The organism is Sulfuriroseicoccus oceanibius (assembly GCF_010681825.2).
Taxonomy (GTDB): domain Bacteria; phylum Verrucomicrobiota; class Verrucomicrobiia; order Verrucomicrobiales; family SLCJ01; genus Sulfuriroseicoccus; species Sulfuriroseicoccus oceanibius.
The window spans coordinates 3341041-3398711 of record NZ_CP066776.1; the positions used below are offsets into that span (position 1 = coordinate 3341041).

Annotated in this window: 54 protein-coding genes, 2 tRNA genes, 3 rRNA genes, 1 other RNA gene and 1 pseudogene (2 of these 61 only partly in view); 28 read left to right on the forward strand and 33 right to left on the reverse strand. The window is 57.3% G+C overall.

Features of this window, described 5'->3' with window-relative positions; translation table 11 throughout:
* A protein-coding gene (locus G3M56_RS13520; protein ID WP_164364718.1) for a PEP-CTERM sorting domain-containing protein crosses the window boundary here: on the forward strand, positions 1-354 show its 3' portion. 282 nt of this gene lie to the left of the window's left edge; 354 of the gene's 636 nt are visible here — the last part of the coding sequence; its start codon lies off the left edge, out of view; its stop codon occupies positions 352-354.
* Positions 355-440: 86 nt separating this feature from the next.
* Here G3M56_RS13520 and G3M56_RS13525 read toward each other — a convergent pair whose 3' ends face one another.
* From G3M56_RS13525 to G3M56_RS13550, 6 genes are all read right to left on the reverse strand, one after another.
* On the reverse strand, positions 441-1382 hold the full coding sequence (locus tag G3M56_RS13525; protein ID WP_164364721.1) for an alcohol dehydrogenase catalytic domain-containing protein: 942 nt from the start codon (positions 1380-1382) through the stop codon (positions 441-443).
* A 328-nt stretch (positions 1383-1710) separates the two neighbouring features.
* Complete coding sequence (locus tag G3M56_RS13530) at positions 1711-3579, reverse strand: MFS transporter (protein WP_164364723.1); 1869 nt, start codon at positions 3577-3579, stop codon at positions 1711-1713.
* An 85-nt stretch (positions 3580-3664) separates the two neighbouring features.
* Positions 3665-4081: a DUF3307 domain-containing protein gene (locus tag G3M56_RS13535; RefSeq protein ID WP_235203466.1), complete on the reverse strand. Its 417-nt coding sequence runs from the start codon at positions 4079-4081 to the stop codon at positions 3665-3667.
* Positions 4082-4097: 16 nt separating this feature from the next.
* A complete protein-coding gene (locus G3M56_RS13540) occupies positions 4098-4583 on the reverse strand; it encodes a Crp/Fnr family transcriptional regulator (protein ID WP_164364725.1) in 486 nt (161 codons plus the stop codon).
* An 82-nt stretch (positions 4584-4665) separates the two neighbouring features.
* Positions 4666-6201: a sulfatase family protein gene (locus G3M56_RS13545; RefSeq protein WP_164364727.1), complete on the reverse strand. Its 1536-nt coding sequence runs from the start codon at positions 6199-6201 to the stop codon at positions 4666-4668.
* 181 nt (positions 6202-6382) lie between these two features.
* Complete coding sequence (locus tag G3M56_RS13550; protein ID WP_164364729.1) at positions 6383-7117, reverse strand: hypothetical protein; 735 nt, start codon at positions 7115-7117, stop codon at positions 6383-6385.
* Between the two features lie 249 nt (positions 7118-7366).
* On the opposite strand from G3M56_RS13550, the gene G3M56_RS13555 reads away from it, so the two are divergent.
* Positions 7367-8788, forward strand: a complete 1422-nt coding sequence (locus tag G3M56_RS13555) for an MATE family efflux transporter (RefSeq protein ID WP_164364731.1) — start codon at positions 7367-7369, stop codon at positions 8786-8788.
* A 92-nt stretch (positions 8789-8880) separates the two neighbouring features.
* On the opposite strand, the gene G3M56_RS13560 is transcribed toward G3M56_RS13555, so the two are convergent.
* The 9 genes from G3M56_RS13560 to G3M56_RS13600 form a co-directional block, all read right to left on the reverse strand.
* Positions 8881-11394 (reverse strand): ATP-dependent Clp protease ATP-binding subunit, encoded by a 2514-nt coding sequence (locus tag G3M56_RS13560; protein ID WP_164364733.1) that lies wholly within the window; start codon positions 11392-11394, stop codon positions 8881-8883.
* Positions 11395-11414: 20 nt separating this feature from the next.
* The gene (locus G3M56_RS13565; protein ID WP_235203467.1) at positions 11415-12545 is read right to left on the reverse strand and encodes a protein arginine kinase; all 1131 of its coding nucleotides are present in this window, start codon (positions 12543-12545) and stop codon (positions 11415-11417) included.
* 72 nt (positions 12546-12617) lie between these two features.
* Positions 12618-13142, reverse strand: coding sequence for a UvrB/UvrC motif-containing protein (locus tag G3M56_RS13570; RefSeq protein ID WP_164364735.1), 525 nt, complete (start codon positions 13140-13142; stop codon positions 12618-12620).
* A 93-nt stretch (positions 13143-13235) separates the two neighbouring features.
* On the reverse strand, positions 13236-14108 hold the full coding sequence (ilvE, locus tag G3M56_RS13575; RefSeq protein ID WP_164364737.1) for a branched-chain-amino-acid transaminase: 873 nt from the start codon (positions 14106-14108) through the stop codon (positions 13236-13238).
* A 95-nt stretch (positions 14109-14203) separates the two neighbouring features.
* Positions 14204-14899, reverse strand: coding sequence for an ABC transporter ATP-binding protein (locus G3M56_RS13580; RefSeq protein WP_164364739.1), 696 nt, complete (start codon positions 14897-14899; stop codon positions 14204-14206).
* 17 nt (positions 14900-14916) lie between these two features.
* Positions 14917-15465, reverse strand: coding sequence for a tRNA (cytidine(34)-2'-O)-methyltransferase (locus G3M56_RS13585; RefSeq protein ID WP_235203468.1), 549 nt, complete (start codon positions 15463-15465; stop codon positions 14917-14919).
* Positions 15466-15516: 51 nt separating this feature from the next.
* Positions 15517-15699, reverse strand: coding sequence for a hypothetical protein (locus G3M56_RS13590; RefSeq protein ID WP_164364741.1), 183 nt, complete (start codon positions 15697-15699; stop codon positions 15517-15519).
* 143 nt (positions 15700-15842) lie between these two features.
* Entirely contained in the window at positions 15843-16649 is an 807-nt protein-coding gene (locus G3M56_RS13595) for a hypothetical protein (protein ID WP_164364743.1), read from the reverse strand.
* A gap of 92 nt (positions 16650-16741) precedes the next feature.
* Positions 16742-17614 carry a coiled-coil domain-containing protein gene (locus tag G3M56_RS13600; RefSeq protein ID WP_164364745.1) on the reverse strand — a complete coding sequence of 291 codons (873 nt, stop codon included), beginning with the start codon at positions 17612-17614 and terminating at the stop codon, positions 16742-16744.
* Between the two features lie 353 nt (positions 17615-17967).
* On the opposite strand from G3M56_RS13600, the gene ffs reads away from it, so the two are divergent.
* Positions 17968-18062, forward strand: an RNA gene (gene ffs / locus G3M56_RS13605) — signal recognition particle sRNA small type.
* A 35-nt stretch (positions 18063-18097) separates the two neighbouring features.
* On the opposite strand, the gene G3M56_RS13610 is transcribed toward ffs, so the two are convergent.
* Positions 18098-18910, reverse strand: a complete 813-nt coding sequence (locus tag G3M56_RS13610; RefSeq protein ID WP_164364747.1) for a M23 family metallopeptidase — start codon at positions 18908-18910, stop codon at positions 18098-18100.
* A gap of 205 nt (positions 18911-19115) precedes the next feature.
* Here G3M56_RS13610 and G3M56_RS13615 point away from each other — a divergent pair, with 205 nt between their 5' ends.
* The 5 genes from G3M56_RS13615 to G3M56_RS13635 all read left to right on the forward strand — a co-directional run bounded on the left by G3M56_RS13615 (position 19116) and on the right by G3M56_RS13635 (position 24745).
* Positions 19116-19649 carry a Fur family transcriptional regulator gene (locus G3M56_RS13615; RefSeq protein WP_235203469.1) on the forward strand — a complete coding sequence of 178 codons (534 nt, stop codon included), beginning with the start codon at positions 19116-19118 and terminating at the stop codon, positions 19647-19649.
* 131 nt (positions 19650-19780) lie between these two features.
* A complete protein-coding gene (gene argH, locus G3M56_RS13620; protein WP_164364749.1) occupies positions 19781-21145 on the forward strand; it encodes an argininosuccinate lyase in 1365 nt (454 codons plus the stop codon).
* Between the two features lie 36 nt (positions 21146-21181).
* Positions 21182-21913, forward strand: coding sequence for a glycosyltransferase family 2 protein (locus tag G3M56_RS13625; protein ID WP_164364751.1), 732 nt, complete (start codon positions 21182-21184; stop codon positions 21911-21913).
* A gap of 206 nt (positions 21914-22119) precedes the next feature.
* Positions 22120-23169 (forward strand): alcohol dehydrogenase family protein, encoded by a 1050-nt coding sequence (locus G3M56_RS13630; RefSeq protein ID WP_164364753.1) that lies wholly within the window; start codon positions 22120-22122, stop codon positions 23167-23169.
* 358 nt (positions 23170-23527) lie between these two features.
* Complete coding sequence (locus tag G3M56_RS13635) at positions 23528-24745, forward strand: glycoside hydrolase family 27 protein (protein ID WP_164364755.1); 1218 nt, start codon at positions 23528-23530, stop codon at positions 24743-24745.
* Between the two features lie 38 nt (positions 24746-24783).
* On the opposite strand, the gene G3M56_RS13640 is transcribed toward G3M56_RS13635, so the two are convergent.
* Entirely contained in the window at positions 24784-25686 is a 903-nt protein-coding gene (locus tag G3M56_RS13640) for a LysR family transcriptional regulator (RefSeq protein ID WP_164364758.1), read from the reverse strand.
* A gap of 141 nt (positions 25687-25827) precedes the next feature.
* On the opposite strand from G3M56_RS13640, the gene G3M56_RS13645 reads away from it, so the two are divergent.
* Entirely contained in the window at positions 25828-26280 is a 453-nt protein-coding gene (locus tag G3M56_RS13645) for a Dps family protein (protein ID WP_235203470.1), read from the forward strand.
* A gap of 55 nt (positions 26281-26335) precedes the next feature.
* Here G3M56_RS13645 and G3M56_RS13650 read toward each other — a convergent pair whose 3' ends face one another.
* The gene (locus tag G3M56_RS13650) at positions 26336-27448 is read right to left on the reverse strand and encodes a substrate-binding domain-containing protein (RefSeq protein WP_164364763.1); all 1113 of its coding nucleotides are present in this window, start codon (positions 27446-27448) and stop codon (positions 26336-26338) included.
* Between the two features lie 143 nt (positions 27449-27591).
* On the opposite strand from G3M56_RS13650, the gene G3M56_RS13655 reads away from it, so the two are divergent.
* Together G3M56_RS13655 and G3M56_RS13660 are read left to right on the forward strand one after the other, a co-directional pair.
* The gene (locus G3M56_RS13655) at positions 27592-28374 is read left to right on the forward strand and encodes a PEP-CTERM sorting domain-containing protein (RefSeq protein ID WP_164364765.1); all 783 of its coding nucleotides are present in this window, start codon (positions 27592-27594) and stop codon (positions 28372-28374) included.
* A gap of 217 nt (positions 28375-28591) precedes the next feature.
* Entirely contained in the window at positions 28592-29209 is a 618-nt protein-coding gene (locus G3M56_RS13660; protein ID WP_164364767.1) for a PEP-CTERM sorting domain-containing protein, read from the forward strand.
* 444 nt (positions 29210-29653) lie between these two features.
* Here G3M56_RS13660 and rrf read toward each other — a convergent pair.
* The 7 genes from rrf to mtnP all read right to left on the reverse strand — a co-directional run bounded on the left by rrf (position 29654) and on the right by mtnP (position 37092).
* A 5S ribosomal RNA gene (rrf, locus tag G3M56_RS13665) occupies positions 29654-29769 on the reverse strand.
* 247 nt (positions 29770-30016) lie between these two features.
* Positions 30017-32851 (reverse strand): 23S ribosomal RNA (locus G3M56_RS13670).
* 213 nt (positions 32852-33064) lie between these two features.
* Positions 33065-33141: transfer RNA gene (locus G3M56_RS13675), tRNA-Ile, on the reverse strand.
* An 84-nt stretch (positions 33142-33225) separates the two neighbouring features.
* A tRNA-Ala gene (locus G3M56_RS13680) sits at positions 33226-33301 on the reverse strand.
* Positions 33302-33506: 205 nt separating this feature from the next.
* Positions 33507-35053 (reverse strand): 16S ribosomal RNA (locus G3M56_RS13685).
* Together the 16S, 23S and 5S rRNA genes with 2 tRNA genes alongside form the textbook arrangement of a ribosomal RNA operon.
* A gap of 560 nt (positions 35054-35613) precedes the next feature.
* Positions 35614-36144: a hypothetical protein gene (locus G3M56_RS13690; protein WP_235203471.1), complete on the reverse strand. Its 531-nt coding sequence runs from the start codon at positions 36142-36144 to the stop codon at positions 35614-35616.
* A 57-nt stretch (positions 36145-36201) separates the two neighbouring features.
* A complete protein-coding gene (gene mtnP / locus G3M56_RS13695; protein WP_164365348.1) occupies positions 36202-37092 on the reverse strand; it encodes an S-methyl-5'-thioadenosine phosphorylase in 891 nt (296 codons plus the stop codon).
* 125 nt (positions 37093-37217) lie between these two features.
* Here mtnP and G3M56_RS13700 point away from each other — a divergent pair, with 125 nt between their 5' ends.
* The 4 genes from G3M56_RS13700 (at position 37218) to hisI (ending at position 41281) form a co-directional block, all read left to right on the forward strand.
* Complete coding sequence (locus tag G3M56_RS13700; protein WP_164365347.1) at positions 37218-37640, forward strand: RNA-binding S4 domain-containing protein; 423 nt, start codon at positions 37218-37220, stop codon at positions 37638-37640.
* 27 nt (positions 37641-37667) lie between these two features.
* Complete coding sequence (locus G3M56_RS13705; protein ID WP_164365346.1) at positions 37668-39671, forward strand: DUF455 family protein; 2004 nt, start codon at positions 37668-37670, stop codon at positions 39669-39671.
* Positions 39672-39709: 38 nt separating this feature from the next.
* Positions 39710-40585, forward strand: coding sequence for a hypothetical protein (locus G3M56_RS13710; RefSeq protein ID WP_164365345.1), 876 nt, complete (start codon positions 39710-39712; stop codon positions 40583-40585).
* A gap of 237 nt (positions 40586-40822) precedes the next feature.
* Entirely contained in the window at positions 40823-41281 is a 459-nt protein-coding gene (gene hisI / locus G3M56_RS13715) for a phosphoribosyl-AMP cyclohydrolase (protein ID WP_164365344.1), read from the forward strand.
* A 79-nt stretch (positions 41282-41360) separates the two neighbouring features.
* On the opposite strand, the gene G3M56_RS13720 is transcribed toward hisI, so the two are convergent.
* The 5 genes from G3M56_RS13720 to G3M56_RS13740 form a co-directional block, all read right to left on the reverse strand.
* A complete protein-coding gene (locus tag G3M56_RS13720) occupies positions 41361-41714 on the reverse strand; it encodes a Rid family hydrolase (protein ID WP_164365351.1) in 354 nt (117 codons plus the stop codon).
* A gap of 120 nt (positions 41715-41834) precedes the next feature.
* Positions 41835-42980: a glycoside hydrolase family 43 protein gene (locus G3M56_RS13725; RefSeq protein WP_425508197.1), complete on the reverse strand. Its 1146-nt coding sequence runs from the start codon at positions 42978-42980 to the stop codon at positions 41835-41837.
* Positions 42981-43082: 102 nt separating this feature from the next.
* Positions 43083-43973 (reverse strand): 1,4-dihydroxy-2-naphthoyl-CoA synthase, encoded by an 891-nt coding sequence (locus G3M56_RS13730; RefSeq protein ID WP_164365342.1) that lies wholly within the window; start codon positions 43971-43973, stop codon positions 43083-43085.
* Between the two features lie 136 nt (positions 43974-44109).
* The gene (locus G3M56_RS13735) at positions 44110-45273 is read right to left on the reverse strand and encodes a M20 family metallopeptidase (protein ID WP_164365341.1); all 1164 of its coding nucleotides are present in this window, start codon (positions 45271-45273) and stop codon (positions 44110-44112) included.
* Positions 45274-45285: 12 nt separating this feature from the next.
* A complete protein-coding gene (locus G3M56_RS13740; protein WP_164365340.1) occupies positions 45286-46239 on the reverse strand; it encodes an SDR family NAD(P)-dependent oxidoreductase in 954 nt (317 codons plus the stop codon).
* Positions 46240-46533: 294 nt separating this feature from the next.
* Between G3M56_RS13740 and rplU the strand changes: the two genes are divergently transcribed.
* The 3 genes from rplU (at position 46534) to G3M56_RS13755 (ending at position 48659) form a co-directional block, all read left to right on the forward strand.
* Positions 46534-46836, forward strand: a complete 303-nt coding sequence (gene rplU / locus G3M56_RS13745) for a 50S ribosomal protein L21 (protein WP_164365339.1) — start codon at positions 46534-46536, stop codon at positions 46834-46836.
* Between the two features lie 46 nt (positions 46837-46882).
* Complete coding sequence (gene rpmA / locus G3M56_RS13750; RefSeq protein ID WP_164365338.1) at positions 46883-47140, forward strand: 50S ribosomal protein L27; 258 nt, start codon at positions 46883-46885, stop codon at positions 47138-47140.
* Positions 47141-47333: 193 nt separating this feature from the next.
* Complete coding sequence (locus G3M56_RS13755) at positions 47334-48659, forward strand: hypothetical protein (RefSeq protein WP_164365337.1); 1326 nt, start codon at positions 47334-47336, stop codon at positions 48657-48659.
* 46 nt (positions 48660-48705) lie between these two features.
* Here G3M56_RS13755 and G3M56_RS13760 read toward each other — a convergent pair whose 3' ends face one another.
* On the reverse strand, positions 48706-49020 hold the full coding sequence (locus G3M56_RS13760; protein WP_164365350.1) for a lipid-A-disaccharide synthase N-terminal domain-containing protein: 315 nt from the start codon (positions 49018-49020) through the stop codon (positions 48706-48708).
* A gap of 142 nt (positions 49021-49162) precedes the next feature.
* On the opposite strand from G3M56_RS13760, the gene G3M56_RS13765 reads away from it, so the two are divergent.
* The 5 genes from G3M56_RS13765 (at position 49163) to G3M56_RS13785 (ending at position 53010) form a co-directional block, all read left to right on the forward strand.
* Positions 49163-50335, forward strand: coding sequence for a cysteine desulfurase family protein (locus tag G3M56_RS13765; protein ID WP_164365336.1), 1173 nt, complete (start codon positions 49163-49165; stop codon positions 50333-50335).
* 23 nt (positions 50336-50358) lie between these two features.
* Positions 50359-51588 (forward strand): aminotransferase class V-fold PLP-dependent enzyme, encoded by a 1230-nt coding sequence (locus G3M56_RS13770; RefSeq protein ID WP_164365335.1) that lies wholly within the window; start codon positions 50359-50361, stop codon positions 51586-51588.
* A gap of 86 nt (positions 51589-51674) precedes the next feature.
* Positions 51675-51893 carry a hypothetical protein gene (locus tag G3M56_RS13775; protein ID WP_164365334.1) on the forward strand — a complete coding sequence of 73 codons (219 nt, stop codon included), beginning with the start codon at positions 51675-51677 and terminating at the stop codon, positions 51891-51893.
* Between the two features lie 15 nt (positions 51894-51908).
* A complete protein-coding gene (locus G3M56_RS13780; RefSeq protein WP_268839999.1) occupies positions 51909-52391 on the forward strand; it encodes a thioredoxin-like domain-containing protein in 483 nt (160 codons plus the stop codon).
* A gap of 145 nt (positions 52392-52536) precedes the next feature.
* The gene (locus G3M56_RS13785; protein WP_164365332.1) at positions 52537-53010 is read left to right on the forward strand and encodes a hypothetical protein; all 474 of its coding nucleotides are present in this window, start codon (positions 52537-52539) and stop codon (positions 53008-53010) included.
* Between the two features lie 371 nt (positions 53011-53381).
* Here the strand turns inward: G3M56_RS13785 and G3M56_RS13790 are convergent, their stop codons facing one another.
* The gene (locus G3M56_RS13790) at positions 53382-53936 is read right to left on the reverse strand and encodes a hypothetical protein (RefSeq protein WP_164365331.1); all 555 of its coding nucleotides are present in this window, start codon (positions 53934-53936) and stop codon (positions 53382-53384) included.
* A gap of 228 nt (positions 53937-54164) precedes the next feature.
* Here G3M56_RS13790 and G3M56_RS13795 point away from each other — a divergent pair, with 228 nt between their 5' ends.
* From G3M56_RS13795 to G3M56_RS13810, 4 genes and pseudogenes are all read left to right on the forward strand, one after another.
* Positions 54165-54554, forward strand: a complete 390-nt coding sequence (locus tag G3M56_RS13795; protein WP_164365330.1) for a hypothetical protein — start codon at positions 54165-54167, stop codon at positions 54552-54554.
* Positions 54555-54569: 15 nt separating this feature from the next.
* A pseudogene (locus G3M56_RS13800) lies at positions 54570-54854 on the forward strand (TlpA family protein disulfide reductase); the annotation flags it as partial.
* A gap of 6 nt (positions 54855-54860) precedes the next feature.
* Positions 54861-55049, forward strand: a complete 189-nt coding sequence (locus G3M56_RS13805) for a hypothetical protein (protein ID WP_164365328.1) — start codon at positions 54861-54863, stop codon at positions 55047-55049.
* A 30-nt stretch (positions 55050-55079) separates the two neighbouring features.
* Positions 55080-55349, forward strand: coding sequence for a TlpA family protein disulfide reductase (locus tag G3M56_RS13810; protein ID WP_164365327.1), 270 nt, complete (start codon positions 55080-55082; stop codon positions 55347-55349).
* 190 nt (positions 55350-55539) lie between these two features.
* On the opposite strand, the gene recN is transcribed toward G3M56_RS13810, so the two are convergent.
* Positions 55540-57195 (reverse strand): DNA repair protein RecN, encoded by a 1656-nt coding sequence (gene recN, locus G3M56_RS13815; RefSeq protein WP_164365326.1) that lies wholly within the window; start codon positions 57193-57195, stop codon positions 55540-55542.
* Between the two features lie 114 nt (positions 57196-57309).
* Between recN and G3M56_RS13820 the strand changes: the two genes are divergently transcribed.
* Positions 57310-57671, forward strand: partial view of an MBL fold metallo-hydrolase gene (locus tag G3M56_RS13820; protein WP_235203475.1) — the beginning only. Its footprint extends 415 nt past the window's final position; 362 of the gene's 777 nt are visible here — the first part of the coding sequence; the start codon lies at positions 57310-57312; its stop codon lies beyond the right edge, outside the window.

Consider the following 57671-nt stretch of genomic DNA (forward strand, 5'->3'; position numbering starts at 1 on the left):
GCGGACGGCGTCGGATCGATCACCTTCAGCTGGGAACGCTTCACCACCACAAGCACGCCTCTGCAGGTTCAGTGGACCACCGACACCATCGACGGAAACGAACTGTGGAATACCGTCAGCACCATCGACCTCACCGGACCTTCCCCTTCTAACGGAGGTGGCGGCTGGACCACCGAAACCATCGCCATTAATCAGACCGGCGACGTCAAAGTCCGACTCTTCCTCTCAAGTGGCGCGACCAACACCGGCGGTGCCAGCTTCGATGACATCTCTGTGACCGCGGTTCCAGAGCCATCCTCAGCAGCTCTCTTCGGCCTGGGCGGCCTCGCGCTCGTCCTTCGCCGCCGCCGCTAAGGCTGGCCATTTTAAATTTCGTTTCACCACGAGCCGGTCGCATCACTCGATGTGGCCGGTTCTTTTTTTTCGCCCCGCTCGCGCTTCTATTCGAGTATCACCACCGTCTTCTGCTTCGTGCCCTCGCTGTGTCTTAGCGCCAGATCCAATTGATCAAACGGGAAGGTGACCGGTTCTTCCACATTGATCTCTCCGGCCAAAACCTGAGCCAACAGGCTCTCACCATCCGCCATCAATTCTTTCCATGCCTCACGATCTCCATACTCATGAAGCGCGCCTAGAGCGATCTCATGATAGGAAATGGTGCGGGTGAATGGCGCATCTACAGGCGATGGGATGCGGTCTTGGATGCACACAATGTGACCGTTGGCCATCAAGCAGGGCACCACCATCGCTGCATTCTTGCCGCCGACCGCGTCAAACGCGGCAAAGTAAGACTCAGGCACCTCAGTCAGGGCCCGATAGATGCGTCGAATGCCCAGCTCTGCGGCCTGGGCGTCACTTAGGCTGGCCGACACCACGTCGATCACAAATCCGCGCTGCGCGAGCAATTGAACCAGCAGTTTGTTCACCGCCCCCAAGCCAACCACCAGAGCACGTTTCCCTTGTTTGACAGGGATCTTCTCGACCGCTTGCCACGCGGTCAGCATTGGGCAGGGCAAGGCCGCCGCCAAACTGGCAGCCATGCCCACGGGTGTGACCATCACCCGTTCCGCATTCACAAGCGTATGAGTGGCGAAACTCCCATCGCTCGTCAGGGACGCGTGATAGGCCACCTGCATCCCGACAAGCTTTGGATCACCACCATCACCTACGGCGACCACCGTACCAGAGCCATCTACCCCGGGAACATGTCCCTCCTGCCAAGCCAGCGGATTCGCTTGAATGAACTTCCAATCCACCGGATTGATGCCGATGGCCAGGTTCTCGATCAAGAGCTCGCCCGCAGCCGGCGCGGGCTGAGGAAGGCGGCTGAGGGCAACTTGGTTACGAAGCGGGTCGAAGGCCCAGGCGTTCATTGTGGTCATGATGGCTGCTTGTTTTACCTCCCCGAGACACGTGCAATTCGAAACCAACCGAAGAAGCCTATTCCCCGAGGAGTTCTCCAACAAGCCATTTCACGTCAGGTTCGCCCGCACTCCCTCCGTCGGTGAGGACACCGTCAGTCCAGCACACGTAGAACTCCCCTTCTCTACGTCTAGCCATCTCTGCGTAAGCTCGCCCCTTTCGCTCACCGCTCACACTCCAACCTGCGCCCTACCGGACCGCCGTTCTCCAGTACGGCCACCAGACCCCAACGAGCGCAGCGAGCAATACGCCCCCATTTCGACAGAGAACGGATCAAAACACAGAGCTTCAGCCCTCCCGTCCCCCCTCATCCAACATCCGTTGAATCGTTTGCTGGACATCGGCGGCGCGGGCATCATCGGCGTTGAGTAGCTGAGCAAAGGTAACATCCACCTTGAGAGGGAACCGCTTGGATCGCCCTTTCATCATGCCTTTGCCCCAATGGCTGAAGAACGATCCGTAAAGCCCCGCCAGTGCGACGGGTACAACTTTGGCCCCAGAGCGCTTGGCGATGATCTCCATGCCTCGCTTGAACTCATTCATCCCACCGTGGCGGGTCAGTTTTCCCTCGGGAAAAATGCAGACCACTTCGTCGTTGTTCAACGCATCGACACAGGCCTTGATCGCGGCGGACGCGTTCTTCGAGGTATCAATCGGAATCGCCCCGCCGATGCGGAACGCCCAGTTCGCCCACCACATGTCATAGTAGGACTTGAGCATCAGAAAGCGCACGGGGCGATGGCACGCCGCCATCACAATGAACGCATCGACATAGCTGACATGATTTGCAGTGAGCAAGACCGGCCCATTCGCCGGCACGTTGTCAGGATGGTGGCTGCGCACGCCGTAGACCACACGCACCACAGGAAGGACGAGCGCTTTAAGCGTATCCAGCGGTAGCAAGCGCATGGTGTAAAGCGTGACCAACCCTGTCGCCACCGCGGCCACGAGCAGTTGGGCGTTGATCGAAAGATTGAGTCCATCGCGCAGCGCGAGCTGAACCCCAACGGCGCCTAGGTTCGCCAGAGCATCAAGCAATGCCGAGGCCGCGAGCATCCGTCCACGGCGCGTCGGCGTGCAGACATCCTGCAGGTAGGCATTGAGCGGAGTCAGGAAACAACTACCGGCAAAACCCAACACAAAAAGCACCGCAATATAAAGCCACTCACCAGGTTCGCCGGCCCACGGCAGCACCGCCATCGACAACGCAAAAAACGCGCCACCAATCGGGACGATTCCAAGTTGGATCCGCCGCTTGGACACCGCGGCGGTAAACGCGCCACCGATCGCCACGCCCAGCCCCATCCACGCCATCATCTGACCGGCAATCCGCCCGGCCTCACTGGTGCCGCCCGCGATCTGGTCCGCCTTCTCGGTCACCACCAGCAGGATGAACATGCCAACGCCCCAGAAGTACGCCTTGCCCAACGCGCTGCGCCGCTGGCGCTTCTCGGCACACAACTCGGCAAAGTAATGGAACTGCTTGGTCAGGATAGCTGGCGAGAATGGCTTCGGATCGTGCGCTGGCGTGCGCCGGATCCGTCGACTCACAATCACCGCTGCAATCGACACCACAAACAACGCGGCCATCGGCGCTGCTGCTGCTGACCACGGACCGAGCGAACCCGTCAATCCATCGTAGACCGATCCACCCAACGCGGAGCCCGCGATGATCGCCACGATTACCCACATCTGCATCCACCCCGCAGCCGCGCCCAGCCTGCTGCTGCCCAACAGTTCTTTGACAATCCCTACCTTGGCCGGTGAGAAAATCACCGACTGGATGGAGATCAACACGAAGCCGATCACCGCTCCCCAGATCCACTCAGCATACAAGGAGCCCGCAATGATAAGAAAACAGAGCAACTGCAACCACATGCAGGAGACAATGACCCCCGCCTTCGAATAGCGGTCGGAAAACCAGCCAGCCAGCGGCGAGAAAACGATGAACGTCAACGCGGCCAGCGCGCCCAGCACGTGCTGGAAGGGCATCGCATAACCCGAGCCCGGCACCGCCCAAACGATTCCCAGGTTCAGCGCCACACCGATCAGCAGGAACTTTACGACGTTATCGTTGAGTGCATTCAAGGTTTGAACGCTCAACAAGCCGCGGAACGACGGCCAATCTTCTTGGTGGTTTTCGGTTTCCGGATCCATGGGGGTCGGTAGGATTTTCAATCACCCTGCCCAGAGAACGGCATCATCGCAGGGCATTGAGCGCGCATAGTTTGCGCGATCCCCACTACGCCACAAGCCCGAAAAATAGCAACACGGCAAAGCCTCCTTTACAGGCAACATGCAGCAATTGATCTGCAACAAACCCAAGTTTCCCCTCACACCGGATGGCGTCTATCACCGCATGGAGAACCAGTTCGGTACATCCCAACACCACGGACCCGGTCAGAGCCCAGACCAAACCTGCGTGGATCAGCGCATGGGCGATCAAACAAACAAACCACCCACCACCAACCAAATCACCACCTTTTTCCGTTACGAGGTGGCGGTTCTTCCCCGTCGCCAGAAACTCTCCCTGCAGAGGAAAATCCCCGAGAGCGTGCCCGATCAACAGCGCGAAAAAGAGCGTCAGCGCGCCAGCGACACTGCCGAATGCATCGAGAGACAGCGTGGGCGAGGCGAGCATGATTAAGGGGTCCATCATCGAGGCGAGTAATAATCTATTTCCAGCCCGCGTGGTCCGCCATCGCCCGCTGGAGCATGGCAAAGCGTTCGTTCATGGCCCGCAAGCGTTTGCTAAGCATCCGGCTGATCCCCAACATCAACGCCGCACCGCTGGCGGGATGCGAGTCGACAAACGTTTCCAAATCCTCACGCCCCACGCGCCAAACCCGAGAGTCCTCGTGAGCGGTCACATCCGCACTGCCCTCGCCCGGATCAAACACATTCACCTCGCCAATAGCCTCGCCGGGAGCCGCGCGCCACAGCAAGGTGCGCGTTCCGTTGCGCTCGCGCGAGACATGAAGAAGCCCCGAGAGCAACAAATAGAGTTGCCCTTGGGGCTCGCCTTCTTTGATTAGTTCACTCCCCTCGGTTGCGTCTATAAACTCACCATATGAGCTGAGCAATTTGCGATCCTCGTCGCTCATCTGCTCCAAGAACCCGATGGCAGGAAGTTCTGGTGGTGATTGGGGCGTCTGGGGCATAGCTGCTGGCAATGAGTTCGACCAGCAGTCTAGCCCGCGCCCCCACCCGAGGTAAACGCAATTATCCGGAGGGGATCAGCGCTTACTTGACCGCGGCGCCCAACACAGCGCGCACACCACGCCCGTCGGACTTCAGCTTTTTGAGCAAAGCGGTCAGCTCCTCGACCTTCTGCGGTTGCTCTCCTGCCAGGTTCTTTTGCTCACCTGGATCAGCATCCAAGTCGTACAACTCGGCAGCTCGGTTGGCGTAAGCCGGAATAAACTTCCACTTCCCTTGGCGGATCGCGACGATCGCCGCTTCTTCCAGCATTACTTCGGCTCCCTTGTCCGCGTTGGCAAACCAGGCACCGGACATATCGCGGCTGTCGATCGCCTGAGTCGCCGGCACCTTCACATCGAGCATCCCGGCAAACGAGGCCAACAGATCGATCTGATTTACCATCGCGTCGGAAACTTCACCCGCCTTCACATTACCAGGCCAACGCACGATCGTAGGCACACGGGTGCCCCCCTCGTAGATCTGGTACTTGCCACCACGGAATGGCCCCGAGCCATCATGCCCTCGGTCACTCTCCTGGCTCGATGTTAACACGGTCGTGCCATCATGATAGCCGTCGTCATAAACAGGACCATTGTCGCTGGAGAAGATCACGATCGTGTTTTCCGCCAGTCCCTGCTCGTCGAGCGCCTTCATGATCTCGCCGACCGACCAGTCAAACTGCACCATCGCATCACCGCGGTAGCCGAGCTGAGACATCCCTTTGAAGCGTGGATGCGGCGCGCGTGGGACGTGGATGTCCTGCGATGCAAAATAAAGGAAGAACGGCTGGTCTTTTTCTTTAGCCTTCGCCAAGTACTCGCGGGTCTTCTCGACGAACACATCGCTCATCGTTTCATCGTTCCACAGCGCGGACTTGCCCCCCCACTGGAACCCAATACGGCCGATCCCATTGATGACCGAATTGTTGTGCCCGTGCGAGCTCTTGTAATAAGTCATCGCTTCCGGGTTCTTGCGTCCATCCGGGTATTCGGTCGCTTCCACCCCGTTCGGCTTGCTGCCAACAAAGAGCGGGTCTTTCGGATCCAAGTTCACGACCCGGTAATTCTCAAGATAGACGCATGGCACGCGGTCATTTGTCGATGGCAGGAGGAACGAATAATCGAAGCCAATCTCGAGCGGTCCGGGTTTCACATCCCCATTCCAGTCGACCGGCGTCTTGCCGTCACCGAGCCCGAGGTGCCATTTGCCGATCACCGCTGTCTGATAACCCGCCTGCTTGAAAACCTGTGGCAGCGTGAGCATCTCTGGCTGGATCGCCATCGGCGCATTCGGCGCAAGAATCCGCACCCCGTGACGGAAGCCGTGACGCCCGGTCAGCATGGAAAAGCGCGAGGGCGTGCACGTGGCCGCGGAACAATGCCCGTCGGTGAAGCGCGTTCCTTCATCTGCGAGCTGGTCAATGTTGGGAGTCGGGATCATCTCCGCGCCGTAAGCGCCCACATCACCATACCCCACGTCGTCACCATAAATCAGAACGACATTGGGCTTTGATTCAGCAGCATGCACGGCACTGACGGCCAGCGCTCCAGCGAGGATGAGAGAAAGTCGATGCATCATAATTATCTACTAGCAGGGCGCCTTAACGCCGACGAGAAAGACCTACCTTTCACCGAAAGTGCAAAAAAAGATACATAAAACGCCCTGCGGATCACGGGGAATCCACAGGGCGCCTCTTTTCAGATCTACCATTAATCTCTCGCGAGCGATGGAATCCACCATCGCTAGCCGGCCATTCTCTTTAGAAGGTCACGGCAAGCGAAACGCCTCCAATAAGCAAGTCATCTTCGCTGTCTTCCAACACATCCATCGCCAGCGTACCGCGGATGAATGGAGTCAGTGTTGCGTTATCGGTAAGAGTGATCGGAGCCGAGATCTCAAGGAACGAGTGGTTGAAGCCGTCCCCATCGACGTAGTAGTCGACGTTGTACGCCACGCCAATCTCAGCGGCCCATGTCAGCCGGTCCCAAATCAGGCATTGGGTCTCCGCTGCGAGTGAGGTTTCGATATAGGTGCCCTCGGTTTCGAAATCGTAATAGCCTCCCAGGTTCCACGCCACAGCAGGCACGATCTGATAGGAACCGAATAGACCAACCTCGTGTGCCTTGGCCCCACTCTCACCAAAGTAGTAGTACGTGTACCCAGCTCCGAGCTCGAATGCACCAAAGCTCTTGGTCACATCGGCCACCAAGTTGAGCTCGGTATAATCGTCCTGAACCAACGATCCGTACCACGTACCGAGACCGAGCTCGACATCGTTTCCGAGGTCAAACCCCGTCGACAAACACACATCCACCAGATGGTCGCCAAAATCGACGCCTCGGAATTCATAGCTGCTCGAGTAGCCGGCAACCAACTTGCCCGAGAAAACCGAAGGGCTTTCACTAACCACCTCAGTCGCTTTTGGAGCCTCACCAGCAATAACAGGAGCGGCAACCATCAACGATGCCGCAAGGGTTTTAATCTCTAATTTCATACATTTCTGGGTTTTGTGACGCTTTACGATCCCGATCAATGAGCCTCCTAGCATCATGCGACTCACGGGAGGGCTCCAGCCACACAAGCGGATGGAACCCACTGGTCCTCAAGCACTAGACGTGCCAACAAACCCAAATGACACAAATTTGTCATACAGGGTCAACAATTCCCCCCGTCAAACACACTGGTCTCCAGCTAATCCTCTCTTGCGATCACTCGCATCCACCACCACGGTAACTATCAGCCTATGTCAAAATCCGGAGTCACAGTGGATGCCGCAAACGATGGGGCCGCCCGGCGCGAACTCGGCGGCAACCTCGCGGGAAAGTCCATCCCCCACCAAGTCGCGGTACTCGCGATCTGGCCGCTGTTAGAACAACTTCTAGGGTTCCTCGTCGGCATGACCGACTCCGTACTCGCAGGCCGCATTGGCGAAGGCGCGGAACGTGTCGCGGCACTGGATGCTCTGGCTCTGGCTGCCTACCTCACTTGGTTGATGATGATCCTGCAAGGCGCAGCCGCGACCGGTGGCATGGCGATGATTTCCCGCGCCACTGGAGCTGACGACAAGGAACTCGCCAACCGCTCGCTAGGCCAGGCGCTTTTGCTCGGCTGCGTTGCCGGTATTCTGGCGGGTGGTGCCCTGCTACTCTCTATGCCACTGCTGGTGAAACTCTTCGGGCTCTCTCCCGAAGCAGGCCGGCTCGCCACCATCTACATCGATATCGTCGCGCTCAGCGCGCCATTCAGCGGCATCATGTTCGCCGGCAACGCCGCGCTCCGAGGATCGGGAGACACGCGAACCCCGTTCTTCGTGATGACCTTGGTCAATGGCATCAACATCGGACTGAGCTGGCTCTTCGTTTACGGCCCCGAGCCATTTGGAGGCAGAGGCATGACCGGCATCGCTCTTGGCACGACCATTGCCTGGGTCATGGGGGCGCTGGTCCTCACCGTGGTTCTTTTGGTTCGTTCAAAGGGGCTCAAACTAAACCTCAACGCACTGCGCCCGGACTACGACGTCATGCGGCGCATCGTGCGCGTCGGCGTCCCATCAGCGATCGAAATCTTCGGCATGTGGACCATCAACGCCCTCGTCGTGCGCATCATCAGCGGACTCCCCGCCGAGGGCACGCTCGGCGCCCACTTCATCGCAATCCGCTGCGAATCGCTCAGTTTCCTGCCGGGCTTCGCGCTCGGCGCCGCGTCTGCGACTCTCGCCGGCCAGTACCTGGGGATGGAGGACAAATCGCGAGCCAAGCAAGCCGCATGGACCTGCTGGATCGGCGGCGGTGCATTGATGACACTCATTGGAATCGTCTTTCTGGTCTTTTCAGAACAACTGGTCGGCCTGATTGCTCCGGACTCCCCAGTTCACTTGGAATTGGCCGCTCCCATCGTCTTCCTCTGTGGTCTGACCCAGCCCATGTTGGCCACGTGCGTGATCCTCAAAACCACCTTCCGTGGTGCTGGGGATACCAAAGCCGTCATGCGCTACTCCTACGGCAGCATGCTCATCGTGCGCCTCGGCGGTGCCTATCTGGTCGGCTCCGTGCTGGGATTGGGCCTGTGGTGGATCTGGCTGGTCATGTCGTTTGACCTGCTCACTCAGGCCATCATCTTCGGCATCCGCTTCCACTCCGCAAAATGGATGGACGCCAAGGTCTGACCCGCCGCCTCGTTACACTATCCCATCAAGGCGCAAAAAAGCCGCCACCAGGAATCACCCCAGTGGCGGCCGATTGAACTTCTTCGAAACGATTACCGCTCGCTGCCGCTCTTGGCTTTACCTTTGCCGGTGCGCCCGGTGACATCGAACTCAAGCGCGTCCTCACTGTCGGACTTGCGCACTTGAACGGTGTCGCCCTCGGCGATATCCCCGACCAAAAGTTTCTCTGCCAGCGGATCTTCAAGATAACGCTCAACCGCACGGCGCATCGGACGCGCGCCGTAGCTCGGATCGTATCCCTTCTCGATCAGCAAGTCTTTCGCCGAACTGTCCAGATCCATCGAGATCTGCTTCTCAGCCAAACGGCCATCCACCTTTTTGATCTCAAGGTCCACAATGCGCACGAGATCCTTGCGCTCCAGCATGTGGAACACAATCAGATCGTCGAGTCGGTTCAGGAACTCAGGCTTGAATGCCTTGCGCGCCTGCTCGGTGAGCTTGTCTCGCATCACGTCGTAGTTGGCATCTTCTTCGCCGGTCGCGGCACCGAAGCCCATCACGTTCTGCTTCTTGATCAACTCCGCACCGACATTCGACGTCAGGATGATGATGGTATTGCGGAAATCCACACGGCGCCCGAGGCTGTCGGTGATCATCCCTTCCTCAAGCACCTGCAACAACAGGTTCATCACGTCCGGGTGCGCTTTCTCAATCTCATCGAAAAGCACCACCGAGTATGGACGACGACGCACCTGCTCGGACAGCTGGCCACCTTCCTCGTGACCGACATAGCCCGGAGGCGATCCGATCAATCGGCTCGACGTGAACTTCTCCATGTACTCGGACATGTCGATCTGGATCAAGGCATCCGGATCACCAAACATGAACTCCGCCAGGTTGCGCGCAAGATAGGTCTTACCCACACCGGTCGGCCCAAGGAACACAAACGATCCGATCGGACGACGAGGGTCTTTCAAGTCGGCACGGCTACGGCGCAGTGCCTTGGAAATAGCGACCACGGCCTCATCCTGGCCGATGACGGACTCACGCAACTCGTCTTCCATTTTGAGCAAGCGCTGTGTCTCCTTCTCCTCCATCCGCTGCAATGGCACCCCAGTCCACTTGGAAACCACTGCCATGATCTCGTCGTCATCGACGTCGACAATGGTCTCCTCGCTCTCGGTGCGCCATTCTTCCAACACGCTCTCAAGTCGAGCCTTGGCTTCCTTCTCTTCGTCGCGCAATGCGGCTGCCTTTTCGAAATCCTGATCCTTGATCGCCTCGGATTTGGCGCTGTGGATCTCCTCGATCTCCGCCTCAATGTCCTTCACCGACGGTGGACGGATCATAGACGCAATCCGAGCCTTGGCACCAGCTTCGTCCATGATGTCGATCGCCTTGTCCGGCAGGTAACGGCCAGTCAAATAACGTGCGGACAAACGCACCGCAGCCTCGATCGCCGCGTCAGAAAACTTCGCCTTGTGGTGAAGCTCGTACTTCACCTTCAAGCCCTGCAAAATCTTGATCGCATCGTCCACCGAGGGCTCATCAACCTTGACCTGCTGGAATCGACGCTCCAACGCGCCATCTTTCTCGATGTGCTTGCGGTACTCGTTGATCGTTGTGGCACCGATGCACTGCAGCTCGCCGCGGCTCAGCGACGGCTTGATGATGTTCGACGCGTCCATTGCGCCCTCGGCCGATCCCGCACCCACGATGGTGTGCAACTCATCAATGAAAAGGATCACATCACCGGCCCGACGGATCTCGTCCATCACCGCTTTGATCCGTTCTTCGAACTGACCACGGTACTTGGTACCAGCCACCATCAAGGCAAGATCCAAAGTGATCACCTTCTTGTCCCGCAGGATTTCAGGCACCTCACCGGCAGCGATCTCTTGCGCGAGACCTTCAACGATCGCGGTCTTACCCACGCCCGGCTCACCCACGAGCACAGGGTTGTTCTTGGTCCGGCGGCACAAAATCTGAATCACACGCTCGATCTCCTCAGACCGACCGATCACAGGATCCAAGCCCCCTTCACGAGCCAACTCGGTCAAGTCGCGACCAAAGGCACGCAAAGCCGGTGTGCGCGACGCCTTCTTCCCACCGAGCGCCTCTTCTTCACCAGGCATCTCGTCCATCTCGTCCTCGTCCGGCCCCTCGCTGAAGTTCGGGTCGAGCTCCTTGAGAACCTCGTTGCGCGCGGTGTCGATGTCCACGTTGAGGCTCTCAAGCACTCGTGCAGCGACACCTTCGCCTTCACGCAGCAAGCCCAGCAAAATGTGCTCGGTGCCCACGTACGAGTGGTTCAGCGCCTTCGCCTCTTTCGAGGACAGAGCCAACACCTTCTTCACGCGAGGTGTGTAGGGAATGTTGCCGGACATCTTGTTTTCAGGCCCGGCTCCGACCTGCTTCTCCACCTCCATACGCACCGTATTGAGGTCCATTCCAAGCTTCTGAAGCACATTGACAGCAACACCCTGGCCCAGCTTGATCAAGCCAAGCAGCAAGTGCTCGGTGCCAACATAATTATGGTTGAAACGGTCGGCCTCCTTGCGGGCCAACGCCAAAACTTGTTGAGCTCGTGGGGTAAAATTACTCATGTATTTCTCAAGTTGAAAATTCAACGGGTCTCGTCGCCCGATGGCGAAGTCGCGTCCCATGTCCCGTCGCTATCTGATGGCATATCAGGCTCAGGGACTGACTTCAATTTTGTTCGCAACAATTCGGCTCGCACCACGTCCCGTTGCTCAGGACTGAGCGTCTCTTTGGCCAACAACTGCAAGTGGGCCGGCTGAATCTCCATCAACAACAGCTCAAGCGACTCGTCGGACCATTCCGGGATCAATCCACAATCCATCCCAAGACGCATCAAGGACAGCTGGTTCAATGCCTCTTTACTGGTCATCACGTGCGCGAAACGCAAGTTCGCATACGCCCGCCCGATCTGATCGCGCACCATCGTCGCATTGTCCTCAAGCAACTTCTCACGGGCAGCCAACTCATGACGAATCGTCCGCTCGATCACCCGCTGCAGTCTCTCGATAATATCGCGCTCCGACTCCCCCAGCGTCCGCTGGTTCGACACCTGGAAAAGGTTCGCCTGCGCCTCGGAGCCCTCGCCAAAAATCCCGCGCACCGCCAGACCGATCCGGTTGGCAGCTGCAATCACCTTACCGATCTGGTGACTCAACACCAAGCCAGGCAAGTGCAGCATCACACTCGCACGCATCCCCGTCCCAAGGTTACTCGGGCACGAGGTCAAGTAGCCGTACTTCGTGTCGAAGGCATAGTCGAGCTCCTGCTCCAGGCTGGAGTCAACGCGGTCGATGAAATCATACGCCTTCTCAAGATCGAAGCCGGGAAAAATCGCCTGAATCCGCAGGTGATCCTCCTCATTGATCATGATGCTCAAGCTTTGCGAGCGGTTGATTACCACCGCACTGCCATTCGCATTGCCAGCCTGCTCTCGACTGATCAAATGCCGCTCCACCAACACTCTCTTGTCGATCGCGCTGAGGGAATCCAGCGATTTTGAAAAGCCCCGCTCCATCTCAGGCAACGCCTCAACCGCAGGCAGAATCCGATCCAATGCGTGCATCCGCTGGTCCGGCTTCGCCCAACTAGGAAATACCTCGTCACACAAGTTGCGAGCCAACCGGATCCGACTCGACACCACCACCCCATTGGAGCGCTGCTGCCCGCCAGTCATCCAGTCCGCGGGATATTTCAGCAATGTTGAGAATCGCATCATGAAAGAATCGCAATATAAAAGGGGATCAGCCACCAGACAACAGTACGAACGAAGCCCACCGCCGCCCCCGCCTTAATCTTTTCCTGAGGAATCCGAATCAGCAGCGCCCTCGGCGATCGTTGCCTCAACCTCGGTAAGCTGGTCGCGGAACCGCGCAGCATCTTCGTACCGCTCTTCCGCAATCGCCTTGGCCAACTCCTCTTCGAGCTCCTGACGGCGCTCATCGAGCACCCGCCGCATCACCGCACCACTCGGAACCTTCCCGTGGTGACGAACGCCCTTGTGCATCGCCTTCACCAACGACTGCAAGCTGGGAGCGAACGCATCGTAGCACTTCGCACACCCCAACCGCCCCGACTTCTTCAGCTGCTCCAACGGATAGCCACAGGATGGACACTCCGTCGCCTCAAAGCCCGGGATCTCCACCTCCTCTTCGTTGCCAAACCCGAACAACAGATCAGCCAAAGCGAACCCGGTCGGATCCGTCACCCCTTTGTCTTGGGCGCAGGTCTCGCACAGGTTCACTTTCTGCATCTTGCCGTCGACGATTTGCGTCAGGAATACTGTCGCCTTCTCGTCGCAAAGATCACACTTCATACCCATCGTTGTTCGTCAGATTGTTCAACAGCGGCCATCGACGCAGGCCGACAGCTCGCTCAACAAACCGCCGGGCATGCGTGCCGCACCAGCTCACACACCAACTGGAGTGCCGGATTCCGCCACCAGCGCACGGTATTTCGCGATCAATTCACGCGTAATCTCACCCGGCTGCCCGGACCCAATGGTTCGTTTATCCAACGATACGACTGGAATCACTTCGGCGGCGGTTCCTGTCAGGAAACATTCATCAGCAGTGAAAATCTCGTAGCGACTCATGTACACCTCGCGCACCTCGTAGCCGCTCTCCACAGCGAGCTTCATGATGGTACGGCGGGTAATCCCGTCAAGCGCGCCCGCGGAAATCGACGGTGTGAAAATCACCCCGTCACGAACCACAAACACATTGTCGCCGGTGCACTCGGCCACGTAGCCCTGCTCGTTGAGCATCAGCGCCTCCAATGTGCCAGCCTGGATCGCTTCGATCTTAGCCATCACGTTGTTGAGGTAGTTGAGCGATTTCACCTGAGGCGAAAGCGACGCAGGAGTCGGGCGGCGCGTGGCACAGGTGATGATGTCCAAGCCATTCTGGTAAAACTCTTCAGGGTAGAGCTTGATAGTGTCGGCAATAATGATCACCGAAGCCTTCTCACAGAGGTATGGGTTCAGCCCGAGCCCACCGGCTCCGCGGGTCACCACCAGACGGATGTAACCATCGCGCAAACCATTGGCCGCCACAGTGTCGACGGTCGCCTGGGAAATCTCTTCAAGTGACATTGGCAACTCGAGGCAGATCGCACGCGCGGAATCCTCAAGGCGCTTGATGTGCGCATCGAGTTCGAAAATCCGGCCGTTGTAGATCCGGATCCCTTCAAAGATCCCATCACCATAAAGCAATCCGTGGTCGAAGACCGAAATCTTCGCCTCTGACTTATCCACCAGCTGACCGTCGATATATACTTTCATAGGAAACTGACGGGCAAGATGGCGCAATCCACGCCCCCCGCAATTAAAGATTCCTGACAATCGAGAGATCACAAGCGCCTCGCACCCTGCACCCCTCAGAGGACACCCGCCGTCGGCGCAGCATCCGCAGAAATCTGCCCATCCACCAAATGCAGCACCCTGTCCCCAAGATGAGTCAACCCTTCGTCGTGAGTGACCACCACCAGCGTGGTTCCCTTTTCGCTCACCAGATGCGTTAAAAGCTCCATCACCTCCGCTCCCGCTTTGCTGTCGAGGTTCCCTGTCGGCTCATCGGCAAAGAGAATCGCCGGCTCGTTCACCAGCGCCCGGGCAATCGCCACGCGCTGCTGCTCACCTCCCGACAACTCACTCGGCAAATGGTGCAGCCGATGCCCCATTCCAACCCGCTCCAAAATATCCTTGGCCTGCTCCAGGCGATCGTCACGCCCAATGAATGCAGGCAGCAACACATTCTCCAATGCAGACAGCTCAGGCATCAGCAGGAAGTTCTGGAACACATACCCCATCATCTGGTTGCGAGTCCGCGAAATCTCCTTCCGGCCACCACGGTACAACGACTTCCCGTTGATCAAAACCTCGCCCGATGTCGGCCGCTCCAATCCGGCAAGCGTGTACATCAACGTCGTCTTCCCCGCGCCAGAGGGCCCGCACAAAAACACCTTCTCACCACGCTGAATCTCCAGAGAAACCCCGCGTAGTACATCAATCTGGCGCCGCCCAATCCGGAACTGACGCGTCACATCCCTCGCGCTGATCAATCCATGATCCATATCACCGGCCGCCCCACTCATACCTGACCTCCATCCACATCGCCGCCGCACTGACGCAATGCCTCATACAAACCGATCCCAGCGGAGGTCGCCAGATTCAGACTCCGACCATTGGTCATCGGAATACGCACCGCCCGATCCAAATCCTCTTCGACCATCGCCGCAGGCAGCCCGCGCGTCTCTGGGCCGAAAACCAACGCATCCCCTAAAGCATAGTCCGCATCCCAGTGCGCCTTCTTGCCCCGCGTCGTGAAATAGTACATCGAACGGTCAGCACCGCCCTCCCCATTCCACGCTTGCTCAAACTCCTCGAAATTCTCCCACACCGCCAACTCAAGCTCAGGCCAGTAGTCCAACCCAGCACGCTTGAGCGAACGCTCGCTCAAATCAAACCCCAGAGGTTTGATCAAATGCAGCGGATTGCCACTCGCCCAACACATGCGCCCGATATTTCCCGTGTTCGGCGGAATCTCAGGCTCAAACAAAACCACATGGATCACGTCACGCCGCGCCAAAACCTGACGCCGCGCTGCGCCTGCCTCCAATGACTGCGTCCCGCCACTCATAATCAAGTCTTACAACAAACCACCACACCCCGGATCCAATGATGCCAGCCTTTAGCGGCTGCCCATCTGCTGCCCCATGATACCAGCCCCTTCCCCCGGACGGATGTGATTCCACCCAAGCGAGCTCGACTTCGGCTGCGGGCCACGAGGCTTGGTCTGTTCACAACTCGTCAACAACACGCACAAGCCCCCAAGAGCCACCGCAAAAAACTTAACAAACAGAGATTTCATCATCGAACATTCAAGGTTAGCACCGGCCTGACATCCGGCAAAGCGGCACCATCAAGCCGCGATCCCTGCGCCAATTCAAGCGAAAAAAAATCCGATCGACCGGGATCACTCCCAGCCGATCGGATCGAAAATCAAAGATAAACCGATTAGCGGTTTGGCGTCTCGACGATCACGCGGTCACCAGGCATCACACGTGCACCTGGAGCGAGCGAGTTCGGAGCCACATCAGCGATGATGCGATTGCTCTCAAGCGAAACCACAGCAAGCTTGGCGATGTAGGTGTTGCCACGCTTCACAAGCAAGCTCTGATCCGCCGAGAAGCCTTGCGACTTACCTGCGTCGATCACCACAAAGCCCCAGTCGTTGTTGACCGCAGCAACGGTCGACTCGATCACGTTGCGAGCAATCCCCTCACGACGCTTGGCGATGGTACCACCGAGGCGCTCCAGTTGGCCTTGAGCGGTCTCGACGCGCTCAGCTGCAGCAGCGGCAAGCGTCTCGGTTTCTTCGAGCTCTTTGCGCAAGGCGATCTTGTCCTGCTCCATTTGCTGGATGGCCTGCTCAATCTCCTCAGGCTCCTGGACTCCAACATCTCCGAGAACATCCTGAATCTCAGCAACGGTCTTATCGTAGTTCTCGATATCACGCTCCTGTGCCTGAATCTTACGCTGGCGGGCAGGCAACTGCTCCTTGGCACGGCGCAGATCTGACTCGAGAGTCAGTTTCTCCCCTTCCTGGCTTCCCTTGTTGGTAAGCGCAGTTTCCTTCACGCCCTCGCGCTCATCGATCTCCTGACTGGTGGAGTCAATGTCCTTGGTGAGCTGGCGGTTGTCCGCGGTCAGTTCAACGATATCCTTCTGCTTCTTGATCGCCTTGTTCAAGTTGGTGTAACTGAAAAAGGCGGCACCAAGTGCGCAGAAGAGCGCGACAAATAGTGTGATCGATCTAGCCATCGTAATTTTTGGTTCTGGGGAAATAAAGGTTGGCGCGGCATCCCGCCGCAAGAATCTAAAGTTTGCTTATAGTCGTTTCAGCGGCGCGGACGTTAGGCATCCAGCAACGCGGTCACTCCTGCGGATGGTTCTTGATCTGCAGGCTTGGGAGCTGGCTTCACTTGGTCGCCCGGCATGATTTGCACACCACCCACCATCGAACCTTCAACCAGCGAACACACCGAAACAGATGGCTCCACGGTAGTCACAACAACCTGACCGATACGCTGGCCACCACGGATCACGTCGAGCGTTGCATTGGCATTCACTCCCTGATCGACACCACCCTGAATCACCACGAAGCCCCAGCGACCGTAAACTTCGCTGATGGTCGAGCGGAACGACGGACGCATGCGCCCAGTCTGCGCCATCTCAATGGTCTCACGATGACCACCGATCGATTTCTGCAACTGCTCGTTACGCGCAATGTTGCTGGCAAGCTCATCCTTCGCCGCGGCCAAGCTAGCACGCGTCGAGGCCAAATCGTCGCGAAGTCGCTCCACCTTTGCCTTGATTTGCTCAGGGTCACCGAACTTCTGAAGGTAACGGTTCATCTCATCGAGCTTCGCTTCGTTACGGGCAATCTGACGGTCGTAACGCTTCAAATCCTCGTCCACGTCGAGCTTGTCCTTGGAAAGCTGGCTATTCTCGGTGCGCAACACTTCAATCTCCTCATTCAACGAGGCGATCTCAGTATTGAGGGTGGCCAAGTCGTCCTGCTTCTCCGTCAGCGCTTCCGTCAAGGTCTCGTTGCGCTTCTCCTTGGCCTTGAACACAGGCACCAGTGGAGTCTTGTCGTTGTATCGGGCCTTTGGCTCGTCACCGAACGGGTCACCGGCGAAGTCCGAGTAGTTCTGGTAAGTGAGGTAGGCCCCGGCTGCACCGGCCACACCGGCTGCGATCAAAATGTAGTCTGATACCTTCATGGAGGGATTTTCTCTGCGTTAGCGCTGGGTTGGAGGGATTGATAGAAATTGAATCAGCAGACAGCGTCAAGACACTGTTCCGCATTGAACGCACATCATCTAGCGATGACTCAGGATGCTGACAATACAAATGTTCAAGAAATGTAGATCAATGACAATTTCACAGTCTCAGGTCAATGGGCAGACAAAACGCTCAGTTTCCGATATTTCTTAGAGATCTCTTCCAATCCGGAAGAATCCGCACCATCAAATTTCAAACCGACCCAACAAATCCACAACCCCTGAACCCATCACCCCGCAATTTCCCCGATTCCGCTTGCACAGCCCCCAGACTGCTCCTAGCTTGGCTCCGCTGTCAGGGACCACGGAGTAAAGACTCGTGAACCCCGCCAGGGCAGGAATGCAGCAACGGTAGCGTGTTCCTTATTGCCGTGGCTCCTTGGCAGTCTTTTTTTTGCCCTGATCTCACGCCATCAGGCTCGATCACTCGCCCTCTTCCGCATCAGGAGAGCTCACCCGCAGTTCCACACCACTGCGAAAGCCCAGCGGAGACTCGTAGAACAACGCATCGGCGAATGGAGGCCCATGCTCTTTCAAAAAGACCGTAGGGTCGACCCGCCCGTGGGAGCTGCCGCTCTCCATCGGCAGATAACCTGCCCCCAAGTATGGTCGGACACCCCGACGTACTTCAAAATGCAGGTGCGCCAGATAGGCTCCATCCGCATTCCCCACACTCCCTATATTCTCCCCGCGAGCCACTGTACTCCCCTCAAGCACAAAGATGGACTCCAAATGCGCATAAACGGTCTGGACCCACGTACCATCCGCCATCCGGTGCTGCAGAACGACAACTCCTCCCCATCCCCCACCGACTTCCGCGGCAAAAAGCACGCCTCCATTGGCAGCCGCATATACAGGATCACCGAGGTCACTATTCTCCTGACCAATTCCGTTCAAATCATCACCTGCATGACGACCACCACGCGTCGCGTTTGGTGCATCGAAACCTTGGGCATTATAAGTCATCGCCCCACTGCGCGCCCCCATTGGCGAAATAAACCACCCCGCCTCCGGCAGCCCCACCAGCCACCACGGATCCACCGGCAGCAATTCATCACGAGCCGAGACATCGACCGCCTGCAGATCCTCATAGGTAGCCCCTAGAGCCACCACCGGCCCCGACTCCGACTCCAGCTGCTTGAGCTTCACCGCCACCGCAATCAACACCGCCACCACTACCAACCCAGTGGCGGCACTCCCAACCCACAGCGCACGTGCGCGCGATCCCTTGCGCAAACTCTGATCCGACGACGCTCCCTCCCATGCGCGGTTTTTTCCGTCAGTCCGGGGAAACCTAGGGTCGTGCTGCGTTCGGCGTGGCGTCATCATCGCTCCGAGTCTCCACCGGAGTCCATCTTCAGGCAAGAACGGATCACACCACCGCGCTCTCCAAATCATGCGGCCCTCGTAGTTGACCAACCGTTACCCGCAAGGCTACCTTGTGCACTCCATCCGACCAACCGCTGCCGACCGCCACTGCATGAATCAAGAGATCAAAGACCGCTTCGACGCCTTCGTAAAAAAGAAAGGCCTGCGCAAGACCGGTCAACGCGACGCTATCTTCCGCGCCGCCTTCGCCAATGAAGAACACTTCACAGCCGAAGAACTTCTCGAGCGCACCAAGGCGATTGACCCCAACACATCGCGCGCCACGGTCTACCGCACCATCCCATTGCTCATCGAAGCCGGACTGCTGCGGGAAATCGACCTCGGCGGCGATCTCAAGCACTACGACCCGAACTTCAACGACCACCCCGACCACGCTCACCTCATCTGCGTGGACTGCGGCAAGGTGATCGAGTTCTCCGACGCAAACCTTCAGGTGCTCGAAGACTGCATCGTGCGCCGCCTCGGCTTCCGGCCATCAACCTCCTCCCTCCGCATCGAGGCCTGTTGTGAGCAGTTGCGCCAGACCGGCACCTGCGAAAACCTGATCAACGCGCGTTTGGTGCGCCGCAAACTTCCGGTGCGCTAACCCAACAGGCACCGCCGCATTGCCCCCGAGCGGAGCAGACAATGCATCGCCGTGCTTGAGCTACGGCCAATCTCCGTCCATCGTGGCGCGAACTCATCACTTTCAATCAACCAGCACTTACTAGCTATCTTATGTGGAAAGGCAGATTCTCCCAACAAACCGCTGACCTCGTCCAACAATTCGGCGAATCCATCTCTTACGATTGGCGCCTCTATAAACACGACGTCCGCGGGTCCATCGCCCACGCCCGGGCCCAGCTCAATGCCGGACTCCTCACCGCTGACGAGTTCGCCCAAATCGAAGCGGGCCTGCGCTCGATCGAAGCAGACATCGACGCCGGTAACATGGAATGGTCCATCGCGCTGGAAGATGTCCACATGAACATCGAAAGCGAACTCACAAAACGCATCGGTGCCGCCGGCGGAAAACTCCACACCGCTCGCTCGCGCAACGACCAGGTCGCTACCGACACCCGCCTCTACTGCCGCGAAATGATCGACGTCACCATCGACCTGATCCGCGACCTCCAGCGTGTCCTCGTGACAAAAGCCGAACAATACGCCGAATCCGTCGTACCTGGCTACACCCACCTTCAGCGAGGCCAGCCGGTCACAATCGGCCACCACCTGCTCGCCTACGTCGAAATGCTCGACCGCGACGCCGACCGCCTCACCGACGCCCGCAAGCGCGTCAACATTTCCCCTCTCGGCTCCGGCGCGCTCGCCGGTTCGACCATCAACCTCGACCGCCACGCCATCGCCGCCGAGCTCGAATTCGACCGCCCGACCACCAACTCGATGGACGCCATCGCAGACCGCGATTACATCGCCGAGATCCTCTTCGCCCTCGCGCTGGTCGGCACCCACCTCTCCCGCTTCAGCGAAGACCTCATCCTCTGGACATCCGCCGAGTTCGGATTCGCCACCCTCAGCGATGCCCACACCACAGGCTCGTCGTTGATGCCGCAAAAGAAAAACCCTGACGTCGCCGAAATCACCCGCGGCAAAACCGGACGCCTCTACGGCAACCTGGTCGCTCTGCTCACCGCTGTGAAAGGCCTGCCGCTCACCTACAACCGCGACCTGCAGGAAGATAAAGAGCCTCTCTTCGACTCAATCGACACCATCTCCCTCACCCTGCGCGTGAACACCGAAATGATCGCCGCCATGGAGATTAATGAGGAGCGCACCCTCGCCGCAGCCTCAGACCCAATGCTGCTCGCCACCGACCTGGCGGACTACCTCGTGAAGCAAGGCGTCCCATTCCGCAGCGCCCACGAACTCGTCGGCACCGCGGTCGCCCTTTCAGTGGAAACCAACACCCCACTCGACAAACTGAGCGACGAGCAGTTGCAGAACATCTCGGAAAGCTACGGCCCTGACGCCCGCGAGGTCTTCGACCTCAAGCGCGCCCTCGCCGCCCGCACCAACCCAGGTGCCCCGTCACCGCAAAACGTGCGCAGCGAATGCCAACGCTGGTCGGATAAACTTTCCTAATCCGTCCGCAATCCATCAGCCTGACCTCCATCCATCATGCTCCAAGGAAAACGCATCGCCGTCGTCATGCCCGCCTACTGGGCGGAAAAAACGGTCGCCAAAACCTATAACGCCATCCCGAAAGACATCGTCGACCACATCATCCTGGTCGACGATTGCTCGAAGGATAACACCGTGGAAGCCGCCAAGGCGTTGGGGATTGAAACCTACCGCAACGAGACCAACCTCAACTACGGAGGCAATGTGAAACGTTGCCTCCAGAAGGGCCTCGACGCCGGTGCCGATATCCTCATCCTCCTCCACCCAGACTTCCAGTACACGCCGAAGCTCATCCCTGCGATGAGCGCCATGCTGGCTACCGACGAGTACGATGTCTGTCTGGCATCACGCACATCGGGCAAAGGCGCACTCTCCGGAGGCATGCCGATCTGGCGCTTTGTCGCCAACTGGGGGCTCACCACGTTCATGGACTTCTGCTTCGGCGTCCATCACACCGAGTACCACACCGGCTACCGTGCCTACTCGCGCAAGGTCTTGGAAGAAGTCGATTTCCACGCCCTCGCCGATGACTTCATCTTCGACAACGAAATGTTCATCGCCGCCCTCAAGAACGGATCCAACACGTGTGAAGTCACTTGCCCAACCAGCTACGAAGACGACGCCAGCTCGATCCCATTCTCCAAAGCCCTTCGCTACGGCATCCAGTGCGTGAAGATCTCACTCAAATTCGTCGGCTGGCGAATCGCCGGTCGCCCTTCTGGAAAATAATAGTACCGCTCCACTATTTTTTTAAAACAACACGCATCCACTTCCACTGGCCGCCTCGTATTCATGAGCAATGCAGGCCGAAGAGCCAGCAGGTGTGTTCATAGTGTTTCGCAAGCGCCTCAGACCTCTGGTCTGGGGCGTTTGTGATTTCAGCCCCTACCTACCTATGAAACCGCACAGGTCCTCCTCATAAACCGAATCGCACCATGCACACGCCCCCCAAACAAATGACAGGAGTTCAACTCATCGGCCACGGGGATCTCTCTCAACTGCAGGTCAATCACTCGATCGATATCCCCACTCCAGGCCTCGGCGACGCTCTGATCAAAGTCCATGCAGCCGGAGTCAATAATACCGACCTCAATCTGCGCACCGGCTGGTATTCAAAATCAGACCAATCCAGTGACGACGCAGGATGGCAAGGCAACGCAATCCCTTTCCCTCTGATCCAGGGAGCCGACGTCTGCGGCACCGTCGTCGCCGTCGGCCCGGAAGCCGATCCCCAACTCGTTGGATGCCGCGTGCTCGTCGAACCGTGCTTCCACGAACGCCACGGGAAACAACTCGATCGTCCGGTCTATCTAGGGTCCGACTGCCATGGAGGATTCGCCGAATACACTACCGTCCCCGCCCGCTACGCCCATAGAATCAACAGCACGCTCACCAGCACAGAGCTCGCCTCCTTCCCCTGCTCGTACTCCACCGCCGAAAACCTGCTCACCCGAGCGAAAGTCACCGCCCAAGACATTGTTCTCATCACGGGCGCCTCAGGAGGTGTCGGCTCGGCCGCCATCCAACTCGCCAACGCCCGCGGCGCACGGGTCATCGCCGTCACATCTCCCTCGAAAGCGGACGCCTTACTCAAACTCGGCGCCCATCGCACAGTCGATCGTGACTCCCATCTGCCCGATACCGTCGGCACCGATTCCGTGGACGTCGTCATCGACCTCGTAGGCGGCTCGCACTGGCCACTCCTACTGAACGCGCTCAAACCCTTCGGTCGCTACGCGACATCCGGTGCCATCGCCGGCCCGATCGTCGAACTCGACCTGCGCACACTCTACCTCAAAGACCTCTCTCTCTTCGGTGGCACCGCCCTCTCTCCCGAAATATTCCCTGCTCTCATTCAGCGCATCGAATCAGGCAACATCTCACCACTCGTCGCCCAAACATTCCCACTCGCTCAAATCCCAGAAGCCCAACGAGCGTTCGAATGCAAACAACACATCGGCAAGCTGGTCATCGAAATCGCGTAGCCCCACCCTATGCACGAGCAATCCCCTCATTCGCACCCACATCTGCAAAAAACTGGACTGGAAAAGCAACCGGCCTGATTGCCTGCGAAAAACTTCCACGAAACGGAAATCACGTGCACATTGGCGGCGTCAATTACTGTTGTTTTCATTGTTGTTGACGTTTTGTTGTTTTCACCCCGGCTCTGTTCGCAGAGTCGGGGTGTTTTTTTTGCACCGCCCACGGGAGCCACCTCCAAGCAACCTAAGGTGAACGAGTTGGAAGAACGCGAACCACTCCGCGTATTAGGCACCCACGGTAGTCCGCCCCCCGAACTGCCGAGCTGCCAAACAAAGCCCCCCCACCTAACTCCCACCATCCATGATCAAGCCAATCTCCATCGTCGCCTGCGGTATATTAGCCGTCCTCTCAGCGCACTCCGAACAAACCTCCCCTCGCAAGCAAACTCCCATCATGGGATGGAGCAGCTGGAATCACTTCCGTATCAAAATCGACGAGAGCATCATCAAGGGGCAGGCCGACGCCATGGCGACCAACGGCATGAAGGAAGTTGGCTATCAGTTCATTAACATCGACGACGGATACTTCGGCGGCCGAGATGAAAACGGAACGCTCTTCTGCGACCCCGAAACCTTCCCCTCGGGCATGAAAGCTCTCGCATCGTACATCCACTCGAAAGGGCTGAAGGCCGGCATCTACTCCGACGCAGGAAAGGACACATGCGGCACCAAGTGGGACAACGATCCCCGAGGCTACGGAGTCGGGCTCCTCGGCCACGACAAGAAGGACATCGCCCTGATGCTCGGAGATTGGGGGTACGACTTCCTCAAAGTCGACTGGTGCAGCGGTGAATGGATGGGCTTGGACGAAGAAACCAGGTACACAGAAATCGGAAAAATCGTACGCGAAACCAATCCATCGGCCATTTACAACATCTGCCGCTGGGAGTTCCCCGGCAAGTGGGCTCTAAAGGTCGCCGACTCTTGGCGAGTCTCCGCTGACATCGCACCAAACTTCAGCAGCATCTGCCACATCATCGATAAGTGCGAACCTCTCTGGATCCACGCGTCCCCCGGCAACATAAATGACATGGACATGCTGCAAGTCGGCCGAGGCATGACTCTTGAGCAGGATAAATCCCACTTCGCCATGTGGTGCATGATGGCCTCACCTCTGCTTGCCGGCAACGACCTCCGATCAATGAAGCAGGAAACCCTCGAGATCCTCACCAACAAGGATCTCATCGCTATCAACCAGGACCCGCTCGTCTATCAAGCCCGCAAACTACATGACGCAGGGGATCAGGAAGTCTGGGCCCGCCCATTGATCAAACGCACCGACGGCAAAGTCGCGGTAGCACTTTTCAACCGCAGCAACCAGCCCGCCCGAATCTCTGTCGATCTCGCCGCCCTAGGCATTGATCCCCACAAGGGCTATTCCATCCGTGACTGCTGGCTCCAGAAAACGACAGCCAACAACCAAACCTCGGAGTCGCTCACCTACAGCGTACCAGCACACGGCACCATCGTCCTCCGCATCTCCGGATCCAACACCCCACAGGACGTTTTCGCCCGATAGCCACATCACGCTACCACAAGCAATCTAGGAGGAGGCACTCACCCATTGCCGCCTCCCGTCTCCACGTGCTCGGTAATCAATTCGACTAACCGCCGCTCATGTGGCGCAAACACTTTGTCCGCCCGACTCACAATCCGCACACTCCGCGAAAAACGCCCGGCCGCCACTTCCACCATCCGGACCGCCCGCTTGCCGTAAACCGCTCTCGCCATTTCTGGAATAAACCCCACCCCGAGCCCTGCCTCGATCAGCCCGACCAACGTCTCCAAGCTACTGCAACGAATCCCTGTTCGTGGTTTAAAATCACGGGCTCTGCACTGCCGCACTGTCTGATCCGTCAAACAGTGCCCCTCCTGCATCACGAGCAACGCTTCCTCTTTCAACCTCTCCACATCCACCACATCGCTCTGAGCCAACTCTGAATCAGCCGCCACCGTCAGCCACAGCGGTTCATCAAACAATCGCCGGTCAATCAGTCCGCTGACGTCCACATCCATGTCGCTGGTGATCGCAAAATCCACATCCCCCGCCAGCACCAATTCAAGCAGCCGGACGGTCTCATCTTCCACTAGATCAATGGATACCTCTGGGAACCTCGCCCGCATCTGCCTCAAGATCTCAGGCAACCAATAGGGAGCTATCGTAGGAATCGCCCCCACCGTGACCCGCTCGGCAATCAACTCCCCCCGATCCAAAAACAACCGCTCCACATCCCCCACCAACCCCAGGATCGCCGCGGCACGCCGCCACAACAATTTCCCCGCCGCAGTCAACTCCACCCCGCTGCGCCTCCGCACCACTACATCCGCCCCCAACTCAAGCTCCAGCTTCTTGATCTGCTGACTCAGTGACGGCTGCGCCACCCCACACCGCGCGGCTGCGGCGCTGAAGGTCTTCTCCTCCACCAAAGCAACGAAATACTCCAACTGACGAATCTCCATAGGCTCTATCTATAGATATTACCTATACATCATAGAGAAAAGATCAATTTCACCTACAGAGCGTCTTACCCTAGGATCATCTCGTAACCAATTCAGACCTCCTTAACGAAGGAGCTGAATCACACCACTTAACAAAATCCTATGATGAGCAAAGCAACCAACCAAAACGTAATCGACGCACTGCGCCAAGTCGTAGCAGACAGCTACGCGCTGATCGGCCAAACCCATATCTGTCACTGGAACGTACGCGGTCCCGGCTTCTTCGCTCTCCATACCGCGTTCGAAGAGCAATACACCGAACTCTTCCCCGCAGTCGACGAACTCGCCGAACGCATCCGCGCACTCGGGGCCCTCGCCCCCGGCGGCCTGGCCAACCTCTCCGCCATGTCCCATATCGAGGAAATCGCCGAAGACGCCAGCGCCGAAGAAATGGTCGCCCACCTCGCAAAGGGGAACGAAACACTCGTAACCAGCCTGCGCACCCTCCGCGACGCTGCGGGAGATTCAGGCGACAATGAAACCGAGGATCTCGCCATCGCCCGCATTCAAGTGCACGAAAAAACCCTCTGGATGCTCAAGAGTTTCCTCGAGTGATCCACTTCATTCACCGCTTCCCAATCCCTACAGCCTCCCTCATTGGGAGGCTGTTTCATTTTACAGCCGCCACCAAAGACCGGCTACTGCCCCTCACCCTCAACTTTCCACCGATTAAAACCGACTGCGTCGCAGTCTCATCGTCAACCTGGGCTAGCGCCAACTCAGCTACCTTTGCCGCCATCCGCGATGCCAGAACCTTCGGACTCTTCTCCACCACATCCAACTGCGGCCTCATCGTGTCCAACAACGGGTTATCGTCCAGCAACACCACCGAGAGATCCTCCGGGCAACGTATCCCTTGCTCAATCATAAACGACCACAACGCGGGGACCAAAGGAGCGCTCCACACTACCAACGCCGTCGGCGGAGTGAGTTGAAACGAGCGCCGCAACAAATCGATAAACCCATCCGGATCACCATCCCAAAAGGGCATATTATACGGGCCAAACTGTATCCCAGCCTCCTTGAATAGCCGCTGAACCGCCAATGTAATCCCCCCCGAATCATCAGGCTTTCCAATACGCGGCAACACAATCCGCCGATGGCCTAAACCAATCAGATGCCCCAATGCCTGCTCGACAACAACTTGTCCCGAGAAACTCACCAGACACGCGCTGCCCGGCCTGAACTGACCTCCAACAAAAACCGCGCGAATCCGATGCTGCCGAAACCACCGCGCCACATGCTCACCACTATTCCAAATCACATAAATATCGGCAGGATGATCCGCCACCATGCACCGCAGTTCATCTTCACTCATATCTCCGGTAGCCGCCGTCACCACACTGACCCGTCTCCCTTGCTCTTCAAACAACCTCAGCAGATGCCCATAGAACTCTCGGTCGACCCGTCCCAGACGGTCATACGAAATTCGCGTTAACATCACAACACGAGGACACGCCACCGGAGTCGCACCAACACCAGTTACTTGCCCCAAGACTTCACTCTCTACCACGCGCCGAGCCTTCCCCTTTACAACCGGCTCCACCACGCCCCACGCCTCCAACACTTGAAGCGCCTTGGTCATCGTTGCCTTGCTCACCCCCATCTCGTCGGCCAACGTCCGAATCCCCGGCAACTCCCGCCCCCATCGCCGCTCGCCAATCTCCTGCCGAAGCTTCCCGGCAACCCGCTCCGCCAAAGTCATTTTGATGTATCCGCTCATCTCGGACGCACCGTCTCATTTTATGAGACACAGTGTCACGCACTTTCAAACAACTAGCAATTTTAGAGCAATGAAGGAGCTGCTAGCGTCTAGCCCGAACGCCACGGAGCACGTGCGTTCATGTAGTAACAAACCCAAAACAAATGAAAAACATCGCAACAGCACTCACTTGCTTAGCAATGATCGGCTCGGCTTCGGCCGCATCCATCGCGATCAACTTCGCCGAAAATACCAATCAAGCCTTTGTCGGAGGAACCGCCCTCGGACCAACCGGCATCGACGGCTCGAACTGGAACAGCTCCATCGATCGCGACTCCGGTGATTTCAATGCCGGATCCATCACCAACCTTAAAGATGACTCCGGTGCCTTGACAGGTGCGTCTGTTACATGGAACTCACAAAACACATGGGTGGCATCCGGCGGCACAGGCTCCGATGACGCCAAGCTTACAACGGGGTACCTGGACGACGCCAATACCATTGGCTTCGATAACACCACCGGTGGAGCCGTCGGTGTCGACATCACCGTGAGCGGCATCACATTTGATACATACACAATCTACGGCATCCTTGCATCCGATGCTGGAGATCAATACTCATCACGCAATTTCCAAGTAAACGGATCTTACGTATGGGGCGGATCCAACCGTAATGCCCAGGCCGAGGCCTATGGAAATTCCACTGCCGCCTTCAATGCAACAGGCAGCTACTGGGTGGAAATCGAGCAAGGCGTAACCCGTGGCAACTATTGGACATTCGATGCAACCGGTTCAACAGTTCGAGTGAACGGCATTGACGCATGGGACGGAGGCCGCGGATCACTCGCAGGAATCGTAATCGTCGATACAACGGCCGTACCAGAACCGTCCTCCGCAGCCCTCCTCGGACTCGGTGGGCTTGCAATGATTCTGCGTCGCCGCAAGTAGTCTGAATCGCAGTAGCGAACAATCCTCATACCGCAGCGATCTAGGTCGTTGCGGTATTTTTCTACCCAGATCCCTCCCCTCCCCTCAGGCGTCCTGTTTTTTCAGACACGCTCCATCAGAGACTCACCAACAAACTCATCGCCAACTGGAACCCAAATAGTTAACCTACTCATCCCGATTCCCCCGCCCCAACATCAACCCAACAATCGTAATTCCAATGAAAATCATCCCAGCCATCGCTCTGGCCGCCACATTCGTCGGCGCGGCGTCCGCTGCCACCGTGTCCATCTCAAACAACAGTTTCGAGTCTCCTGGCGCCAACGGCGGCTTTACTTTCCAAACTCCCACCGACTGGACAAACGAAGGAGGCAGCGTCTTCTTGGAGGATATCACTTCCGTAGGGTTCTCTCTAGGCACCGCAGACGGAGCGGATTTCCTCACCCTGCAAGACACAGGCACCGTCTCCCAAAACCTTGGTGTCAGCTACATCGCAGGCAATATTTACACACTCACTCTGGCGATCACGAACCGTACCGGACAAGCAAACACCAATTCAGGTATCTTTGCGCTCCATGACGACAACGGCGAGTTGGCTTCTTTCTCTGTGGATACAACCGCGTTTACCGGCGACCAAGTCAACAACTTCAACGACTACTCATTCGACTACACCGCCACTGGCGCGGAAGTCGGCAACATCACCGTCGTGTTGTCGGAAGAGAACAGCTCCGGCCGCTTCCACATCGACAACGTCCGCCTCACTGCGGTTCCCGAGCCTTCGTCAGCTGCACTGCTCGGCCTCGGCGGTCTCGCCATGATTCTAATCCGTCGCAAGTAGATTGCTGGACACTCAAGCGACCGTCCCCGTTGTGTAACAGGAGGGCGGTCGTTTTTTTTTTTCACTCAATAACCTCCAATACATCAAATCTCCCCGAAAGCGGGTGAAGGCTGCCCCCCGCATAAGCTCCTGATGAAAAAATTCCCCGCTAAGCGATAGATACAGTCTTGCAATTTTCTTCATCATTTTTCAGGATCGGCGACTCTCGCCCCCAACAGGCTTACCAAAGCCCAACAACAAACAACAGCAAGCCGCAGTGGTCCCCGACCGCTGCGGCTTTGCTTATCCAAGGCACTCTTCCCAATAAGTCCTATAGGCCCTATACGACCTATTTCTCCACCTCCGTCCCCCCTAGGTCGCACTCGCCTCGTCGCTCCGCCCTCACCTCCCGAATTCTGGGCAAAAAAAATCCCCATCTCCTATTCGGAGATGGGGATCATCAAGTTCTGGCGGCGACCTACTCTCGCATGGCCTATCGCCACACTACCATCGGCGCAACGTCGTTTCACTTCCGGGTTCGGGATGGGACCGGGTGGGACCAACGTGCTATAGCCACCAGATGGCAGCCACGATGCCGATTCATTTGTTTCGTGGCTGGTAATCTGATGACCAGTTGCCTGGGCTTCAGAACTTGATGAAAAAAGATCTACGCGAACAACTCAGTCTGAGCTGACGTGTGAGTGAACCTCCTTGGGGTGATTCACTGATATCTGTATGCAGAAGAGGTAATAAGAAACACAATCTTGTGTCTTTCGATTCCCGTCATTCCTGACGTTCGTTTAGAGAAATAAAACCAATCTAAACAAGAAGAACAAGTCGAACGGATGATTAGTATTACTAAGCTGAACATGTTGCCATGCTTACACCCGTAACCTATCAACGTGGTGGTCTACCACGATCCTTCAGGGAAAATTAGTCTTAGGAGGGGCTTGGCGCTTAGATGCTTTCAGCGCTTATCCTTTCCGCACTTAGCTGCCCAGCAATGCCCTTGACAGAACAACTGGAGCACCAGAGGTGCGTCAAACTCGGTCCTCTCGTACTAGAGTTTGAACCCTTCAATTTTCCTACGCCCACAGAAGATAGAGGACCGAACTGTCTCGCGACGTTCTGAACCCAGCTCGCGTGCCGCTTTAACCGGCGAACAGCCGGACCCTTGGGACCTTCTCCAGCCCCAGGATGCGACGAGCCGACATCGAGGTGCCAAACTTCGCCGTCGATATGAACTCTTGGGCGAAATCAGCCTGTTATCCCTAGCGTACCTTTTATCCGTTGAGCGATGGCAATTCCACATTCAACCACCGGATCACTTTGACCTACTTTCGTATCTGCTCGACTTGTGGGTCTCACAGTTAGGCTGGCTTATGCCAATGCACTCGAAACGCAATTGCCAACTGCGCTGAGCCAACCTTCGCGCTCCTCCGTTACTCTTTAGGAGGATACCGCCCCAGTAAAACTGACCGGCTGCCATTGTTCCCCTACCTGATTCAAGGTCAGAGGTTAGATTTTCCAATACCAAAGGGTGGTATCTCACTGGCGGCTCCACATATCCCTAAAGATATGTTTCAAAGCCTCCCACTTATGCTGAGCATTGAAACCGAAAAATCAATAACAGCGTACAGTTAAGGTGCATAGGGTCTTTCCGTCTTTCTGCGGGTAGACGGCATCTTCACCGTCATTACAATTTCACTGAGCATCTGGTTGAGACAGCGGCCAACTCGTTGCACGATTCGTGCAGGTCGGAACTTACCCGACAAGGAATTTCGCTACCTTAGGACCGTTATAGTTACGGCCGACATTCACCAGGACTTGGGCTCGGAGCTTCGCTCGAAAGCTAACACCTTACCGTAATCTTTTGGCATTGGTCACGTGTCACATCGTATACGTCGACTTTCGTCTTAGCACAATGCTGTGTTTTTGCTAAACAGTCGGTTGGCCCGGTTCACTGCGGCCCCCAATAAAGGGGCACCCCTTATCCCGAAGTTACGGGGTCAATTTGCCGAGTTCCTTAACCAGATTTCACTCTTACGCCTTAGTATACTCAACTCACCCACCTGTGTCGGTTTACGGTACGGGCTCCTTAGCGTACCCCGCGACTTTTCTAGGCGGTTGGATCATGAAGGTAGGTTCAGCCGAAGCTTCCCCTCTGCCACTTTCAATCGGCATTATCAGTCACCACCCGCGTCCTCGCGGATTAAGGTTCAGAGGTGCTGGAATATTAACCAGCTATCCATCGCCTACGCCTATCGGCCTCGGCTTAGGTCCCGACTAACCCTGGGACGAAAAACGTTGCCCAGGAAACCTTGGGTTTACGGCGGACGGGGATTTCACCCGTCTTATCGTTACTCATGTCTGCATACTCACTTCCCAACACTCCACCGTCAGTCGCCATCGGGCTTCAATGCTGTTGGGAACGCTCCCCTACCACACTTCTAAAAGAAGCATCCAGAGCTTCGGTATACCGCTTGATCGCCAATTATTTTAGGCGCAAGATCTCTCGATGAGTCAGCTGTTACGCACTGTTTAAATGGTGGCTGCTTCTAAGCCAACATCCTCACTGTCAAAGAAATCTCACATCCTTTCCACTGAGCGGTATTTGGGCACCTTAGCTGCTGATCTGGGTTGTTTCCCTTTCGACTATGAAGCTTATCCCCCATAGACTCACTGCTGTGTTTCACCCCACGGTATTCGGAGTTTGATTGAGTTTGGTAACCGGGTATGGCCCCTAGCTCATTCAGTGCTCTACCCCCGTGGGTCAGCACACAACGCTGCACCTAAATGCATTTCGGGGAGAACCAGCTATCACCGGGTTTGATTAGCCTTTCACTCCGACCCACAGCTCATCCGAGCGTTTTTCAACACACATCGGTTCGGTCCTCCACTGCATTTTACTGCAGCTTCAACCTGGCCATGGGTAGGTCACCTCGGCTTCGGGTCCAGCGCCAGCGACTATGTCGCCCTATTCAGACTCGCTTTCGCTACGCCTCCGTCCCGGAAGGACTTAAGCTCGCCACTGGCACTGACTCGCAGACTCATTAAGCAAAAGGCACGCCATCACCCCATATAGAGGCTCTGACACCTTGTAGGCATGCGGTTTCAGGTTCTATTTCACTCCGCTCGCAGCGGTTCTTTTCACCTTTCCCTCACGGTACTTGTTCACTATCGGTCACCAACTAGTATTTAGCCTTACGCGGTGGTCCGCGCAGATTCACACAACGTTTCACGTGTGTCGTGCTACTCAGGAACATCCTAGGGTTTCTTCAGATTTCGATCACGGGGCTATCACCCTCTATGACGCAACTTTCCAGATGCTTAATCTATCGTCAGAAATCCCACATCGGAGTCCTACAACCCCAGGAGCAAGCTCCTGGTTTGGGCTCTTCCGCTTTCGCTCGCCACTACTTACGGAATCGATTCTCTTTCTTTTCCTCCGGTTACTGAGATGTTTCACTTCACCGGGTATTGCGACCTCTTGCCTATGTATTCAGCAAGAGACGACTGAGTATTATCCCAGTCAGGTTACCCCATTCGGAAATCCACGGATCAAAGCTTATTTGCAGCTCTCCGAGGCTTATCGCAGCTTATCACGTCCTTCATCGCCTGTTGGTACCAAGGCATCCACTGCATGCCCTTATATACTTGTTCTCTTGATTTAGATCAGTAAGTAACTCACCTCCTCAAGGGAGGATCATTACAAAATTTACCGTTGTTAGTATTTCCACTAGACGTCAGGATAGAAATCATTGTCACACAATGAAATTGTATTTCTATATTACTTTTTATCCTGCATACAGATATCAAAGAACCATCTCTTTTGGATCACCATCGTTCCACTCAAACCAACAACGTCTCAATAAATGGTGGGCCAGACAGGACTTGAACCTGTGACCTCACGCTTATCAAGCGCGCGCTCTAACCAACTGAGCTACAGGCCCTTCATTTGGCGTAGCCAGTAGCTGGCAGCTAGTAGCAAGGTTTCCCTTCCTACTCCCTACTTCCTACTCGCTACTTGAAGACGTTGGTGGAGGCATGGGGATTCGAACCCCAGACATCCAGCTTGCAAAGCTGGCGCTCTACCAACTGAGCTATACCCCCGTTGGAAAACGGTTTTTGTGGAAGGAGAAGTAAAGACTAAAATGTGCACTGCGCGATTCCAAACGCACTCAAGGTTGTGAGTTGTCAGTTCATTTCTTCCCTGACTGCGCCAGCTTGTTTCCAAACTTATGCTGCAAGCAGCACTTAGGCGTCGACCTATTTGCCGGATATTTCCGTGAGACGGACCGGTCAAATTACTCCTTAGAAAGGAGGTGATCCAGCCGCAGGTTCCCCTACGGCTACCTTGTTACGACTTCATCCCAGTTACCAACTACACCTTAGGACCGAGTTGCGATACTTCGGGTGCGGTCGGCTTCCATGATGTGACGGGCGGTGTGTACAAGACCCGGGAACGTATTCACGGCGCCGTAGCTGATGCGCCGTTACTAGCGATTCCAGCTTCATGTAGGCGAGTTGCAGCCTACAATCCGAACTGAGCCCAGTTTTGTAGATTTCCTCCACCTCGCGGTATCGGTTCTCATTGTACTGAGCATTGTAGTACGTGTGCGGCCCTGGGCATAAGGGCCATACTGACCTGACGTCGTCCCCACCTTCCTCCCAGTTGATCTGGGCAGTCTGACTAGAGTCCCCACCATTACGTGCTGGCAACTAATCACAGGGGTTGCGCTCGTTGCGGGACTTAACCCAACATCTCACGACACGAGCTGACGACGGCCATGCAGCACCTGTGCACGTCCAACCGAATTGACAGTCTGCTTTCACAGACCTACGACGGCATGTCAAGCCCAGGTAAGGTTCTTCGCGTTGCATCGAATTAAGCCACATACTCCACCGCTTGTGCGGGTCCCCGTCAATTTCTTTGAGTTTTAGTCTTGCGACCGTACTCCCCAGGCGGCTCGCTTAACGCGTTAGCTCCGGCACGAAAGGGGTCGAATCCTCTCACACCAAGCGAGCACCGTTTACTGCTAGGACTACCAGGGTATCTAATCCTGTTCGCTCCCCTAGCCTTCGTATCTCAGCGTCAGTAAATGTCCAGAGTCTCGCCTTCGCCACTAGTGTTCCTCACGATATCCACGCATTTCACTGCTACACCGTGAATTCCAGACTCCCCTCCATTACTCTAGCGTGGGAGTATCGGGTGCAGTTCCGAGGTTGAGCCCCGGGCTTTCACACCTGACTTTCCACGCCGCCTACATACGCTTTACGCCCAGTGATTCCGAACAACGCTTGGGACCTTCGTATTACCGCGGCTGCTGGCACGAAGTTAGCCGTCCCTTCCTCTCCAATTACTATCAAATACTACATCTATTAAACATAATACCCATACTCATTGGTGACAGGAGTTTACGACCCTAGGGCCTTCATCCTCCACGCGGCGTTGCAGCATCAGGCTTTCGCCCATTGTGCATGATTCTCGACTGCTGCCACCCGTAGGTGTCTGGACCGTGTCTCAGTTCCAGTGTGGCCGGACATCCTCTCAGACCGGCTACCCGTCGTTGTCTTGGTAGGCCATTACCCCACCAACAAACTGATAGGCCGCGAGCCAATCTCGAAGCGGCAGGCCCGAAGGTCCCTACCTTTAGCAAGAAATGGAATCCCATCTCCGCCACATGCGGTATTAATCCAACTTTCGCTGGGCTATCCCGCTCTTCGAGGCATATTACTCACGTGTTACGCACCCGTTCGCCACTAGGAATGCATTTAGCAAGCTAATCACATTCCCCGTTCGACTTGCATGTCTTATCCACGCCGCCAGCGTTCGTTCTGAGCCAGAATCAAACTCTCCATAAAGAAATTGGTATTGGCGTATTGCCAAAAAGTTTTCAGTCCGATCAAGCAGCTCCACAGCCACTTGCCAGACCCGTGCGATAAACTTGTCACCGCACAGTACACATTTTAGCCTTTTCTTCTCCAATTCATACTGACACTCTCCGGTCAGCACGAATCCAACTTTTCAAAAGATCTCACACGCTCGGACATAAAAAAAACGACCACCTTCGCTCAACTCTCGCTGAAGCAGCAGGCGATCGACTTCGCGTCGTTCGCGTCCGGCTCGTTCCGGCCGGGCTTGAAGTATACGCACGCCCAAAGTCCCCGCAACTCATTTTGAGGCGGAAGGTGCGAATTATTCGCATATTCACACCCTGCGCCCACCCCTCAACCCGCTGAAATCCAGCAACGTACGACGGTCCGAACATTCACTTAAAATTCGGGTTACTGCGTCCAGCGGGCACGCCATCACTGATTCCACCGTCCTCCAAACACGACAAAGGCCGCCCTCACGGGCGGCCTTGTTGCTTGAATTCATGTCCCCCCCTCTTACTGAGGGAGCAGGCATCCGGATCGCTGGACTACCGACCTGTCGAGATTGGCGTCGAAGCACGCGGCACACCTCCCCGGGGCTGCAATGACACCGCATCGCTTCGGTAAATCTGATTCGGACTAAACAGAAAGCCCGGCTCTCCGTCCTTCATTACAAACTTGGTTGGCTTGAACACGGGCAAGGTCAGATCACTATTTGGATCATACGCCGCCTTCGAGGTGTAGCTCCCGTAGACATAGTACTCACGGTTGTTGTCGAACCCGTGCGCCGGAATCGCCTCGGCTTCCGGCAATCGATCCGGCACCTGGACACTCCACTCATCCATAATGACGAGCTGCGCGTCTTCCCAGCTCTGGCGAGGCTTCCGCAGATAGCCCCAGAACCGGGTATCCGGCACATGATACCGTCGGCCAATATAGTAATCCCCCAAAGGCTCGACGGCGATTTGCGCATCACGCTTGGCAATAGCAGCGGCAACCGCGGGATCCATTGTCACGCACGAGTTCAATCCGGCGGCTACCAGCATCGCGGCAACGCCTCGTACGAACCAACGTTTCACACTTGGGCTATTAGAAAGGTTAATCAGAAGTTTCATCATTGAAATACAATAAGATCGTTACTTCGCGGCAATCCAGCGGCGGAGAATGGGCTCAAGGCGGAGGGCTGTCTCGGCAGGCCAGAATTCACGCGGAGTCATGATTGCCGGATCCAGAGCCTGGTGCTCCGACCAATCGGCCAAACTCGGCATCTTCGGCACGGCACTGGCAATGATCTGTTTCGCCATCGCTGCGTTTGCGTGGAGATGCCCGATCACGGTATCCGCGGAGACATCCTCTTCGTCCTCCTTCCAGCAATCGTAGTCCGTCACCATCGACAGGGTAGCAAGCGCGATCTCCGCCTCACGCGCAAGTTTCGCCTCCGGCAAATTGGTCATCCCGATCACGTCGAAGCCATCGCGACGGTTGCGCTCGCTTTCCGCCTTAGTGGAGAATGCGGGACCGTCCATACAAACGTAGGTTCCCCCGTCGTGCACGGTTGCCCCCGCGGCACGCGCCTCACCAACCAGGATCTCACGCAACCCGGCGCTCACCGGCTCGCCGAACGAAACGTGCCCGACGATCCCATTGCCGAAGAAGGTATGCTCGTCCCGCTTGCTTGTGCGATCAAAGTATTGATCCGGCACGACAATCGAGCGCGGCGCATACTCCTCCTTCAAGCTCCCCACTGCCGTGACACAGATCACAAACCGCACACCAAGCGAGCGCAACGCCCACATATTGGCACGATGCGGCACCTCATGAGGCAACAACCGATGCCCGCGACCATGACGCGGCAGGAAGTAGATCGTACGCCCGCCCAGCTCACCTTGAATCAACGCGTCCGACGGAGCACCAAATGGCGTCTCCACTTGCACCTCGCGCACATTCTCCAAGCCCTCCATCTCATACAAGCCGCTTCCTCCAATCACCCCGATGGCGGGGACTGCCGGGTCAGATCCAATATCCATGGAGGTTTTGATAGCCGCGACAGGATGGCCAGACAATGGCAATCTGCCGATAGGTCCGCATTTCTGACCGGAAGCAGCACCTCCTTGCATTCCCGCGTGGCGCACCGCATCCTTTCGCAGAACTCATGGCCACTCCTGATCAAAACGAACTCACCTCCACCCGCGCCGACAAATGGCTGTGGGCGACCCGTTTTTTCAAAACCCGCGCACTGGCGACCGAGGCATGCGCCGGTGACAAAATCAAACGCGACGGGAAAGCGATCAAAGCATCCACCAACCTGAGCTGCGGCCAGCGGATCGAGATCTCGAAGGACGGACTGATCCGCGAAGTCGAAATCAACCGGGTGATCAACAAACGGGTCGGGCACAAGGTCGCGATCGAGTGCTACATCGACCACACGCCACAGGCGCGGATCGATGCGGTGCGCGAACAGAAGGCGGCAGCAGCGGCCCACCGTCCGACCGGGCTTGGCCGACCGACCAAACGCGACCGCCGCGACATCGACTCGCTCAAACGCGCACTCGGCGACATGGGCTACGGGAAATAATTTCATTAGCAAGGCTCACCACACCCGATGGAACTTCGAGAATTTGCCCAACGCGTGCTTTTCGCCACCACCCTGGAAGAAAAGCTCGCCGGCCCGCCCGCGGGAGATCCGATCACCGACAACGATCCGGGCGGAGCCATCGCCGGCAGCCCGACACCGGGACGCCCCGCCGACCTGAGGATGCACCGGAGTGGCGAGAAGATCAATTTCCCGAAGGACCCGACACTGATCGACGAGGAGAAGCGCGCGATTTTGCTCCACTTTTTCGCCAACCACGAGCTATTGGCGGTCGAGCTGATGGCGCTGGTGCTGCTCAAGTTCCCCGACGCCCCCAAGCGCTTCCGCAAAGGGATCTACAACACATTGCGGGAGGAGCAAGCCCACACCAAATGGTACACCAGCCGCATGCAGCAGTGCGGTGTCCATTTCGGCGACTTCCCGGTCAGCGGCATGATCTGGGAGCAGATCTCGACAATGGAGACGCCGCTCGACTACGTCAGCCGGTTGAGCCTTACGTTCGAGCAATCCAACCTCGACTACTCCAAGCACTATTCCGAGGTCATGACGCAGGCGGGCGACACCGCGACCGCGAAGATCCTCGGGCGCATCTATCGCGATGAAATCAGCCACGTGGGCTACGGGCTCCACTGGTTCCGCCACTGGAAAGACGAAAAGGACAACGACTGGCAGGCATTTAAAAAGCAGCTGAGGTTTCCGATGTCCCCGATCCGTGCCAAAGCGCATGGAAACGTACCATTCAACGCGGAAGGGAGACTTCGCGCCGGGCTGGAGCAATCGTTCATCGACGAACTTGAGGTTTTCGGAAGGTCGCGCGGCCGTACCCCGGACGTCTATTGGTTCAACCCGGGCTGTGAGGCGGAGATGGTGAACGCGGAATCCAAGGGACTGTCGGCATTGGCCCGTGATGCGGAGTTGCTCCCGATCGCATTCACCCATGCGGACGACGTCTTGCTCGTCAAACAGGAGCCGTCGCTCAAGCACCTGGCCTACCTGCAGAAGAATGGGTTCAACCTACCGGAAATCATCACCTCCACTCGGGAGCTCGACGACCGCAAGCTGCGCAACCTGAAACCGTGGGGCTGGTCGCCGACTGCCGAACAAACCATCGGTGCGCTGCACAGCCAATGCCGCGGCGCCGACGAACAAGCCCGCCGCGCCGCAGATCACAACACCGCCTCCACACTCGCCAAGGAACTGACCCTCACCGCGCAGCAGCGCTGGAACGAACAGACTGACCAGGCAAGGCTGGAGATCGGATGCGTCGGCACCGCTCACGAGACAATCGAATCGCTGGCAGCGCACGCCGCACGGCTCCGCGCGGAGGGCCACGAGTCGCTAGTCATGAAGAGCAACTACGGCGCCGCCGCCCAAGGCAACCAATGCCTATTTGATGGCACTCCCGTCGAGAAAGCGCATGGGTGGATCGAACGCCAACTTGCGGCAGGCCAGAGCATCATTTTGGAACCATGGCGCGACAAAGTGTTCGAATACTCTGCGCACTTCGACCGCAGTGCTCCCGGCGTGGTGCGCTTCCAAGGGTTCACGCGCATCCACACCAACCGCCGGGGCCAGTGGAAGGCGAGCGAAGCTGGCGCGAAGTTTGGCACTGGTCTGACTCCGGAGCTGGCGGCCTTTCTTCATGCACGGCACGGCGCACTGCACGCCCACCAATCGTCGATGCCCGCGCTCCTCAACGATCTGCTCGAGCCTCTCGGCTATTTCGGTCCGGTCGGGATTGATGCGTTTGTCTGGAGGGACACCGGCGGCGAGCTACGCAACCAACTGATTGTTGAGATCAACTGCCGCCACACCATGGGGCGGACGGCACTCGAATTGAGGCGACGTCTCGCCCCCGACCAGCACCTTTGTTTTCAAATCACCCGCGGCCCGCTCCCTGAAAGTGACGATCCGGCCGTTGTCCGCAACGTCGCCATCAACGATCCGGAGACCAACCCCGAATGGCACGCCACCGCCACCATCCGCAATGGCTGGATGCCGGTGACGATATAGCGGCTGTGATTCCGCTCCGATCATCCAGACCATCTGACATGAAAAACCTCCTGAAAAAGACCGCACTTACCGCACTACTCCTCTCCACCCTATCAGGCGCTCAAGCTGCGGAGTCCTATCCGCTGCATCAGCTGGATTACACGTTACCGACAGGCACTGTAGTCACCACCGAATACACCGGTCACTGCGACGAGATGAAGATCCGCTTCCAAAACGGAAATCAAGCCAGGACCGGCGCAGGCTCGCTTCACCAACACAGTGAGACTATCGACCGAACCCTCGGTCCATCGGAAAGAGAAATCGAGGTAACCGAAAACCAGACTAACCGAGCTCTTACAATTAATGGGATTCCCATGCCGTCTCGACCGGAAATAGACCCATTGCGAGGAGTCAAGATGCTTGCGGTGAAGGTCGGCAATCGATGGCAGCTAAAGTTTCAACCAAATGCGGAACCCACCAGCGAGCAAAAGACCAAACTTAAACAGAAAGAGGCGTCGATGAACGCCAAGCGCTGGCACTATTCACTCGTCCCACGCCATGTCGGCGAAACCTGGCAAGGCGACATGGACATGTTAAAGTCGATTTCAGGATTGGATCGCGACATCAAGGGCGAAATGACAATCACCTTCTCGAAGCTCACCGAATATCACGGTCAGAAGTGCGCGGTGTTGGATTTCACTTTCCAGGTCACAGGCAAGAATGATGAAGGGGCCACCATGGTGCTCAAGGGGCAGGGAAGCTCGACGCGCTCGCTAATCCACTTCATCGACCTCAAGCGTGATTCCAAAGTCACATCCACCATGACTCGCACCGAGGGAGCGCGTTCCCTGACAATGGACATGCCAACATCGCTCTCGACGAGAACGACGATCACCAGACCAAACGAACCAGAAAACGGCGAATCCCCTCAATGATGCTCTCGTAGAGAACCACGTCCCCGTGATCCGTCGCATTGCGAGTACCCTCTACAAGCGACCACATCGAGACCGGCAGCGGAGCGGACGCCGCACCCACGATCACCGCTCCCCCCTTCGAATCCGAACGATTCCCAGACAGCGGTGGCAAAAGTGGATTTTCGCCCTTATCTATAGAGCGTTCGCTCACGGCGCATCCTGCGCGGGGCGGCAGCAACACAAAATCGACGTATCACTATGTCCCTTCCATTCGCATCCCGTGATGATCGCAAAGCGGTTGAATCCGCCTTGGCCTTCGCCCCGAAGTTCGACGAGAACGGCTTGATTGTGGCCATCGCGACGGACCATGTGACCAACGAGGTTCTCATGGTCGCCTACATGAACGAGGAGTCGCTGCGCAAGACTCTCGAGCTTGGAGAAGCGGTTTACTTCAGCCGCAGCCGTCAGGAGATCTGGCATAAGGGAGCCACCAGTGGTCACGTCCAGAAGGTCAAAGAGATCAAAACCGACTGCGACCAAGACGCGCTTGTGCTCAAGGTCGAGCAAATCGGATCGGGCTGCTGCCACGCCGGCTACCCGTCCTGCTTCTACCGTGCGGTGCCACTGGAAAGCGATGTCACCGCCACCGACGGCGACTACCCGCTGACCCAGCAGTCCGAACAGAGCTACGACCCGGACGCCGTTTACAAGAAGTAAGCATTCACAACCAAAGCGCCCCGTCCGCATCACTCGCGGACGGGGCGCTTTTTTTTTGATTTAATCACAGACACCTCTGCTACGAGACAACCTCCGCAGCGATCACCGACACCTCGACCAGCAACTCGGGGCGGGCCATACGCGCTTCGACACAGGCACGTGCCGGAGCATACCCCTCGGGCACCCATGCATCCCACACCTCGTTCATTGCCGCGAAGTCCTTCATGTCGCGAAGGTAGACCGTAGCGGAGAGCATGTGGTTGCGGTCGGATCCGGCCTGGACCAGCAATTCATCCACTTTCTCCAGCATGGTGGCGGTTTGTTCGGCAATCCCGGCATCCGCGTCCTTACAAACCTGGCCGCAAAGGTAGATCGTGCCGTTATGCTTCACGATCCGGCTCATTCTTTGTTTCGTATCCTGACGTTCGATCATCATGGCGGCACCGTATACCACAAAACAAACCACCTCCACTCGGCAAGGCTACCTAATGGAGGTGGCAAAGAATGATTCGACCGACACAGAACCGCTTCGGCTCGTGCCGGAGTCATCCGATTACTTCGGATCAAAGACGTCGAGGCTCCACTCGTCGCGCCATTCAATTTTCATCCCCTCGTCGGTGAACTCAATCGGCAGCCAGACATAGCGGCCATCGATTGCGTTGTTCGGGCGCCACTGGTCAAACATGGCAATGTAAGCGTCATCCTTCCCCTGAACCGGAAGGATGAATGTACTCTGCCCACCAAAGGTGATCTCCGCATTCTCGCCCACGCATGGGTTCCCCAGCTCCTTCCATGGTCCGAAAATCGAATCGGCCACAGCGGAGCGCGCGGCATTTGGCGCCCATCCGGTGCACCCCGAGGCGATGATGTAATACTTCCCGTCACGCTTGCAGATCGCGGGTGCCTCCATCCAGCGGTGCGGGAAAAAGCGAGCGTACTCGCCGGCGTGGTCGAGATAGTCCGGCGTCAGCTTCGAGATATGCAGTGTGGCATTGTGCTCGGACGAGTAGAGATGGTAGGCGGCACCGTCGTCATCGACAAACAAAGTCATGTCGCGAGCCATCTGCCCACCCTCAAAATCCGCACCCAGCACATTGTACTGCTTCTGGTTCTCATCGACGCCCCCGCCGAAGTACTTCCCTTTCGCCTTCGCGATCGACTCCGGATCCTTCAAATCCTCGGTCACATTCACCGGCCACACACCAGCATTCGGGCGCATGCTACGGACATAAGTGAATGGTCCGGTCGGATTGTCCGCCACGGCCACACCGGAACGCGCCGCCGAATACCCCTGCCCTTTGAGTTCCAAATGGAACCACATCACGAACTTCTTCGTGGTCTCGTTGTAGATCACCTTCGGTCGCTCGATGATGCAACCTTTTACAATCTCACTCTCCGGATCATCGGAAACCGCGAGCGCAATGCCTTCGTCTTTCCAATTGTAGAGATCCTTGGACGAATAAACATGCACGCCGACCTCCGCACGGTTACCCGCCGTGCCTTCGATCTTGTGCTCGCCGTACCAATAATAGGTTCCCTCGTGGAAGAGCACCCCGCCGCCGTGCGCATTGATGTGCACACCTTTGTCATCAGGCCAAACTTCCCCTGGCTTGAAGGAATCCGCCGCCTGCGCGACCTGACCCGCGACTAACGACAGACCAAAACCAATCGCGGCCCCGAGGCGGAACCGCTTTTTCACCTGCTTCTGAATGTTGGACGTCTGTTGTTTCATGTGGTGCCCACAGACGTCCAACCAGAGATAAATGTTACATACCAATCCGGGAAGAATCCCACCGCGGCGTTAATACTGGCGCGAGAACTTGGAAAAGTCCGGCTTCCGCTTCTCCACGAATGCCTCGCGCCCTTCCGCAGCCTCGTCGGTGCCGTACGCCAGACGAGTCGCCTCACCCGCGAAGATCTGCTGCCCCACCATCCCGTCGTCGGTCAGGTTGAACGCATACTTCAGCATCTTTTGCGCGGTTGGTGACTTTTCGTTGATGATGCAGGCCCACTCGAGCGCCTTCTTTTCCAGCTCCGCGTGAGGCACCACTTTGTTCACCATCCCCATCTCATATGCGTCCTGAGCGGTGTAACGCAGACCGAGGAAGAAAATCTCACGTGCCCGCTTCTGCCCGACTTGTTTGGCAAGATACGCCGAGCCATAACCCGCGTCGAAACTCGCAACATCCGCATCCTTTTGCTGGAACACAGCGTGCTCTTTCGATGCCAGGGTCAGGTCGCAAACGACATGCAACGAATGGCCACCGCCCACCGCGTAACCTGGAACCACTGCGATCACGACCTTTGGCATGAAGCGGATCAAGCGCTGCACTTCCAGAATGTGCAAGCGCCCGAGCCCTGCGCCCGTCGCATCCTCGGTGCCCTCGTATTTGTAACCGTCCTTGCCACGCACCCGCTGGTCGCCGCCGGAACAAAACGCCCAACCGCCATCCTTCGGGCTAGGTCCGTTACCGGTCAGCAGCACCACGCCGATCGACGCATTGGTTCGCGCGTGCTCGAGCGCGCGATACAACTCATCCACGGTTTGCGGGCGAAATGCGTTACGGCACTCCGGACGGTTGAACGCGATCCGCACCGTGCCACCGACGACCGCCTCGTGATAGGTGATATCTTCAAACGAAAAGCCCTCGACTTCCTTCCAGTCCTCAGCGTGGAAAATTTCTGAAACCATGCACTCATTTAAGCCCGCGCCCCCAGACATGCGAGTGCAATTTGGCACAGAAACGATGCAGGCCAATCAGCCCACTCTCAGATGATGTCCGGTGTTTATGACATTCCGAAATGTCATAAATCCGACAACTTGAGGACTAGGCATTCGCCACAGCAAGCAGGCACTCGCGGTAGAATTCGACACCTTCCTCAAGCGCAGCGATCTCGATCCACTCGTCTTTGGTGTGCGCCTGGGCGATCGAGCCCGGCCCCGCCGCAACCGATGGAATCCCACCATTACCCAAATGCGCGCCATCGCAGAACCACGGAGCGGTCACCAGCTTGCCCCGTGTTCCCTTGGTCAGCGCCTGCAACACAGGGTTGTCCTCCGGCGTCCACATTGGCTTGCAGTTGGCCACTTCATAGAGAGTGCAATCCTTCAACCCGAGCTCATCGAGGTACTCGCGCACCAGGTTCGTTGGGTCCGCATCCGCCAGGTTCGGCGTCGTGCGGATGTCCACCATGACCCGTGCGCGGTCGGCCACGATGTTCGGCCGCGTACCGCCACTGATCTCGCCGATATTCAAACTCGGCACGCCCAATACATCGTGGGCGTAATCGCGTTTGAGTCGGTCGAAAAACTCACCGGAAGCACCGACCACAAAACGAGCGAGATCGACAATCGCGTTGTGCCCACGCTCGGGCGTCGACGCATGGGCTGCCTGTCCGCGCGCCGCCACTTCAATCCACGCGCACCCCTTGTGGGCATGCACGAAATCACATTCGGTCGGCTCGCCGACAATCGCAAAGTCGTAGCGATCGCCATAACCCTGGGCGAAATCAATCGATCCCGGCTGGCCGGTCTCCTCACCCATCAACCCCACGAACGTGACCTCAATCGGCAACGTCGCGAGCTCGTCGCGCATCTGGTGAAGACACCACAGCATCGCCGCGGCAGTGCCTTTGGTGTCGGACGCACCGCGCCCCCAGACCTTCCCGTCGCGGATCTCCCCGCCGAAAGGATCGATGCTCATTCCGGAGATCCCGACCGTGTCGAGATGCGGGGCCAACAAAAGCCGAACCTTCGGCTCGCCAGCGCCATTGAATGGAATCGTTCCGATCACATTCGGGCGGCCGTCGACCACTTCGTCGAAATGGACGTCGGCGCCGAGGTCGCGCAGCAACTCGGCCACGCGGCGCGCCACCTTCTGCTCACCGCAGAACTCGTGTTCGGCTTCGGTGGCGCTGTCCGGATTCACACTCGGAATCCGGACCAGCTCCTGCAAAAGCTCGACTACACTTTGAGGGAACGCCGTGGCCATAAGATCGCTTGCTTACTTGGCCTGCTGGCGGCCAATGAACCACTCGGCAAACTTCGGCAGACCTTCCTTGATCTTGGTCTGCGGGTTGTAACCGATCAGCTCCTTCGCTTTCGAAATATCCGCAAAGGTACGCGGCACGTCGCCTGGCTGTTCTGGCATCAGGTTGATCTGTGCCTTCTTGCCAATAGCCGACTCGATTCCTTCGATAAGCTCCTTGAGCGTGGTGGTCTGCGACTCGCCGAGGTTGAGGATCTCGAACGGCTTGTCGTTGTAGTTAAATGAACCAACGATGCCATCCACGATGTCGTCGATATAAGTATAGTCTCGGCGGGTCGATCCGTCGCCGTACTGGTCGATCGGCGTGCCGTCCCAGATCTTCTGGCTGAACTTGTGGATCGCCAGGTCAGGGCGCTGACCAGGTCCGTACACGGTGAAGAACCGCAAACAAACAATCTGCATGCCGTAGAGGTGGCTGAAGTTCGAGCACATGTGCTCACCAGCCAGCTTGGTCATCGCGTATGGAGAAATCGTGCGCTGGAGCAAATCGTCCTCGGCGAATGGCACTTTGTCATTCACACCGTAAACCGACGAGCTCGACGCAAAGAGTACCTTCTTGACCCCATTATCACGGGCGGCTTCCAGAATATTGAACGTACCGCTGATGTTGGTGGAGATATAAAGCTCCGGATCTTCCAACGACGGGCGCACACCGGCACGGGCGGCTAGGTGGATCACCGCATCAATACCGTGGCTGAATGCTTCCTTCACCGCTTCTTTGTCGCGGATGTCTCCTTCGATCACCACAGAGCCTTCAGGCAAGCGGGTCGCCACGTTCTCACGCTTGATCGACGGATCATAGTAATCGTTAAAATCATCGAGCACGACAATCTCGTGACCCATTTCACCGAATCGACGGGCGGTATGCGACCCGATAAAACCTGCACCTCCTGTGATGAGAATTTTCATGTTGGCACACCCTAATGCGCCAGCGCCAAAGGTCAAAACCAATCATGGGGTGCAGACGGCCGGGAATTAGAGAAATAAGTCTTATAGGCCCTATCGGACCTATGAGAGAAGACTCCGTTGCACCCTGCAGCTTCACGGGCTAGATTGCGGCTCCCTCACGAACCCATTGATGGTGAGCGCGGCGGGCAGGCACGATAATTTCAAGCCAATAAAAAATTTTGTTGCCGCCCTGCAAGAGCTGTGGCAGGTTCCGCGCCCGTTCACCTACGGAAACCAACCGAGGACGAAAGCACCATGGCATACGCAATTTTCAAAACAGGCGGTAAGCAGTACCGCGTCTCAGAAGGCGACAAGATCAACGTCGAGAAACTCGACCTCGAAGTCGGCGCGGAAGCGTCGTTCGACGAAGTGCTTTACGTTGACGGCAAGGTTGGCACCCCATTCGTGGAAGGCGCCAAGGTGACCGCAGAGGTCGTTGCTCAGAACCGCGCAGACAAAGTCATCGCGTTCAAATTCAAGCGTCGTAAGGGTTACCACAAGACCAAGGGCCACCGCCGCCAGATCACTTACATCCAGATCAAGTCGATCTCCGCGTAAGTTCCGCTCACCCATCATTTCCACCCCAAGCTAGGAGACTCATCCCATGGCACATAAAAAAGGACAAGGTTCCGTCAAGAACGGCCGCGACTCGAACAGCAAGCGCCGCGGCGTGAAAAAGTTCGGTAGCGAAGCCGTTATCGCAGGCAACATTCTCATCCGTCAGACCGGCACCAAGTGGAAGCCAGGCAAGAACGTCGGATGCGGAAAAGACTACACCCTTTTCGCTCTTACCGACGGCGTCGTCCGCTTCGACCAGAACGGTCGCCGCGTCAACGTCGACGAAGTAGTGGCAGCCGGCTAATCGCCTCGCTCCATTGCGAATCCATTTACAAGACCGTGCCGCAGCTCCTGCGGTACGGTCTTTTTTTTGTGCCCGGCGTGAAAGGGCTCAAGAAATAGGTCCTATGGGACTGATGGGACCTATCGGGAGAAACGTGGCTCAATCTGAGTTTAGGCTTCGGAGCCTGGGGATTTCGAATATAACAACCCCTCCGATGAAGCCGAAACTGAAACGAGCCCTGATTCTCTCTGCGATCGCCGTGACATTGCTCACGATTGCTGGAGCCACATGGTTCTTGAGCCCAGCTCTCACCAAAGCCCTCAACTGGCCCAAGGCTCGCGCAAATTGGGAAGCCAAGGGAGAGTCGTTCGACCCTCACGACTTTCAGCCCGCTGCGGTGACCGACTCCTCCAACGCTGCACTTCATCCTTGGCTTACCACACAACTACAAGCCACCGAATACCCGGATCTTGAAAGCGAGATTCTTAGAGGAATCCCAGAGGATCTGGTGGACAAGATCTTCGCCTACCCCTACCACGATCGGGAAACCCTCCCACGCGAGCTCGCCCAACGCTTTCTCGACGCCACCGCCAATGCACCTAGCGTCGCATTGGCCACCGAGATTTCATCGCGCCCCAACTGGCAACGACTTGATCACAACACGCCATTCCACAACGACTGGGCGGTAAACCAGGTGGCACGAGACCTCAAACACCTATGGTACGCCCACTCGGCCTGCCACTTGATTCTGGACAATCCAGAGGAAGCCTGGCGCGATGCTGCCCGGATCAGGACGGTTCGAGACTGGACCAAAAACGGCATCGGACTAACACCCCACCTGTTGAACGTTACTACCCACACATCCCTCAGCAACGTATGGCGAACCGGCATTGAACTCGACGCATGGACTGACAACCAACTTCTGGAAATCGCGCGCAGCGACGGATGGGAGACCTCCGCCCGCGATCGCACGCTTCAGGCACTACGAGGCGAAGTGGCGTCATCAGTAGCCACCTTCCAGTCGATAGCTGATAACGCGAAGACCCGCCGAATGCGTGTGTTCATTGCGGCCCAGCAACACGCCCTCGCCCAGATCATCATGCCCCCCATTTCCCGCTATGAAGCCCTGCCAGCCAACACCCCATTGATCGTACTCGGAAACGACCTCGAAACCACCAGCAACGAGCACTCGAAAGACATCCGTGCAAGGCTCACCGAAACTCTCGCTAGCGCAGGCCGCTATGTACTAACGACCTACGTGCCTGCAGTGTGTGAAGAGGTCACCCAATCCCGCCTCACCCGTGTTGCGGCGGCGCTCACGCTATACCACCGGCAGCACGGTCACTATCCAAAGTCAATCGACGCCCTCACCCCTGACATCCTGCCAGCACCAGCAACCGACCCGATGACCAATGGGTCTCTGCTCTACCGCATTGAAGATGACGGCAGCGCCACCATCTGGTCGGTCGGCATTGACCAAACCGACGACCAAGGGAAAGGCGACGACGTGGTGCTCACGTTGTCAGCATTACAAAAATAGGCCCCATAGGACTTATAAGACCTATTGAGGAGGCTCCGCCCCCCCCCTACGCGTCCTCATCCATCGAGCGGCGCTTATGGGAAATATCCAGGTACAGATTGTAGCAGGCGACCGTGAATGGGAATGAGTTCTGAAGAATCCCAACCGAGTCGTTCTTACCAAAGATGAAATAGCTGAGCGCCATCAAGCTGCCGACAATCGACATGTACCAGAACATGCGCGGCATGGTGACCTGCTTGCTCCGTTTCGACGCCCAAAGCTGAACCAACCAGCGGCCAGCGAATAGAATGGTCCCCACATAACCGACAAGCTTCCATCCAGTGATCGTCACCGATTCGATGCCGAACAACGGTCGATGCATCGGGCTGAGATCTGCATCGGCCAGGAGAGTGGAAAGGAAGAAAATGTCCATAATGAGCGACGAAAAGGATTTCGCGAGGGAGCCTCGACAATCGGCTCGTCACCGGTAAGTTGCAACCAGCGAATCCGCCGATCCTCTGCGCATGATTTACCTCGACAACAACGCCACCACCCCGCTGCTGCCCGAAGTCGTCGACGCAATGTTGCCGTTTCTCACCAAGCACTACGCCAACCCATCAGTGGCGTACGACTTTGCTGCACCGGTGCGCGAAGCGATGGAGAAAGCACACGTTCAGGTGGCGGAGTTGATCAACGCCTCGCCGGAGGAAATCATCTTCACCGGCTGTGGCACGGAAGCAGACAACTCAGCAATCGCCTCGGCGCTGGCACTACAGCCATCCCGCAAGAAAGTGGTGGTCGGAGCTACCGAGCACAGCGCCATCGGCAAAGCCGCCGCCCACATCGCGGGCAAACAAAACGTGCTCGTCATTCCGGTCCAACGAGATGGTCGGCTCGACCTGGAGGTGCTCCGCTCCACACTCGAAAACCACGCCCCCGAGATCGCACTGGTTTCCATCATGTGGGCGAACAACGAAACCGGTGTGATCCACCCGGTGGAGGAAATTGCAGCCCTCACCCAGGCCGCCGGCATCCCATTCCACACCGACGCCATCCAGGCAGCAGGGAAAGTCCCGATCGACGTCGCCGCCCTGCCCGTCACCTACCTCTCACTGGCAGCGCATAAGTTTCATGGCCCGAAAGGCGTGGGCGCACTCTACGTCCGCACCGGCGCTCGTTTCCGCAACCAACTCGTCGGCGGCGGACAAGAAGCGGGACGCCGCGCCGGCACGGAGAATGTCGCCGGCATCGTCGCGATGGGCGCCGCCGCGGAAGCCATGCGCTATCGCATCGCCGATGGTGTGATGCATCGCGTCGAGCTCCTGCGAAACCATTTCGAGAATCTGGTCGTCGACGGTCTGGACAGTGTCACGATCAATGGCTCGCCGGAGCACCGCGTGCCGAACACATCGAACCTGTGCATTTCCGGTGCCCGCGCCGAGGCAATGCTGATGCTTCTCGACGAAGCGGGGCTCTGCTGTTCATCGGGCTCGGCATGCAAAACCGGCAGCAGCGCTCCATCGGCAGTGCTCACCGCAATGGGGATCCCAGCGCGCGACGCACGAACCAGCTTGCGCTTTTCCCTGAGCTCGCTGACCACTGCGGTCGAGGTCGAATCCGCCGCCAAGCTGGTGATCGATGCCGCCGTCCGCGTCCGCCGGGAATCGCCCCAAGGCGGAGTCGTCATCCACAGCTAAGTTTTTCCAACCATCTCCCAACCATGTCCCCAATCGACATTCAGAAAATCCGCGAAGACTTCCCGATTCTGCACCAGCAGATCAACGGACGCCCACTCGTGTATCTCGACAACGCGGCCACCTCGCAAAAGCCGCTCCAAGTGCTTGAGGCCTCGGCGAACTACTACCGCAACATCAACAGCAACATCCATCGCGGTGTGCACAAACTGGCGCAATCCGCTACCGCCGCCCACGAACAGGCACGCGAGACCATTGCCAAACACCTCAACGCCAGCCGCCCGGAAGAAGTCATCTTCACCTCCGGCACCACCGACAGCATCAACCTGGTGGCAAACGTGCTGGAGCGCAGTGGCACCATCGGCGAGGGCGACGAGATTCTGATCTCCGGCCTGGAGCACCACTCCAATACCGTCCCATGGCAAATGCTGTGCGAGGCAACCGGCGCGACACTCAAAGTCATCCCGGTTCTCGAAGACGGATCACTCGATCAGGAGGCGTTCGCCACGCTGCTCGGCCCACAAACCAAGGTACTCTCGGTCAACCAAGTCTCGAACGCACTCGGCACCATCAACCCGGTGAAGGATATGATCGCCGCCGCACGCAAGGTTGGTGACGTCATCACGGTTGTCGACGGCGCCCAGTCGATCCCACACATGGCAATCGACGTGCAGGACCTCGATTGCGATTTCTTCGCGTTTTCCGGCCATAAAGTTTTCGCTCCGACCGGTGTCGGCATCCTGTTCGGCAAGTACGACCTGCTTGAGAAACTCCCCCCATGGAAGGGCGGCGGCGAAATGATCCGCCTGGTCACTTTCGAAAAGACCACCTACAACGATCCACCGTTCAAATACGAGGCCGGCACCCCGAACATCGAAGGTGGCATCGCCCTGGCTGCTGCCCTCGACTACGCCAATGCCATCGGGATGGACAACATCTACGCCCAGGAAAAGTTGCTACTCGACCGCGCGACCGCAGGCTTGAGCGAGATCGACGGCGTCAAGATCTACGGCACCTGCCCAAACAAAGCATCAGTGCTTTCGTTCCTCATCGAGGGCATCCACCACTTCGATCTGGGCTCGATCATGGACCAAATGGGTGTCGCCGTCCGCACCGGTCACCACTGCTGCCAGCCACTGATGTCACGCTTCGGCATCACCGGCACAGTGCGCGCCTCGTTCGCCGTCTACAACACGGAAGAAGAAGTCGATGCATTCATCGCCGCAGTTAAAAAAGGCGCGATGATGCTAAGCTAAGCCCCTGCCAAGCAGGGAAATTCTCCGAATTGAAAACGATCCGCGACTTGATAGCCACGGACCGAGTCGCTACGCTCGCCTCCAATATGATCTCCCATCCTCTTCGCTCCATCGCGCGCTTGCTACTCGCGTTGGTGGTCACCTGGGCCTCTCTGGGGACGGCCGCAGCCGCCGACGACAAGATTGACGTTGCCAAGCACTTCGAAGGCAAGTTGCTCAAGCTTGCCTCCAACGGCCAACCAGTTCCCTACGAAACGACGGCCAAGCCGCAGTTCTACCTGATCTACTTCGCCGCCAGCTGGTGAGGCCCATGCGCGAAAGTGACACCCGGGTTGGTGTCCAAATACCGTGAACTCAAGCAAGGTCCTAACGGCAATCAGTTCGAAGTCATCTTCGTCTCGGCAGACCGAGGTCCCGACGAAATGATCAAGTACATGCGCAAGACCAGCATGCCGTGGCCTGCGCTCGACTACATCGAGATGAACAGCGCGAAGCCATTTCGCAAAATGACGGGAGGCGGCATCCCGAACGCACTTCTTGTCACCAAAGACGGCCGCTACATCAACAGTGGCTACAAGAACAAGGGCAAAGGAAAATACCAAGGTGTTGGCCCGGTCGTTGAAACCTTGGAGCAACTTCTCTCCGTCGAAGGTGGCGCCGAGGCAGTCGAAGAAGCCGCCGAGAGCGCGGTAAAGGAAGCTGCCGCCAAGGCCGCTGCCATATTCGATGTGTCACAGACCCGCTGGACCGTTGCCATCGTGCTGGCCTCCCTGACCTTCCTGTTCCTTTTCTTCAAGCGCTAGTTGCTTGCCAGCGGGGCGTTGATTTTTTTCTGCAACGCCCCGCAACCATCTTTCTCCATCAGGGTTCCCTTGATTAAGCCAACGCGGAAAGCACTTCAGCCCACCGCCCGAGGCCGAATCAAAAAACACTACCTGTTAAAGAAAGATGAAAAAATCCGTACTCACCCTCGCTGCTCTTGCTGCCACCATCGGTTACGCTGCTGCAGATCAAGACCGCGAACGCCCACAACCGCCGGCTCCAGAAGAGATCGCCCAGCAGATGCTCGCCGATCACGACGAGAACGGCGACGGAGCCCTCGACGCCGAGGAACTCAAGGCCGCCCACGAAGCACGAAAAGAACAGGCCAAGGAACGCCGACGCCGCAAAGGTGAAGGAAAGGGCTTCCGCAAAGGCCCACGCCCACCACGAGGTGACGGCGATGAAGATGGTCAGAAGCGCGAACGCCGCAAGCGCCCAACCGCTGAAGACGTGATCGAAAAACATGACACCGATGCCAGCGGATCGCTCGATGAGGCAGAACTCACCGACATGATCGAAGCCCGCCGTGAACACATGCGCGAACGCCGGCACAAGCGCGGCGGCGGCCGTGGCCCACGCGGACCAATCGACCAAGACTAATCCCCTCCGACTGAATTCAGCCACCAGCCGACTCCCTCACTTGGGAGTCGGCTGATTTTTTTGCTGCGTACGCGGCCGCTGGGAAGGAACACAACACGCCCCAACAGGTCGGACCTGATGTATTGATCGGCAGCGATGCCGATTCCGATAGCGAAGAGAGAGGCTGCTGGAGCTGGGCGATACCTCAAAGCTCAGCTTATGAACCAACCAAATCGGCATCCTCCCTGACAGGGAGGCGCAAACCAGCCTGGGGTGACGGGAGCCTCAGGCGACCACACCCTGGGATCACCGTGCCCTACCAGCCGGCCGAGCCGACGACCTCGTCGAAACCCTAAGCCCCCCCCCGATGGCCGCTAAAGAAAACGCAGCCATTACTGACCGACCATCTCTTTGATATCTTTGAACGTGAACGATTCTTCACGTCCGCTCAGCGGAACGATATTGTCCACCGGTTCATCATCGAGATATCGGTCATTGCTGACCTCGACATTATCGTAGGTCGAGTAGCTCTTCCCTTGGAGCCGGCTATCCGACGTGGCGTACTCACCGGTCTTGTAATTCTTGCGGTCAGTCAGCGCCCGCTCATTACCGCCCCGATAGGCACTGGTCGCAAACGCCTGACTGGCATCACGTGCTTCGTTGGTGCGGAATTCAGACACGCCGCGGTAGTTCTGAGTGCGGAACTCCCCGCTCTTGAACTCACTCACACGGTAGTCACTACGCAACTTGGTCTTTCCTTCCGCTCTGAAGCCCTTTTTCTCAAACTGACTGCGGCGCCCTCCGCCCCCTCCACCGCTGTACATTTGGTTATTCGCAAGACGCTCCTCAAACGAGCCGCCAGAATAGGAGACATCATCCCCTGCGGAGCCAGAGCTCTTGCAGCCCACAGAAAAGCTCACCGCCGCCACGAGGAGTGACGATGCCAAAAGACGAAACGGATGGATCCCTGCGCTCACGGGCGAGACCCTACTCTCTCCGCCAGAACGGGTAAAGGGGAATTGTCACAGGCGGAGCCGCAGAAATGCGTTACATTTGAGCAAGGAATTCGAACTTTTTTCGTAATCCCCACCGCTTTGATCGTTCCTGCGTCATAGGTATTCTCATGTTCAGGCCGTGCCTGAGCCCACACACACTCCAAGCACACACATCCACCCATGAAAACACACTGCAGAAGCCTCGCTCTGGCTGGTCTGGCGCTCGCACTCAGCGCCAGCGCGGATGCCAGAACCTGGACCAGCTCTGACGGCTCCAAGACATTCGAAGGCACGTTCATCAGCGAACGCGGCGAGAAAGTCACCGTCGATGTCAACGGCCGCCGCCTCACATTCACAAAAGACAAACTGTCCGAGGCCGACCAAACATGGATCGCTGAGAACAGCAAACCTGAACCACCAGAAGCCACCGGAGAAGCGGATCTGTCGTCACAAGCAATCGGCAAAGAGGTGGAGAAGAAACTCGCCAAACTCGACGGCAAACGGGTCAAATCCTACAAACTGACCAAAGCACCCGAGTACTACATCCTTTACTTCTCGGCCAGCTGGTGAGGCCCTTGTAAATCTTCTGCTCCACAGTTGGTGGAGAAATACAACGACCAGATCGCCGATAACGACAAAGCCGAGATGATTCACATCAGTCTCGACCGCAGCGATGAAGCCGCAGAGAAGTGGGCAAAAAACGCCAAGATGCCATGGCCTATCATGCTTCCTAAAAAGGCCAACAAGACATCATTGAAGAAATTTGCCGGACGCGGTGTCCCTCACTACGTCCTCGTCGACAAAGATGGCAACAAACTCGCAGAAGGCCAATACCAAGCCTTCAGCAAACTGAAGGAACTGACCAAATAACACCCCATGAAGCAATTCGCTCTCCCCATAGTCAAGGCGCTCGCATTCCTCGCGATCGCAGCAACCGCCCACGCCGGCACGATCAAAGAAAAACTCGCTGGGAACACATCGGTGCTCGAAGGCACTGAGTTCAAAGCCCAGGATATCCAAGGCGAGCCGGAATATTACATTCTCTATTTCTCGGCCAGCTGGTGAGGACCATGCCGTAGTACCGCTCCACAGTTGGTGGAGACTTACGCGAAGACCATCGCCACGAACGACAAAGTCGAAATGGTGCACCTCAGCGCCGACCGCAACGCAAAAGCCGCGACTACCTGGGCGGCCAAGGAAAAGTTCCCATGGCCAACCGTCCTTCCTGAAAAGGTGAAAGCCACCGGGTTGGAAAAGTACGCCGCAGGCTACGTTCCCGACTACATCCTCGTCGATAAAGAAGGCAAGGAACTGGCCCGCAAGAGCGGCGCCGTATTCGCCAAGCTCAAAGAACTCACCGAGTAATCATCCACCAATCGAAGTTTCCTTCAGCTCCCGCAGCCTCGCGCTGCGGGAGCATTTTTTTGCCGCTCGCACAGCGTGTGTCATCACACCAAATCGGAGAGTCACCCCACAGTTCCGCACTCCGTTGCGCAGCACTGCGGCAACAGCCTTCCAGCCGTCTGAGCGCGCGCCCCAAATACGCTAAACAACCTTACCCAACCAACAATGCCTTGGCATGCTGGCGACCCGACTCGGAAGTCGATCCCCCAAGCATCCGCGCGATCTCACCCACGCGCTCGTCGCCGCTAACCTCCCGCAGCTTCGAATATGTGCGGTCATCTTCCACCACCTTGTCGACAACGAAATGCTGCCCGCCACAGGCCGCGACCTGCGGCAAGTGCGTGATCGTAATGAGCTGACGTTTGGCCGCAATGGTCTGCATCTTCCGTCCCACCGCATGCGCCACTTCACCGCCGACATTGGCGTCGATTTCATCGAAGACCAACAAGGCCACTTGGTCCTGCTCGGCGAGTGCGCTCTTCACCGCCAGCATCACCCGGGAAATCTCACCGCTGGATCCGATCAAGCGCAAAGGTTTCGCGGGCTCGCCTGGGTTCGGCATAAATTGAAACTCCACCGCATCCAGTCCGTGAGGCCCCGGTGTGTCGAGAGCCTCCACGTCCACGGCGAAGCGCGATTGCTTGAACCCAAGGTCCTTCAAATTCGCCTCGATCTCGACCGCCAGCTTCGGCGCTGCCTTGGCACGAACCTCCGACAGCTTGCGCCCAATCTCGCGCACACTCTGTTCCGCGCGGTTCGCCTCTTGCTCCAAGCGCTCGAGCTCGTCGCCCCGGTTCTGGATCGAATGCAACCGCTCGGATGCTCGCTCGTAAAACGACTTCACCTCGTCGATCGTGTCGCCGTACTTGCGCTTCAGAGATTCGATCACATCCACCCGTTGCTCCAACTGGGCAATCTCCTGCGGGTCAATTTCCACCTCATCCCGGTAGTCCGCCAACCCGCTGCTCAGTTCACCCAGTTCAATCACCGCCGAATCCAGCCCTGAGAACAACTCAGCCGCCGAGGGGTCGAGCCGCTCCAGTTCACGCGCCGCCCGCTGCACATCGCCAAGCCGCGCCACCACGCCGTCATCGCCGTCCACCGCATCGCCGATCAACCCGGAAAGCTCAATCAAGCGCACCGCATTCGTTCCACGACGGTAGCGGTCGAGCATTTGCTCCTCATCGAGATCGTCCAGCGATGCCGCCTCGATCTCCTTGATCTGATGTTCCAACAAATCCACCTCCTGCTCCGACGCCCTCTCGCTATCACGGAGCTGCTTCCATCGATTATGGGCGTCCTGCCACGTTTTCCATGCGAGGCGGTACTCCGCGTGCAAATCCACGCCGGCGCCAAATGCATCGAGAAGATGGCGTTGATGATCGCGCGACAACAAAGACTGATGGTCATGCGGCCCGTGCAGGTCGATCAAGTACTCACCAATCGCCTTCATCACCTGCAAAGTCACTGGCGAGCAGTTCACGAATTGTTTGTTAGCGCCCCCCAAACTCACGACGCGGCGCAGTAAAAGCTGACCGTCCTCACAGGCCACGCCGCCCGACTCCTCCAAAATCGCATCGATCTTGCGAGTGTCCGGCAGTTGGAAAACCGCTTCCACCACACACTTGTCCTCACCACTCCGCACCAGCGATCGGTCGGCTCGCTCGCCGAGCACCAGGTTCAACGCCCCCACAATCACCGACTTGCCCGCCCCGGTCTCACCTGTGACCGACACCATCCCCGGCGACAACTCCCAAACCAATTCTTCGACCAGGGCCAGGTTCTGAATTCGCAGTGTGGTGAGCATAGTGGGTGGTTGCGGTGATCTGATGATTATGGCAATGCTTGCCTACGAATGCGCAGATCCTGCGCGTTCTGCAACAGGAATCGCAAGCACGAACGCTAACGATCGATGAGCGGAATGAAAATCACTTTTCTAGGGACGGGAACATCTGTCGGTGTGCCCGTCATCAGTTGCCACTGCGAAGTCTGCACCTCCAATGACCCGCGCGATACCCGCCTGCGCTCGTCCATCCACGTCGAGGCCCAAGACGGCACCTGCTGGATCGTCGACTGCGGCCCGGACCTGCGCACCCAATGCCTCCGCGCCGGAATCGAACACCTGGACGCCGTACTCATCTCCCATGCCCACACCGACCACGTCATGGGCTTCGATGACCTGCGCCCATTCTCGTGGCGCAAGGATGACGGGCTCCCCATCTATGCCACCCACGACTCACTGGTCACGCTGCGCCAGTCGTTCGGCTTCGCATTCGACAACGC

What these genes read in the sequence shown, in the direction of transcription:
- G3M56_RS13590 (WP_164364741.1), bottom strand. Translation starts at nt 15,699, where the DNA reads ATGATGAAATCTCTGTTTGTTAAGTTTTTTGCGGTGGCTCTTGGGGGC.
- G3M56_RS13560 (WP_164364733.1), bottom strand. Translation starts at nt 11,394, where the DNA reads ATGAGTAATTTTACCCCACGAGCTCAACAAGTTTTGGCGTTGGCCCGC.
- G3M56_RS13755 (WP_164365337.1), top strand. Translation starts at nt 47,334, where the DNA reads ATGAAGCCGAAACTGAAACGAGCCCTGATTCTCTCTGCGATCGCCGTG.
- ilvE (WP_164364737.1), bottom strand. Translation starts at nt 14,108, where the DNA reads ATGAAAGTATATATCGACGGTCAGCTGGTGGATAAGTCAGAGGCGAAG.
- G3M56_RS13535 (WP_235203466.1), bottom strand. Translation starts at nt 4,081, where the DNA reads ATGATGGACCCCTTAATCATGCTCGCCTCGCCCACGCTGTCTCTCGAT.
- G3M56_RS13760 (WP_164365350.1), bottom strand. Translation starts at nt 49,020, where the DNA reads ATGCATCGACCGTTGTTCGGCATCGAATCGGTGACGATCACTGGATGG.
- G3M56_RS13595 (WP_164364743.1), bottom strand. Translation starts at nt 16,649, where the DNA reads ATGGCTAGATCGATCACACTATTTGTCGCGCTCTTCTGCGCACTTGGT.
- G3M56_RS13660 (WP_164364767.1), top strand. Translation starts at nt 28,592, where the DNA reads ATGAAAATCATCCCAGCCATCGCTCTGGCCGCCACATTCGTCGGCGCG.
- G3M56_RS13650 (WP_164364763.1), bottom strand. Translation starts at nt 27,448, where the DNA reads ATGAGCGGATACATCAAAATGACTTTGGCGGAGCGGGTTGCCGGGAAG.
- G3M56_RS13530 (WP_164364723.1), bottom strand. Translation starts at nt 3,579, where the DNA reads ATGGATCCGGAAACCGAAAACCACCAAGAAGATTGGCCGTCGTTCCGC.
- G3M56_RS13645 (WP_235203470.1), top strand. Translation starts at nt 25,828, where the DNA reads ATGATGAGCAAAGCAACCAACCAAAACGTAATCGACGCACTGCGCCAA.
- rplU (WP_164365339.1), top strand. Translation starts at nt 46,534, where the DNA reads ATGGCATACGCAATTTTCAAAACAGGCGGTAAGCAGTACCGCGTCTCA.
- recN (WP_164365326.1), bottom strand. Translation starts at nt 57,195, where the DNA reads ATGCTCACCACACTGCGAATTCAGAACCTGGCCCTGGTCGAAGAATTG.
- G3M56_RS13765 (WP_164365336.1), top strand. Translation starts at nt 49,163, where the DNA reads ATGATTTACCTCGACAACAACGCCACCACCCCGCTGCTGCCCGAAGTC.
- rpmA (WP_164365338.1), top strand. Translation starts at nt 46,883, where the DNA reads ATGGCACATAAAAAAGGACAAGGTTCCGTCAAGAACGGCCGCGACTCG.
- G3M56_RS13580 (WP_164364739.1), bottom strand. Translation starts at nt 14,899, where the DNA reads ATGGATCATGGATTGATCAGCGCGAGGGATGTGACGCGTCAGTTCCGG.
- G3M56_RS13540 (WP_164364725.1), bottom strand. Translation starts at nt 4,583, where the DNA reads ATGCCCCAGACGCCCCAATCACCACCAGAACTTCCTGCCATCGGGTTC.
- mtnP (WP_164365348.1), bottom strand. Translation starts at nt 37,092, where the DNA reads ATGGATATTGGATCTGACCCGGCAGTCCCCGCCATCGGGGTGATTGGA.
- G3M56_RS13710 (WP_164365345.1), top strand. Translation starts at nt 39,710, where the DNA reads ATGAAAAACCTCCTGAAAAAGACCGCACTTACCGCACTACTCCTCTCC.
- G3M56_RS13635 (WP_164364755.1), top strand. Translation starts at nt 23,528, where the DNA reads ATGATCAAGCCAATCTCCATCGTCGCCTGCGGTATATTAGCCGTCCTC.
- G3M56_RS13525 (WP_164364721.1), bottom strand. Translation starts at nt 1,382, where the DNA reads ATGACCACAATGAACGCCTGGGCCTTCGACCCGCTTCGTAACCAAGTT.
- G3M56_RS13740 (WP_164365340.1), bottom strand. Translation starts at nt 46,239, where the DNA reads ATGAAAATTCTCATCACAGGAGGTGCAGGTTTTATCGGGTCGCATACC.
- G3M56_RS13600 (WP_164364745.1), bottom strand. Translation starts at nt 17,614, where the DNA reads ATGAAGGTATCAGACTACATTTTGATCGCAGCCGGTGTGGCCGGTGCA.
- argH (WP_164364749.1), top strand. Translation starts at nt 19,781, where the DNA reads ATGTGGAAAGGCAGATTCTCCCAACAAACCGCTGACCTCGTCCAACAA.
- G3M56_RS13565 (WP_235203467.1), bottom strand. Translation starts at nt 12,545, where the DNA reads ATGATGCGATTCTCAACATTGCTGAAATATCCCGCGGACTGGATGACT.
- G3M56_RS13630 (WP_164364753.1), top strand. Translation starts at nt 22,120, where the DNA reads ATGCACACGCCCCCCAAACAAATGACAGGAGTTCAACTCATCGGCCAC.
- G3M56_RS13720 (WP_164365351.1), bottom strand. Translation starts at nt 41,714, where the DNA reads ATGATCGAACGTCAGGATACGAAACAAAGAATGAGCCGGATCGTGAAG.
- G3M56_RS13625 (WP_164364751.1), top strand. Translation starts at nt 21,182, where the DNA reads ATGCTCCAAGGAAAACGCATCGCCGTCGTCATGCCCGCCTACTGGGCG.
- G3M56_RS13785 (WP_164365332.1), top strand. Translation starts at nt 52,537, where the DNA reads ATGAAAAAATCCGTACTCACCCTCGCTGCTCTTGCTGCCACCATCGGT.
- G3M56_RS13570 (WP_164364735.1), bottom strand. Translation starts at nt 13,142, where the DNA reads ATGAAGTGTGATCTTTGCGACGAGAAGGCGACAGTATTCCTGACGCAA.
- G3M56_RS13555 (WP_164364731.1), top strand. Translation starts at nt 7,367, where the DNA reads ATGTCAAAATCCGGAGTCACAGTGGATGCCGCAAACGATGGGGCCGCC.
- G3M56_RS13770 (WP_164365335.1), top strand. Translation starts at nt 50,359, where the DNA reads ATGTCCCCAATCGACATTCAGAAAATCCGCGAAGACTTCCCGATTCTG.
- G3M56_RS13545 (WP_164364727.1), bottom strand. Translation starts at nt 6,201, where the DNA reads ATGATGCATCGACTTTCTCTCATCCTCGCTGGAGCGCTGGCCGTCAGT.
- G3M56_RS13700 (WP_164365347.1), top strand. Translation starts at nt 37,218, where the DNA reads ATGGCCACTCCTGATCAAAACGAACTCACCTCCACCCGCGCCGACAAA.
- G3M56_RS13775 (WP_164365334.1), top strand. Translation starts at nt 51,675, where the DNA reads ATGATCTCCCATCCTCTTCGCTCCATCGCGCGCTTGCTACTCGCGTTG.
- G3M56_RS13735 (WP_164365341.1), bottom strand. Translation starts at nt 45,273, where the DNA reads ATGGCCACGGCGTTCCCTCAAAGTGTAGTCGAGCTTTTGCAGGAGCTG.
- G3M56_RS13640 (WP_164364758.1), bottom strand. Translation starts at nt 25,686, where the DNA reads ATGGAGATTCGTCAGTTGGAGTATTTCGTTGCTTTGGTGGAGGAGAAG.
- G3M56_RS13795 (WP_164365330.1), top strand. Translation starts at nt 54,165, where the DNA reads ATGAAAACACACTGCAGAAGCCTCGCTCTGGCTGGTCTGGCGCTCGCA.
- G3M56_RS13550 (WP_164364729.1), bottom strand. Translation starts at nt 7,117, where the DNA reads ATGAAATTAGAGATTAAAACCCTTGCGGCATCGTTGATGGTTGCCGCT.
- G3M56_RS13705 (WP_164365346.1), top strand. Translation starts at nt 37,668, where the DNA reads ATGGAACTTCGAGAATTTGCCCAACGCGTGCTTTTCGCCACCACCCTG.
- G3M56_RS13655 (WP_164364765.1), top strand. Translation starts at nt 27,592, where the DNA reads ATGAAAAACATCGCAACAGCACTCACTTGCTTAGCAATGATCGGCTCG.
- G3M56_RS13730 (WP_164365342.1), bottom strand. Translation starts at nt 43,973, where the DNA reads ATGGTTTCAGAAATTTTCCACGCTGAGGACTGGAAGGAAGTCGAGGGC.
- G3M56_RS13585 (WP_235203468.1), bottom strand. Translation starts at nt 15,465, where the DNA reads ATGAGTGGCGGGACGCAGTCATTGGAGGCAGGCGCAGCGCGGCGTCAG.
- G3M56_RS13805 (WP_164365328.1), top strand. Translation starts at nt 54,861, where the DNA reads ATGAAGCAATTCGCTCTCCCCATAGTCAAGGCGCTCGCATTCCTCGCG.
- hisI (WP_164365344.1), top strand. Translation starts at nt 40,823, where the DNA reads ATGTCCCTTCCATTCGCATCCCGTGATGATCGCAAAGCGGTTGAATCC.